The sequence below is a fragment of the Haloarcula sp. H-hyl2 genome, from assembly GCF_056934385.1.
Window position 1 is genome coordinate 115,343 of record NZ_JBRIIJ010000005.1, and the last position, 54,021, is coordinate 169,363.

40 protein-coding genes and 14 pseudogenes (1 of these 54 running past the window's edge) are annotated in these 54,021 nt (G+C 52.9%); 29 read left to right on the top strand and 25 right to left on the bottom strand.

Annotated features, from left to right (window positions below; genetic code table 11):
* Positions 1–78 carry the final stretch of a hypothetical protein gene (locus Hhyl2_RS20590; protein WP_483552673.1) on the top strand. Its footprint begins 225 nt before the window's first position, so 78 of the gene's 303 nt are visible here — the last part of the coding sequence; its start codon lies off the left edge, out of view; the stop codon is at positions 76–78.
* A gap of 517 nt (positions 79–595) precedes the next feature.
* Here the strand turns inward: Hhyl2_RS20590 and Hhyl2_RS20595 are convergent.
* A complete protein-coding gene (locus tag Hhyl2_RS20595; protein ID WP_483552674.1) occupies positions 596–1,723 on the bottom strand; it encodes a transposase in 1,128 nt (375 codons plus the stop codon).
* A 384-nt stretch (positions 1,724–2,107) separates the two neighbouring features.
* Between Hhyl2_RS20595 and Hhyl2_RS20600 the strand changes: the two genes are divergently transcribed.
* The 3 genes from Hhyl2_RS20600 to Hhyl2_RS20610 all read left to right on the top strand — a co-directional run bounded on the left by Hhyl2_RS20600 (position 2,108) and on the right by Hhyl2_RS20610 (position 3,682).
* Positions 2,108–2,434, top strand: a complete 327-nt coding sequence (locus tag Hhyl2_RS20600) for a hypothetical protein (RefSeq protein WP_483552675.1) — start codon at positions 2,108–2,110, stop codon at positions 2,432–2,434.
* Positions 2,358–3,358, top strand: a protein-coding gene (locus Hhyl2_RS20605; protein WP_483552676.1) for an IS630 family transposase whose coding sequence is annotated in 2 segments (ribosomal slippage) — positions 2,358–2,847 and positions 2,847–3,358 — 1,002 coding nt in all. Because the reading frame shifts where the segments join, the coding sequence is not laid out codon by codon here. Before Hhyl2_RS20600 ends, Hhyl2_RS20605 begins: the two co-directional genes overlap by 77 nt.
* 144 nt (positions 3,359–3,502) lie before the next feature.
* Positions 3,503–3,682 (top strand): hypothetical protein, encoded by a 180-nt coding sequence (locus tag Hhyl2_RS20610; RefSeq protein ID WP_483552677.1) that lies wholly within the window; start codon positions 3,503–3,505, stop codon positions 3,680–3,682.
* A 979-nt stretch (positions 3,683–4,661) separates the two neighbouring features.
* Here the strand turns inward: Hhyl2_RS20610 and Hhyl2_RS20615 are convergent.
* A complete protein-coding gene (locus Hhyl2_RS20615) occupies positions 4,662–4,802 on the bottom strand; it encodes a hypothetical protein (protein ID WP_483552678.1) in 141 nt (46 codons plus the stop codon).
* Between the two features lie 1,334 nt (positions 4,803–6,136).
* Entirely contained in the window at positions 6,137–6,478 is a 342-nt protein-coding gene (locus Hhyl2_RS20620; RefSeq protein ID WP_483552679.1) for a DUF8069 family protein, read from the bottom strand.
* A gap of 112 nt (positions 6,479–6,590) precedes the next feature.
* On the opposite strand from Hhyl2_RS20620, the gene Hhyl2_RS20625 reads away from it, so the two are divergent.
* Positions 6,591–7,409 carry a ParA family protein gene (locus Hhyl2_RS20625; protein WP_483552680.1) on the top strand — a complete coding sequence of 273 codons (819 nt, stop codon included), beginning with the start codon at positions 6,591–6,593 and terminating at the stop codon, positions 7,407–7,409.
* Complete coding sequence (locus Hhyl2_RS20630; RefSeq protein WP_483552681.1) at positions 7,406–7,816, top strand: DUF8160 family protein; 411 nt, start codon at positions 7,406–7,408, stop codon at positions 7,814–7,816. Before Hhyl2_RS20625 ends, Hhyl2_RS20630 begins: the two co-directional genes overlap by 4 nt.
* A 24-nt stretch (positions 7,817–7,840) precedes the next feature.
* Here the strand turns inward: Hhyl2_RS20630 and Hhyl2_RS20635 are convergent, their stop codons facing one another.
* Complete coding sequence (locus Hhyl2_RS20635) at positions 7,841–9,076, bottom strand: site-specific integrase (protein WP_483552682.1); 1,236 nt, start codon at positions 9,074–9,076, stop codon at positions 7,841–7,843.
* Between the two features lie 387 nt (positions 9,077–9,463).
* Here Hhyl2_RS20635 and Hhyl2_RS20640 point away from each other — a divergent pair, with 387 nt between their 5' ends.
* Positions 9,464–11,218, top strand: a complete 1,755-nt coding sequence (locus Hhyl2_RS20640; protein ID WP_483552683.1) for a transposase — start codon at positions 9,464–9,466, stop codon at positions 11,216–11,218.
* Between the two features lie 279 nt (positions 11,219–11,497).
* On the opposite strand, the gene Hhyl2_RS20645 is transcribed toward Hhyl2_RS20640, so the two are convergent.
* Positions 11,498–11,914, bottom strand: coding sequence for a CopG family ribbon-helix-helix protein (locus tag Hhyl2_RS20645; RefSeq protein WP_483552684.1), 417 nt, complete (start codon positions 11,912–11,914; stop codon positions 11,498–11,500).
* A 127-nt stretch (positions 11,915–12,041) separates the two neighbouring features.
* On the opposite strand from Hhyl2_RS20645, the gene Hhyl2_RS20650 reads away from it, so the two are divergent.
* From Hhyl2_RS20650 to Hhyl2_RS20680, 7 genes and pseudogenes are all read left to right on the top strand, one after another.
* Positions 12,042–12,698 (top strand): energy-coupling factor ABC transporter permease, encoded by a 657-nt coding sequence (locus tag Hhyl2_RS20650; protein ID WP_483552685.1) that lies wholly within the window; start codon positions 12,042–12,044, stop codon positions 12,696–12,698.
* Positions 12,695–12,994, top strand: coding sequence for a PDGLE domain-containing protein (locus tag Hhyl2_RS20655; RefSeq protein WP_483552686.1), 300 nt, complete (start codon positions 12,695–12,697; stop codon positions 12,992–12,994). Before Hhyl2_RS20650 ends, Hhyl2_RS20655 begins: the two co-directional genes overlap by 4 nt.
* Positions 12,991–13,803: a cobalt ECF transporter T component CbiQ gene (gene cbiQ, locus Hhyl2_RS20660; RefSeq protein ID WP_483552687.1), complete on the top strand. Its 813-nt coding sequence runs from the start codon at positions 12,991–12,993 to the stop codon at positions 13,801–13,803. Before Hhyl2_RS20655 ends, cbiQ begins: the two co-directional genes overlap by 4 nt.
* Positions 13,791–14,591 carry an energy-coupling factor ABC transporter ATP-binding protein gene (locus tag Hhyl2_RS20665; protein WP_483552688.1) on the top strand — a complete coding sequence of 267 codons (801 nt, stop codon included), beginning with the start codon at positions 13,791–13,793 and terminating at the stop codon, positions 14,589–14,591. The genes cbiQ and Hhyl2_RS20665 overlap by 13 nt, the downstream gene beginning before the upstream one ends.
* A gap of 81 nt (positions 14,592–14,672) precedes the next feature.
* A pseudogene (locus Hhyl2_RS20670) lies at positions 14,673–15,494 on the top strand (IS5 family transposase).
* A 148-nt stretch (positions 15,495–15,642) separates the two neighbouring features.
* A complete protein-coding gene (locus tag Hhyl2_RS20675; RefSeq protein ID WP_483552689.1) occupies positions 15,643–16,524 on the top strand; it encodes a PAS domain S-box protein in 882 nt (293 codons plus the stop codon).
* A 72-nt stretch (positions 16,525–16,596) separates the two neighbouring features.
* Complete coding sequence (locus Hhyl2_RS20680) at positions 16,597–17,079, top strand: sensor histidine kinase (protein ID WP_483552690.1); 483 nt, start codon at positions 16,597–16,599, stop codon at positions 17,077–17,079.
* Between the two features lie 582 nt (positions 17,080–17,661).
* Here Hhyl2_RS20680 and Hhyl2_RS20685 read toward each other — a convergent pair.
* From Hhyl2_RS20685 to Hhyl2_RS20700, 4 genes and pseudogenes are all read right to left on the bottom strand, one after another.
* Positions 17,662–18,173 (bottom strand): annotated as a pseudogene (locus Hhyl2_RS20685) (RNA-guided endonuclease TnpB family protein); the annotation flags it as partial.
* Positions 18,174–18,554: 381 nt separating this feature from the next.
* Positions 18,555–18,683 carry a hypothetical protein gene (locus Hhyl2_RS20690; RefSeq protein ID WP_483552714.1) on the bottom strand — a complete coding sequence of 43 codons (129 nt, stop codon included), beginning with the start codon at positions 18,681–18,683 and terminating at the stop codon, positions 18,555–18,557.
* Complete coding sequence (locus Hhyl2_RS20695) at positions 18,647–18,880, bottom strand: DUF8134 family protein (protein WP_483552691.1); 234 nt, start codon at positions 18,878–18,880, stop codon at positions 18,647–18,649. Before Hhyl2_RS20695 ends, Hhyl2_RS20690 begins: the two co-directional genes overlap by 37 nt.
* A gap of 981 nt (positions 18,881–19,861) precedes the next feature.
* The gene (locus tag Hhyl2_RS20700; protein ID WP_483552692.1) at positions 19,862–20,455 is read right to left on the bottom strand and encodes a DUF7998 family protein; all 594 of its coding nucleotides are present in this window, start codon (positions 20,453–20,455) and stop codon (positions 19,862–19,864) included.
* 197 nt (positions 20,456–20,652) lie between these two features.
* Here Hhyl2_RS20700 and Hhyl2_RS20705 point away from each other — a divergent pair.
* Positions 20,653–21,923 (top strand): annotated as a pseudogene (locus Hhyl2_RS20705) (IS4 family transposase).
* A gap of 33 nt (positions 21,924–21,956) precedes the next feature.
* On the opposite strand, the pseudogene Hhyl2_RS20710 reads toward Hhyl2_RS20705, so the two are convergent.
* Positions 21,957–22,126, bottom strand: a pseudogene (locus Hhyl2_RS20710) (IS1595 family transposase); the annotation flags it as partial.
* Positions 22,127–22,455: 329 nt separating this feature from the next.
* Between Hhyl2_RS20710 and Hhyl2_RS20715 the strand changes: the two are divergent.
* Positions 22,456–22,689: a hypothetical protein gene (locus Hhyl2_RS20715; RefSeq protein ID WP_483552693.1), complete on the top strand. Its 234-nt coding sequence runs from the start codon at positions 22,456–22,458 to the stop codon at positions 22,687–22,689.
* A 235-nt stretch (positions 22,690–22,924) separates the two neighbouring features.
* On the top strand, positions 22,925–23,572 hold the full coding sequence (gene rdfA, locus Hhyl2_RS20720; protein ID WP_483552694.1) for a rod-determining factor RdfA: 648 nt from the start codon (positions 22,925–22,927) through the stop codon (positions 23,570–23,572).
* 1,219 nt (positions 23,573–24,791) lie between these two features.
* Here the strand turns inward: rdfA and Hhyl2_RS20725 are convergent.
* The 5 genes and pseudogenes from Hhyl2_RS20725 to Hhyl2_RS20745 form a co-directional block, all read right to left on the bottom strand.
* A pseudogene (locus tag Hhyl2_RS20725) lies at positions 24,792–24,941 on the bottom strand (ISH3 family transposase); the annotation flags it as partial.
* 276 nt (positions 24,942–25,217) lie between these two features.
* Positions 25,218–26,657, bottom strand: coding sequence for a sulfatase-like hydrolase/transferase (locus Hhyl2_RS20730; RefSeq protein ID WP_483552695.1), 1,440 nt, complete (start codon positions 26,655–26,657; stop codon positions 25,218–25,220).
* 626 nt (positions 26,658–27,283) lie between these two features.
* Complete coding sequence (locus tag Hhyl2_RS20735; protein ID WP_483552696.1) at positions 27,284–27,922, bottom strand: HAD family hydrolase; 639 nt, start codon at positions 27,920–27,922, stop codon at positions 27,284–27,286.
* 1 nt (position 27,923) lies between these two features.
* Positions 27,924–28,298: a RidA family protein gene (locus Hhyl2_RS20740; RefSeq protein ID WP_483552697.1), complete on the bottom strand. Its 375-nt coding sequence runs from the start codon at positions 28,296–28,298 to the stop codon at positions 27,924–27,926.
* Between the two features lie 609 nt (positions 28,299–28,907).
* Positions 28,908–29,900 carry an IS110 family RNA-guided transposase gene (locus tag Hhyl2_RS20745; RefSeq protein ID WP_483552698.1) on the bottom strand — a complete coding sequence of 331 codons (993 nt, stop codon included), beginning with the start codon at positions 29,898–29,900 and terminating at the stop codon, positions 28,908–28,910.
* A 412-nt stretch (positions 29,901–30,312) separates the two neighbouring features.
* On the opposite strand from Hhyl2_RS20745, the gene Hhyl2_RS20750 reads away from it, so the two are divergent.
* Entirely contained in the window at positions 30,313–31,296 is a 984-nt protein-coding gene (locus Hhyl2_RS20750; protein WP_483552699.1) for a formylglycine-generating enzyme family protein, read from the top strand.
* 290 nt (positions 31,297–31,586) lie between these two features.
* A pseudogene (locus tag Hhyl2_RS20755) lies at positions 31,587–32,038 on the top strand (transposase domain-containing protein); the annotation flags it as partial.
* A gap of 1,183 nt (positions 32,039–33,221) precedes the next feature.
* On the opposite strand, the gene Hhyl2_RS20760 reads toward Hhyl2_RS20755, so the two are convergent.
* Complete coding sequence (locus Hhyl2_RS20760; protein WP_483552700.1) at positions 33,222–33,989, bottom strand: IclR family transcriptional regulator; 768 nt, start codon at positions 33,987–33,989, stop codon at positions 33,222–33,224.
* A gap of 315 nt (positions 33,990–34,304) precedes the next feature.
* On the opposite strand from Hhyl2_RS20760, the pseudogene Hhyl2_RS20765 reads away from it, so the two are divergent.
* The 8 genes and pseudogenes from Hhyl2_RS20765 to Hhyl2_RS20800 all read left to right on the top strand — a co-directional run bounded on the left by Hhyl2_RS20765 (position 34,305) and on the right by Hhyl2_RS20800 (position 44,905).
* Positions 34,305–35,461: pseudogene (locus Hhyl2_RS20765) on the top strand (transposase).
* 47 nt (positions 35,462–35,508) lie between these two features.
* Complete coding sequence (locus Hhyl2_RS20770) at positions 35,509–36,840, top strand: glycerate kinase type-2 family protein (RefSeq protein WP_483552701.1); 1,332 nt, start codon at positions 35,509–35,511, stop codon at positions 36,838–36,840.
* A gap of 726 nt (positions 36,841–37,566) precedes the next feature.
* Positions 37,567–38,373: an aldo/keto reductase gene (locus Hhyl2_RS20775; RefSeq protein WP_483552702.1), complete on the top strand. Its 807-nt coding sequence runs from the start codon at positions 37,567–37,569 to the stop codon at positions 38,371–38,373.
* 234 nt (positions 38,374–38,607) lie between these two features.
* A pseudogene (locus tag Hhyl2_RS20780) lies at positions 38,608–39,772 on the top strand (ISH3 family transposase).
* Positions 39,773–40,392: 620 nt separating this feature from the next.
* Positions 40,393–41,778, top strand: coding sequence for an ABC transporter substrate-binding protein (locus tag Hhyl2_RS20785; protein WP_483552703.1), 1,386 nt, complete (start codon positions 40,393–40,395; stop codon positions 41,776–41,778).
* A 109-nt stretch (positions 41,779–41,887) separates the two neighbouring features.
* Positions 41,888–42,892, top strand: a complete 1,005-nt coding sequence (locus tag Hhyl2_RS20790) for a carbohydrate ABC transporter permease (protein WP_483552704.1) — start codon at positions 41,888–41,890, stop codon at positions 42,890–42,892.
* Positions 42,885–43,718 (top strand): carbohydrate ABC transporter permease, encoded by an 834-nt coding sequence (locus Hhyl2_RS20795; RefSeq protein ID WP_483552705.1) that lies wholly within the window; start codon positions 42,885–42,887, stop codon positions 43,716–43,718. Before Hhyl2_RS20790 ends, Hhyl2_RS20795 begins: the two co-directional genes overlap by 8 nt.
* Before the next feature lie 5 nt (positions 43,719–43,723).
* Entirely contained in the window at positions 43,724–44,905 is a 1,182-nt protein-coding gene (locus tag Hhyl2_RS20800) for an ABC transporter ATP-binding protein (RefSeq protein WP_483552706.1), read from the top strand.
* 39 nt (positions 44,906–44,944) lie between these two features.
* Here Hhyl2_RS20800 and Hhyl2_RS20805 read toward each other — a convergent pair.
* Positions 44,945–45,199 (bottom strand): annotated as a pseudogene (locus Hhyl2_RS20805) (IS1595 family transposase); the annotation flags it as partial.
* A gap of 3 nt (positions 45,200–45,202) precedes the next feature.
* Positions 45,203–45,399, bottom strand: a pseudogene (locus Hhyl2_RS20810) (IS110 family transposase); the annotation flags it as partial.
* A gap of 239 nt (positions 45,400–45,638) precedes the next feature.
* Between Hhyl2_RS20810 and Hhyl2_RS20815 the strand changes: the two are divergent.
* Positions 45,639–47,042, top strand: a complete 1,404-nt coding sequence (locus tag Hhyl2_RS20815; protein WP_483552707.1) for a sulfatase family protein — start codon at positions 45,639–45,641, stop codon at positions 47,040–47,042.
* Between the two features lie 35 nt (positions 47,043–47,077).
* Here the strand turns inward: Hhyl2_RS20815 and Hhyl2_RS20820 are convergent.
* The 7 genes and pseudogenes from Hhyl2_RS20820 to Hhyl2_RS20850 all read right to left on the bottom strand — a co-directional run.
* Positions 47,078–47,850: pseudogene (locus Hhyl2_RS20820) on the bottom strand (IS5 family transposase); the annotation flags it as partial.
* Between the two features lie 178 nt (positions 47,851–48,028).
* Positions 48,029–48,232: pseudogene (locus Hhyl2_RS20825) on the bottom strand (transposase); the annotation flags it as partial.
* A 173-nt stretch (positions 48,233–48,405) separates the two neighbouring features.
* Positions 48,406–49,542, bottom strand: a complete 1,137-nt coding sequence (locus Hhyl2_RS20830; RefSeq protein ID WP_483552708.1) for an ISH3 family transposase — start codon at positions 49,540–49,542, stop codon at positions 48,406–48,408.
* Between the two features lie 47 nt (positions 49,543–49,589).
* Positions 49,590–50,384, bottom strand: a pseudogene (locus Hhyl2_RS20835) (transposase); the annotation flags it as partial.
* A gap of 283 nt (positions 50,385–50,667) precedes the next feature.
* Positions 50,668–51,066, bottom strand: coding sequence for an SPASM domain-containing protein (locus Hhyl2_RS20840; protein WP_483552715.1), 399 nt, complete (start codon positions 51,064–51,066; stop codon positions 50,668–50,670).
* Between the two features lie 403 nt (positions 51,067–51,469).
* On the bottom strand, positions 51,470–52,744 hold the full coding sequence (locus Hhyl2_RS20845; RefSeq protein WP_483552710.1) for an IS4 family transposase: 1,275 nt from the start codon (positions 52,742–52,744) through the stop codon (positions 51,470–51,472).
* Positions 52,745–52,973: 229 nt separating this feature from the next.
* Complete coding sequence (locus Hhyl2_RS20850; RefSeq protein WP_483552709.1) at positions 52,974–53,465, bottom strand: radical SAM protein; 492 nt, start codon at positions 53,463–53,465, stop codon at positions 52,974–52,976.
* A gap of 145 nt (positions 53,466–53,610) precedes the next feature.
* On the opposite strand from Hhyl2_RS20850, the pseudogene Hhyl2_RS20855 reads away from it, so the two are divergent.
* Positions 53,611–54,021 (top strand): annotated as a pseudogene (locus Hhyl2_RS20855) (IS630-like element ISHwa16 family transposase); the annotation flags it as partial.

A 54,021-nucleotide genomic window follows, 5' to 3' on the forward strand; every position in this document is an offset into this window, starting at 1 on the left:
AAGCAAGATGATGAACCTAGTGTTGATGACGAGACGTTCATAGATCGAGTGAGATGGTTAATTCGAGGATCATCCTAGATCGCGCACGCAAGAATTAGATGTCTCTGGAACCCTATTGTCTCTGAGGCGGTCGTCATCGACAGCCTCCATCGCCACCACTGGCCTCCTCGATCAGCACTGCGGCGACGAGAGCTGGGCTGATGACGCTCTCAGTGTGGCTCGCTTCCCCGTTGATCCGGCTCCAGACCGGCTTCGATGGGTCGCCCTTCGGTTACTGTCCTGGTCAGTCCCTAGACCGACTGGGCCTCAGTCGATTATGGACTCGACCCCTGAAACAGGGTGCCATGTCCTCCAGTCACCTGGATGACGACGATCATTACCGAGGGCTTTGCAGTAGTTGCTGATTCGGTTGCGAGAACTGCTGAAGAGCGGGGTGCGTCTTCGGGTCTGTTCAACATCGACGGTATCATCTGGAGAGAGCGATTGCTGACTACCGGCCAAGAACCCCCGACGAGGAGTGTTCTGGCAGTCTTGCCAGTAGCCAGTGGCGTCCTGACTCGGGCCGATCAGCCCGAGTCAGCAGCCAAGTCCAGCTCTACCCGTCTGGGATTGGGCCGAGAAACTGCCGGAACAGGGCGGTCGGGAGGACAGGAGTGCTTCCGACCGCCCGAGCGGACGTGAGGAGCAGGTTCGTCAACAGCCACAGGTTGTAGAGTGTTACCGAAAACAGAAAGTAGAACAACCGGACAGAGAACGTCGGCGACGTGTTCCGCGGGAGAAACTCGGTGATCTTCCGGTAGGAGGTTTTGATCCCCCACCGACGAAGATACGCCTCGGCGAGTGGCTCCGCGAACTCGACATCGTCGGTGTCGAGTTCGCGGGTCGTCACCAGACAGAAGTGGTCATCTTCGCGTGTACGATGGGGAACAACGACGAGTCGCACCGTAACGCGACACGTCGGCGGATTCTTCCGCCGCATCTCGTACTCTGTGATGAATGTATCCTCGTCGTGTTCCTCGATTCGTCGCTTGACACCGCGGTTTGTTGGGGCACGCATCACCAGATCAACGTTTAGCTCATCGAAAAGCTTCACAAGATTCACGCGGTAGAGTTCGCGGTCACAGTAGACGTGGTTGATCTGGACGTACTCGCGGGCTGTGGAGACGAGTTGGCGGATTGCAGTCGCCAACTCGTCGGTGCCACCGTCTTCGAGGATCGTCCAATCGAGCGTGAAGCGTGCCGGGGGACTCACAATACAGATGGTGGCAAACTTGTAGGCAAGATTCGTTCCTTGATCAGGGTTCGTGTTCGCTACTTTCGGTGTCTCTTCGTCACCGTAGAACAGCCGGTCGTGGACATCGATAGCAACGTCGACAGGCTTCTCAAAAACACGGCTGCGCGCAGCGTGAGTGAAAATTGCGTCGCGGACGGCACCGAACTGGTCGTCGATGCCGTCCGCTGAGAGGGCACGAAGATTGTACAGGAGTGCCCGCGCAAGCGGGTTCCGTGCTGTGGACTCGATGGAAACATCGTCGCCTCGGGCGAGTTGGTACACTTTCGCTCCGGCGTTGGCGAACTCGTTGTCGAAAGCGATACGAGAGAGGACTGGCTGGAAGTCCTCTCTCGTGTAGGTAGCATTCGACGCGACACCAAAATCAAGTTCAGGAAACAACAGAGACGCCGCTGCTGAAGTAACCTGCTTTGCTTCAGTTGTCTCAACCATATCGGCACAACGGACCGAAATTTATCGTCAGTTTCCCTACTTCAGCAACTACTGTTTGGCCCCTTCCCGCCGACCTCGACGTAAATCGAGGCCGACGAGGGACCACAGTCCTCTAGTTATCGTTGATCTTCTCGTCTAGCTGAAGCAGGATTGTCGGTATCGACTATCTGCCAGACTATGGAGATGTACCGATGCGAAGATAGTAAATGGCACCGTCGAGACGACGATTACTAGAAGAGAACGGTCCATAGAGCCATTGTAGCGGCCTGTGACGACGAGTACGTTGATTTTTCCACCACCGCCGATATGGGATCAGATGACTCTGAGAGGCGTAAAACGGACACCGAGGGCCTGGAATCCCCGTTGAACAAGGAGGTGAGATCTATGAGTGCTACCTACACTGATCATGAAGAGGTCACAATACTTGAGGGTAACGAGGATGGCGATTCCTTTAAAAAGGTTGTTAGAACTACCCGAGAGGAAGATGGTGAGACCGTTGAATATGTCTCTATCAAAAGCGGTCGAGTCGAACTTGTCGAGACTGTTGATGGTGATGAAGTTCTGGCTCGACGAGTGACGGACTCTACTATAGTAGTCGTTAGAATTATTTGCTATGAAGTTATTGTAGTAGCTAGTGGAACACCTCGACGAGGTCTCCATCGAAGAGCTGCAAGATGCTCTCGACAACGTGGAGGGAAAGAAGCCAACTGAACGGTTGTTAGCGGCTATTGCGTACAAGAACGGTGTCGCGAAAGATGAGCTAGCCGAGTGGCACGGCGTTCACCAGAAAACAATCTACAATTGGCTCAAGCGGCTCGACACCGACGAGCCGCTTGAGCACGCTGTCTCTAATACTCGTCGTTCTGGAAGAAATCGAAAACTTTCAGAATCACAGCAACAAGAGTTCGAAGAAACCGTTCACGACCCACCCAAAGAAGTTGGGATCGACGCGCCGGCGTGGACGCCGGCGCTCGTCCGGCAGTTTCTCGAGGAAACGTACGGCGTTGAGTACTCACTCCCGAGCTGCCGAAGGTTGCTGAAAGAAGCAGGGTTGAGTTATCAGAAACCACGCCGTTCAGCCGCTGAAGCTGATGAAGACGAGCAAGAGGAGTTCCACGATGAGTTCAAAAAAAGCAGCGGGAGATGGACGCCACCGTAGTCTGTATCGACCAAACCAAGAAATCCGTGCAAGTTGAGCCGCGTGCCGCGTGGTTTCCCCGCGGCACGCGGCCCTCCGTCGAACTATCCGGACAGCGCGATTGGACGTGTTTGCTGGGCGCGATCACCGAGGACGGTGATCGCTTTTTCTCCCGATTCGAAGAGTACGTGACCGCTGAACACGCGAAACATTTCATACTTGCATTATGTGAAGAGTTCGAAGATGACTTACTCGTCGTGCTGGACGGAGCGCCGTACTTCCAGGCGTCGGCCGTCACGGACCTGGCGGCCCGTGACGACCTCGCCTTCGTCACGCTTCCACCATACTCACCGGAATTAAACCCGGTCGAGGAGTGCTGGAGACAGCTCCAAACCGCTCTGAGCAACCGCTTTTTCGACTCGCTCGACGAATTGACAACGGCAATCGACACCGCTCTCCAACAACTGTCGATCCCCGAAATACGCAATTACTTCTAACTAGTACTATAGTATTGGTTCACCAGATTATCTCGGTGAGCTTGCTGACGCCCTGAATGAGTTGAGCAGTAAAATCAATAACAACAAATCAGCACAATTCGGTGAGCCAAACACTTTTTACTCTCCTCAACTCACGATTGTGTAATGTCAGACGCGGAATCTCCGACCGAGATCACCTTCTCGAAGAAGGTCGACACCGACGGACGCATGGTAGTGCCACAAGAACACCGACAGGCGCTCACCATCGACGGTCGTGAAGCACTAGTTGAGTTTACCGCGAAGAAAGTAACCTACCTCGACGAAGACGACGGGGGTGACGCCTAGAGCTGACGCTGGGTGCGTCGAGTTCGGGGCAGATTAAGGGCTGCCCCGCACCGTCTAGGTAGACTACCTTGGCCCGGTACGTCCACCTAGGACTCGTCGTCCTGGGTATTAGGGTCTTATTGTCCCCGACTCCACAGGTCGTTTCTCCTGAAATTGGCAGTGATGAGCTGTGAGCGTTGAGAATTTTGACGGGAACGGCCTTGCTGACCAGCCTTCTATCATCTACGGCTTCGACGATACTGCGAATACCGATGGTCTTCCTGACGTAGCTCATTGGGATACATAGTATCTCGTCAGACATCTCATTCCGGAAATTCCCGGAAATTCTGGCGTTTCACTTCCGCTACGGTCGGAATACACTAACAAGCACTCGCGGAATACACGCTGATATGTCTTCGATTCCGCTTGGTCGGGCCTGCGGCCTCTGTGGTGAACAGGTCATCTTGAGTATCGAGCCCCAACGGGGCGTGTTCAGTGACGACCTCACGGCGCTATTCAAAACGAATCCGGGGACGGAGTTGAAGGTCGAGGCGCACTGCGGCTGTCGCACTCCACGACGAGCGTTGTTCAAATCCCTCCGGTGACCCCTCAGCCTTCAGCACCCCGCTACCCCCCCGCTCAGCCGCGGCGGGCGGGCAGGATCAGATATAGTCCGCCCCGTGCTGCCACCGCACCGCGACCATTTGGCCGGAACCTTCTCAAACCATGAGATCATGTAAGTTGTTCAAACGGGCGTCGGAGTTTACTCTAAACTGCGACGTTCGCACCCGAACCACCGACCACCGTTGAAACATATCGACGACAAACACCGACGTAACGAATCACCACGTTCAACACACGCGACGGCCGCGCCTGTACCTGGCTGAAACCCGAACAGGTCAACCGATTCCGAGACGTATGCCACACTGACACCTTCTGCCTACTCCGGCGATACCTTCGGGACCGCTGGAAAGACACCGAGGTCCTGTTTCCCACCCGCTCAAGCGACCCCCTCACCACTCGGTCGCTCCAGCGCCTCGTCGAAAAGATTGCGACCGAGGCTGACGTCCGGCCCCAGGTCGGCGGCGGTATCGGTGAACCCGACGACGTCGTCGCCGTCCTCGAGGGTGCGGGTTGTCACGAGCCAACCGACGCGGAGCTTCGTGCGTTAGGTATCGAGCCCGAGGCGGTCCGGTCCCTGGGTGAGGCTCTCCCTGAGACTCTGGAGTAACTGCGAGCGCCACAACGACGGTCCGCTACCAAGCTGTCCAAATAGCCCAGGCCAGTTCCTGATGATCTTCACGATCGCCAATGGTCTCACCCAGCCAGTGTCGTGTCTCGTCGACGTGATGCACTCGGCCAGCTCTGGCGGTGGGTCATCGCCCACCTCCGACGGGGCCATACTCTGGTAGTCCAGAAAACTTATTCCGGCCCTGCCTACACTCATTGAGTGGGTCCCGGTTCCCGCTTCGCAGTCCCCTCCCACACGCCCCAAGCGTACCCGGGGCCCGATTGCCCACCCGTTTCAGTGCCGACCGCGGGTCTGACATGGTGCCCCGCGGGTCGGCGATTCCTCTTTGGGTTTCTTGGACCGGCAGGCACGACTGGACTATCACTGCTGCCCTCCTTGTGCCGGACAGTCGGTTTCGAGATGTAAGGCCAGCGAGACCTGTTCGGGTAGGGGAGTGTTACAGTACGGTCTCGCTCTCGTGCATCCGGACCTGGAGCTCGTCGATCCCGTCGATGTCCGGGACTGGGGCCCGACACGTTCGAGGACGACGGTTACCATCAGCGGGCACCTTCATGGCCGGGAATCGCAGTACAGCACTCGATATCGGCCGACGGTTTATCACCCAATCGTCCGACTCGCTTGGTGGGGCCCTGTTTGATCCCTTGCTCACTCCCGAGCATTGACCCATCAATTGCCCCAGGGCCCCGTTTTCCAAGTGCAGCCCACTGCCGTGCAGCCGTGCCAGCACAGCTGGAAATCGCGGTACAGCGATCGATATCGGGCCACTGTTTATCGGGCTGCCGTGTGGCGAATGCACTGGGGTACTGGACGACTGTGCGTTCTCTCCTGAGCGTGCGTGCATCACTCAGTTCGGTGCCCCAGTTCTGGCTCAGTAGACTGACCGAGTGCGGCGGCACTGTCTGGACTGCAGTGTCAGATTCCGTCGTCGTGATGCAACAGTCACATCTACAGCCGACAGCTTAGGGAACGGTGCCGGCGTAGCAGGTTGGCTTTGTCCGGCACGATTGTCAGAGGCGCGTGACGACTGGCCCCGTCGCCTGGATTGATGGGACCAGTTATTGTACAGAGACGGTTGAGGCTTCGTTTCACGGTTACAGTTATGCTGGATTTCGACGTAGCTACACGTAGTGGTCCAGTCCCCACGCCTTCGATGGCGGTTCATCTCTGACAGCGTCCATATGCTGGGTCCCGGTTCTTTCTTGCAGAGTACCGACTGCGCTGGCTTATCGCCGATCACCACCGTCGGCGACGATCTTCCGCACCGTTTCGTCATTGAGATCCGCTGTCGAGGACCGGCGAACATCCTGATCCTGGGCGAGTAGTTCCCGCTCGAAGCTAGTCGAGGTTCCTGGCGAATCGCTAGAAACGAATAGAATGAAGTAAACAAATAAAACGAACAAAACGAATAAAACGAGCCCGGTGGACGCATTCTTCGGGACGAAATGATTGAGGACAGACTGGCTGAATTTGCGCTGTACGGTTTTAACGAACGTAACGAGCGTAATGAATTCAATGACTGGATTGATAATAACGAGTACATTTTCTTCAACGAGCGAAACGAACACTTGGTTTTAATATCGTAGTAATCATCCCTTCGAGTGAAACACTCTCACTGAATCAAACGAATAGAACGATAATAACGAGCGTAACGAAACAATTGAGAGAGAAACAAGAGATATGGCCGACAACACTACTGGACGAATCACCGTAGCAAATCAGAAGGGTGGCGCGGGAAAAACGACTGATGTTATTCACGCTGGCGGGGCACTGGCCGCCAGGGGCTATGATGTCCTCTTAGTCGATATCGACTATCATGGGGGGCTCACCTGCTCGCTTGGTTACGATGATCTGTACTACGATACCGACCGCACAACGCTGTTCGACGTGCTCGACTTCGATCAGATGGAGTCCGTGAACGACATCATCATCGAGCATGAGGAGTTTAACATTCTTCCTGCGAGCGAGAAACTCGCGAATAACAAAAACATACAGACGCTGCTTGAGGCACCAAAGAGCAGAGAACGGCTGGGGATGACGCTGGACAAACTCGACAGAGACTACGACTACATCATGGTCGATACGCCACCATCCCTAAACGTCCTCACGGATAACGCCCTTGTCGCAACCGGTAACGTGGTTATCCCCGTCATTCCCGAGAAACTCAACGCCAATAGCCTCCAGATTTTCGCCAAGCAACTGGGATCGCTCGAACCTGCGTACGGCGACATCAACCGTCTTGCAATCGTATGCAACCGCGTTGAGCAAAATTCAGAGCACCGGAACACTATCGAGGAAATCAAATCGGCATACTCTCTCCCCGTCTTCGAAATCCCGAAGCGTACTGACCTCTCCCAATCAATTGGGGAGGGTGTGTCTATCTTCGACTTCAGGAAGGAGAACAAACGTGTCGAGGATGCGCGTGACCTTTTCGACGGGATTGCCGATCTCTTTGACGAGACGTTTGAGAAGACCAGTCCCGAGGAGGTCAAAGCATGACCGACGGCTGGGGGGACGCGTCCGGTATCGAAGGTAACTATGAAGACGACGATGAAGCTGATTCCAGCGACACCAGTGAAGTAACTGAAGCGAAGGAGACTAGCTCGTCAACTGAGACTCCCGGCTCGAATACAGAAGAAACGAACAAAACGAGTGGAACGAAGAAAACGAAATCTAATATTAAGGACGAATGGAACGGTCGGACGATCTATATCCCGGATAACATCCTCGACGACATGGAGGATACGTATCTGGAATCTCAGTTAAAGCTTAGAAAGGCGGGTCAGGATGAATTCAAAAAGAATCGCCATTTCTATCCACTATTGGTACAGTTCGGCGTCGAAGCTCTCTCAGATGCGGATGTTGATGAAATTCAAAATCGCTTGTCTCGGTTAAATAGCGAATAATCCGGAGGGACGGAGGGAGTGGACTCAATCGCTGGCCTCAAATGCGTCTGCAAGTTTCGTGGCCATTGCTTGGCGACGTCGGCGACGCCGATCTGCCTCTGAGAGATACTGTTCCCAGACGACAGTGCCCGACTGTGCACCCTGTTCGTCGGCAATCTCGTCCATCTCAGCGCGGATGTCGACCATCGCCCTAGAGTACGTCGAGTACCAGAACCGCCGGGCTGTCCGCGGCGTCGCGACTTTCCCATCGACGCGGACGCCCGCGCGCTCGGCCAGACGTTTGAATCGATTCGTGATGGTATCAGAATGGACCGACTCGCTAGGATCGACCGGCGAGGGAAACAGGTAGCCCTGCCAGGTATCCTGACCGGCCAGATGGTCGACGTGGTCGAAGACAGTGTGCACGCCGTAGTGGATCGCAACAGTACCAGGGCCGTTTTTGCGCTCTTCAAACGCAATGTGTGGGTCGTCTCCGTCGAGGGCAAATTGAGAAATGTGGAGTTGAGCGACCTCAGAGGGCCGCAATCCCCATCCTGGGAGCGCTGTCACGAGTAGCTCTTTACCGGGTGTTTCGACCACTTCGAGAAGTTTCCTGACGTCGTCTGCGGTCAGTGACTGGTTGTCAGCGTCAGGGCGCTCCCAGCCATACTCGGATTCGATGTCGTCGAGTGGGTTAAACGCGAGGTAGCCTTCGTCGGTCAGCCAGCTATACACCGGACGGACATCGGCGACGTACGTGAGTCGTGATTGGTCACTCCCGAGGGTGTCGGCGATCTCGTCGAGGACGGCGCGGCTTCGTCGCCGTTCAGCTGGCTTCTGATCCATCTCAGCGGCTTGCTTGAGGAGTGCATCCGTCCCGTGTTGCTGGCGATAGGTGTCCACCCACGTGTGAAACCGAGAGCGCCGGGACGCGAGCGTCGAGTTGGCCAGCAGCTCCCGGTCCTCACGACGCGAAAAGTAGGCGTCGACGGCTGATTCGGTCGGGTCGTGTTCGATACCGCAGCGACGGGTATTGTCATCGGCTTCGTCGTCCTTGATGCCGACATCTTTGTTGATGAACTCGGTGAACGTCCGGTCGTGATGTTCTCGGAGCGTATAGCGGATTCCAGAATACCCGTGGTTCCGAAGCCACGCCGCTGTCGGATAGGATTGATTTGAGTCGGGTGAGTTGGCCGCAAATTCTGGGTGGATCTGGTCAGTATAGTACTCGACGAGTTCGTCAAGTGATTGCTGGCTCCAGTTGTGCTGTTGCTCACTCATATTCGACCCCATCGTTTCCGCTGTAACGAACCGGCTCGCTGTCTCTGTGGGGTAATCTAAGCGGTTGCGTTTCCATGGGTACCGGTGGTCTTCAGTTCACTTGACTTTTTTGGACAGTTGGTTGTAGCCGGACATACAACCAAATTGTGTAATTACCGATCGACAATGCTCGAACATCTGTATATCGTATGTCGCTATATAAACTCGGTTGGCCGCGGTCCACGTTTTCGGGATCTCGATTTCTACCAACCACTAGCTTGGTGATACTTTGATTGGACAGCAGTACCGTGTGACGAGACAGCTATGAATTCGATAAGAATCTGGAACAGTCGATTTGACGACTAATGTGACGACTTGAAACCGCTCGCTGCCGCGCTCGAAGCTACGATGAGTTCTAACCGATTGACGGCAGTCGATGACGACGCCCCCGCGCTCGCGGGGGCGATCGTCTATCACGCTGGGGAAGTCTGTGAATCAGTGGATCATCTCTGGCGTGTCCTTGGAGAGGTATCGATTCCAGCTGACGGTCTCACCGACGACCGCCAGCAACACAAGGTCGCAAACGGCACTGAACCGATGGCTCGGGTGTATCTCTATCAGGAGATCTACGACCTCGCCCAGAGCGAGGTCGCAGATCGCCTCGAAAACCGACCATCACTCCTGAAGACACTTGATTTGGAGAAGGCACCGTCCCAGCAATCACTCTCGTACGCGTGGCAGCAGTTCAGCAAACAAACCAAACGGACGCTCAACGCCGCAGCTACGGGTATCGCACAAGAAGCCGTTGACCGTGGCGTCGTGTTGGAAGCACGGGTTCCGATCATTCCTGACGAGGACGATATCGAAGAAGACGGCGGTGAATCGACGGTAACACGCGAGCACGTTCGAAAGCAGGGGACCAAGATCGTCGAGCTCGCCCGAAGGCACGCCTTCGGCGAGTTCGACTCTCACAGAGCCGATAACAGAGTCTACGAGGACGAACAGATCCTCGATCTGTTCGCCTCGGCATGCCTCACCCAAGGAAGCGCCCATTCTGAAGGCGAAGCTGGCTGGTTTCTCGACGAGAACGACACCTGTGATGATTCGACGTTCCTCCGTGTGATTAAGCAGTTCGCAATGTCGGCTGATCAGGAGGTCTCTATCCCACTCCAAGAGCAACAAATCGAGGATATCGTCGCGTTCACCGAGGTGTTCCGCGAGTATCTCATGGACGCGTTCGATACTGCCACCGAGAACATCCTCCAGACGACACGTTACGAAGATCCATTCGACGACCGCCACGTCGTGGCGGCCGTCGATTTCACGCACGTCCCCTATCACGTCTGGCCGTGGATCGACAAGGACGAACAGATTCCGAAGTCGACGTACCCGCCAATGGTGAGCGGGTACGTCGACGACGGTGAGTTGAAACACGGCTACACGTTCGCGACGATCACAATCGTCGGGAACGACGTTCCGATCATCCTTGGGATTGAGGGCGTCAAGGAACATTCAGACTGGGAACCAGTCGACGCCCCAGCTGACTCGAAAGCAGACGCGGTTGGGCGTCTGCTTTCGAGAGCCCAGCAGTACGTCGATCTGGACGAGATCCTGCTGGATCGTGGATTCTACGCCAGAAACGTCCGTGCAGAGATTAACAGTCGTGGCTTGCTGTACACAATGCCAGTACCGAAGTACGAGCCGGATTACGAGGCCATTGAGAAAATCGAGAGCAAAGACGGGGTAGACGCGGCCGTCAACCACGACGTCCCCGTCTATCCCGACGGGGACGTCGATCATACTGCAGAATATCTGTACGTTCCAGCCACCAGTGACGACGCTGAAGGCAAGTACGCCGTATTCGTGACCAACCGCGATCACGTCGATCCCGACGAGATCGCTCACGTGACGAACAGCTATAGCCGTCGCTGGGACATCGAAAACCAGTACAAGTCGGTGAAAGCGTACCTCCCCAAGACCTCCTCAACAGACTACCGAGTGCGGTTGTTCAACTTCACGTTCGCAGCGTTACTGTACAATCTGTGGCGGCTTACCGACTTTCTGGTGAAAGTCGGCGTAGAGCGAAAAATCAGGTCGCCGCCAGTCGTGACCGCTAGGACGTTCGTCCGGGCGGTCGGCCACTCCCTCCGAAAGGCCGGCTGAGAAGGTGAACTGTATCTGTTGCTCGCTGCGGCAAGCCGCAGGACTCGCGGTCTGAGCACGATATCGGCTGTTCTCTTCCAATCGATCCGTGACTACTCGCCAACCGGCAACCGATGCATTGTATCTCCGCGAGAACATCTCAAACTGCGTCTGATTCGACTACTATTCGTTTGTAGACGCTCTACATCCCGAAAACGTGAAGAGTTAGACCTTCTCAATACATAGAATCTCTCCGGCGACCTTCGAGACAGTATTCGCAATCCTCGGGTGCGTCTCCTGCTACCGATCTGCTTCGACGACGGTTAATTTGACCTGATGTACTCCTTTCAGCGGCCGAATCCGAGCTAGTAACTCTTCGATACATTCACCGGTCCCGTCAACGGCGATCGACTCTAGACAGAGCTGGTCGCTGAGATGAACGTGATGCACTGCGATGATGGTCTCGGTGAAGTCGTGTTGCAGTTCGGTCATCTTGTCGGTCACTCCGCTGTGGTCATGATCGTAGAGAACAACTACAGTGCCGCTGAGACGCCCCGAGAGATCGGTTTGATGATTGAACTCTGTGACGAACGCGCGGAGCGCATCTCTAGTCGCCTCGGACCGACTGTCGTACTCGCCGGCTTCGACTACCCCGTCCAATTCGGAGAGGAGACTCGGAGAGAGTGTGGCGCTCATCCGGTCGACGTCTTGGTTCATGATTCCGTGTTTTTCCAGCAGTCGTTTAATCGTTGGTAGCTACGATTCCGAAGCAGTATCACATTAGATAGTATTACGATTGAGAAGAAAAGTATTATTATATCCTTGGATATCAGTGGGAGTACGTATGCATATTCCTGACGGCTTCCTCGACCCGTGGGTGGCGGGCCTCTTCTGGCTCAGCTCCGGTGTCATGATCGGTATAGCAGTCAGACGCGCTCGTGGCGAACTTGGCGACGAACGAACGCCACTGCTCGGAGTCGTGGCAGCAGGTATTTTCGCTGCACAGATGTTGAACTGGCCGATTCCGGGTGGAACCAGTGCCCACTTCGTCGGTGGTGCGTTCGCCGGGATTCTGCTGGGTCCGTATCTCGGAGTCCTCGCGATGACCGCCGTCGTGACGATTCAGGCACTCGTATTCGGCGACGGCGGCATCATCGCGCTCGGTGGGAACCTCTTCGCAATGGCTGTCGTCGACGTCTTGATAGGCTATGCCCTCTTTCGGGTACTTCGAGGCGTCCGCGAGACCGGTGCCGCATTCGTTGCCGGGTGGGGAGCGGTCACCGTCTCGGCACTCGTGGTCGGCGTTGGCGTCGGGCTTTCGTCGGCATTCGCCTACGAACTGAGTGTGGCCGTGCCGATCATGGTCGTGGGCCACGCGCTGTTGGGCCTCATTGAAGGTGCAATTACGGCAGCCGTCTACGGCTACGTCACGGACGCACGGCCGGACCTCGTCCTGGGCTGCTTTGAGGACGATGAGCTGTCTCCGGAGGTGGGTCTGTGAACGCCCTCATGTCTGATTCATGGGGACGGCAGGCGCTCCTCGTGCTGCTAGTGCTTGTTGTCCTAGCGCCCGTGTTCGGCTGGGCGTCCGGCGCTGTCGGATACGCCGAACCACTCGAAAACGCCGCAGAAGAGACTGGAGCGTCTGACGCGGCTGAACTCATCAATCCCGGACTGCTGCCGGACTATTCCGTTCCGGGGCTCAGTTCACTGCTCGGAACACTCGTCTCGGCCGCCGTTGGGACGGCACTCACACTGGCGGTTGCAATCGGGATCGGTCGCTTCCTCGAACAGTGACCGGCGTCGTCGGGCGCTCGGTCGAATCGATCACCTGTACCCTTCGGAGATTCTTCTCCGCTGAACAGGTCGCCGCAAACGACGGATTCCTCCAGCGACGCGATCCCCGAGTATCGCTGTGTTCTATTGCCGGCCTCGCGCTGGCGGTGATGATTACGCGAACTCTAGCGGTGACGCTCTTCTTCTGTGTCGTGACGGTCTTACTGGCACGGCTATCAACCGTTCCATTGCGCCGGTTGCTCGCACGTTCATCGGTTGTCCCACTCGTGTCCGCCTGTATTATCCTACCACAGGCCGTGTTACTTCCAGGTGACCCGATCGTACAGGTATTCGGTCTTGCCGTCACCAACGCTGGGATCATGTACGTCGTGCTGTTCACACTCCGCGTCGGCGTTGGGGTCGCACTTTTGTCGCTACTCGTGATGACGACGCCCTTCTCGGCGGTGGTTGCCGCGATGCGGGAACTGCGTGTCCCGGTTGCGCTGGTGTGGGTCGTCGCCGTCACCTACCGGTACCTGTTCCTGTTTTTCGACGAGTTGCAGCAACTGCTGGTGGCGCGAAACAGTCGCACGACCGGACGCTCGAGTCTCCGTGGCGGGTGGCGTGATGCTAAGCGGCTCGTGGGGACATTCCTGTTACGGACGTTGGATCGTGGCGAACGAGTCGGCCGCGGGATGCGAGCTCGTGGGGGTACCCGACTACCGTCACCATACGGTCAATCACGGACTATCGACAGGGGCGACTACACACTGGTCGCGCTCACAGTCGTCGCTGTCGTCGGCTCGGGGGTGGTCCGATGGGGCCTGTGATCGAGGCCCAGGAACTGATACACGAGTATCCAGACGGGACGACGGCTCTTCGAGACGTGACGTTCTCTATCGAAGAGGGTGAACGGGTCGCGGTCGTCGGCGCGAATGGGTCAGGCAAGAGTACGTTACAACTCGTACTCGGTGGGCTCGTCGATCCGACCGCCGGCACAGTGGAGTACTTCGGTGAGACAGCCGACGCTGAAGCCGTCAGGGACCAACTCGGCGTGCTTCTCCAGGACCCAGACGACTATTTATTCAACACAACGGTCCGCGAGGACATCGAATACGGACCGGCACAACTCGGAATGTCGCAGCAGGCAGCGAAGCAGCAGGTAGCGCAACTCGCTGCTGATCTCGGACTGGACGACTTGTTGGACCGCCCACCATTCCACCTGTCAGGAGGCGAGAAGCAACGCGCAGCGGTTGCGAGCGTCCTCGCATTTAAGCCGGAGGTTCTCTTGCTTGACGAACCATTCGGTGCCGTCGATGCCCACTACCGAGAACGCATCCTCGACCTAGTAACCGACCACGAGGGGACTGTAATGCTGTTCACGCCGTCGCTGGGCGTCGTGCCTGAGATCGCCGACCGAGTAATCGTCGTTGGACCGGATGGTTCGATGGTCGCAGACGAGTCTGTTCGAAGCGTTCTGACAGACAGCACGTTGCTAAGAGAGAATGGCCTCCAGCCGCCAGCGACGGTGCAACTGTTCGAGGGGATTCTCGAAGCCAATGATATCCCACTGACTGTCGCAGACGCACGAGATTATCTTCTGGACGAGATGCAGTAGAACCGATCTGTACCTGCTTACACGTGATCGGCTCTGTTGAAATCCTCGGAGGGTTACAGGTTCACATAGTAGTCTGATCGTATGGAAGTCCTCCCGAAGTCGCGGTTGCTCCAGTTCGTTGAGCAGGCGTACCACTTGGCTCGGCGAGCTGTTGCCCGCTACTCCTCAAAGTTCTCGAAACGTCGCTACACACTCCACCAACACATCGTCTTGCTCTGCCTCAAAGTTCGGAAGAATACGACGTACCGGATGCTTCTTGACGAACTCATCGAGATGCCCCGGATTCGAAGAGCCATCGATCTTGAGGAACTCCCGTCGCCCTCAACGCTATGCAAAGCGTTCAACCGACTCGATATGGCAGTCTGGCGTGTTCTTCTTAATCTCTCAGTTTCGCTTCTCCCAACCAACGGTGTCGTCGGGATCGACGCTTCCGGGTTCGACCGCAGTCATGCCTCGAAGCACTACACGAAGCGAACGAAGTTGACAATTTAGCAGTTGAAAGTCACGCTTCTCGTGGACACGAGGGTGAATGCTATCCTTGACGTACACGTGACGACAACACGAAAACACGACTCGAAGATCGCGCCGTCGCTCATCAAGCGGAATACCGATTATGTAGCGGTTCTCCTCGGCGACAAAGGATACGATGACCAGAACATTCGCACGTTAGCCCGTGAAACTGGTGTTCGACCGCTCATCAAGCACCGCGAGTTCTCGTCTCTTCACAAAGCGTGGAATGCCCGGTTGGATGCCGATCTTTACGGTCAGCGCAGTCAGAACGAGACGGTGAACTCTCGCCTTAAACGGAAGTACGGTGCGCTCGTCCGCTCACGGTACTGGTGGAAGCAGTTCCGTGAACTCGTTGTCGGCTGTCTCACTCATAACATCGACAAGGCACTCTGAACGTTAGATATAGAGGGTGTACCTCACAGGCGGGTGAGAAACTCACTGATCTCCGTCAGTAACGGTGTGACCGATACAGAGATCTCTTCTATTGGAGAGAAAACCCGGGTTCAAAATACATACATTGATACTGGACACATTACGACTAATGGAAGAAGATACGACGCCCCGAGAGAAGGATAAACACGGGGCTGACTGGTATCGGACGCTCGTTGAGGAGGTAAATGATCTCGCAACAGTCGTTGATTCCGACGGGACGATAACCTACGTCAGTCCGGCTGTCACACGGGTGCTCGGCTACGACCCCGACGACTTGATTGGTCATGAAGGATACGAGTTTGTCCATCCCGAGGACCGAGAACGAAACGCCGACGCGCTGGAGACAGTACTCTCGGACCCATCTGAATCCGAGACTGTCGAGGTCCGATTCCGCCACGCCGACGGCTCTTGGCGCTGGATCGAATCCACAATTCGGAATCGACTTGACGACGACATCATCGATGGGATCCTCCTTAGCAGTCGGGATATCACGGAGCGAAAGGAGTACGAGGCCGAAGCCCGGGAACTTGCCGAAGAGTACGAAGCCCTGTTGAACAACGTCGAGGATGCCATCTTTCTCATCAACGTCGAAAAACGAGAGGAGAGTGTCCGATTTGAATTCGAACGCCTCAGTCCCTCCTACGAGCGGCAAACCGGAATTACGACAGAGGACGTACAGGGCCAGACACCGCGTGATGTGTTCGGCGAGGAGCAGGGGGCAGAGTTAGAAGCGAACTACCACCGCTGTGTCAACGTTGGCGAGCCTATCTCGTATCAAGAGGAGCTCCGGGTAGATGAGGGAGCACGTTTCTGGCAGACGAAACTCGCGCCGGTGGTCAATGACGGTGAAATCACGCGCCTGATTGGGGTCACTCGGAACGTGACTGAACGCGTCGAACGAGAGCGACAATTACGTCAGCAGAACGAGCGCCTCGAAGAGTTTGCAAGTGTTGTTTCCCACGATTTGCGGAACCCGCTCAACGTCGCATAAGGTCGTGCAACGCTCCTCGACGAGCAGGTCGAAAGTGATCATCTCAAGCCACTTGTCCGAGCGCTCGACCGGATGGAGGCAATCGTTGAGGACACGTTGACGCTTGCTCGTCAGGGCGACACGATTAGCGAAACCGAGTCGGTCAGCCTGACTGACCTCGTCGGGAAGTGCTGGGGGACAGTAGACACGGAGGACGCAAATATCGAGATCGTCGATGAGATGACTTTCGAAGGTGATCCTGATCGGCTACGGCACGTGTTCGAGAACTTGTTCCGCAACGCTGTTGAACACGGCGGGTCCGACGTGACCGTCCGTGTGGGTTGTCACGATGAACAGGGAATCTACGTTGAAGATGATGGGTCAGGAATTCCAGTCGAAAAGCGCGACGAAGTGTGTAAGCCCGGCCATTCGTCAGCACGGGGTGGGACTGGTTTCGGGTTGACCATCGTAAAACGGATTGTGGAAGCCCATGGCTGGGAGTTATCTATAACCGATGGAACCGATGGTGGAGCGCGGTTTGAGATTGAGATGGCGAAGCAGAAAGACTTCGCGTGAGTGCGTAGACACTGTCTGTCACCTATGCATCGAACAGTGCGGTAGTAAATCGATGGTAGCGTGTATGAGGTGCTCGCCAGCAGGATCCCTAAAACCTATCACCGACTGAGGGTTTCAACAAGGCCACGTGATCGATGTCATCGACAGAGCCCTCACGATCAAATGTCTTACCGACTATCGCACAGTCGCAGCACGTCGAGTGGCCTGTATACGGGTCGACCCCGCTATATGATCGGAGTGCAGTATCTGCTCTACAATCGGATATTCGAACCGTCGCCAGAGTCCGGTTCGATCACGACGCCCACGGATCGATTGCGGAGTTCGTCTTTCAGACCCGCTGGAATATGTCGACTTCGGACCCCACGACGAGTATTCTGGTTTCCACACGATATTAGATACGCAGTTGTGCGGTTATTTTTGCTCAAAGAAGTTCATGGCCGGGACCACGAAACGGCACTCTTGACGCTCCTCCAACAGCGACCGGTACTTCGGCGATAACTCGGTTTTGAGCGTATACCGAATCAATCGACGGTATGACATCCTCCGCGCCGTGAACGGCGCGGTTCCCCGAGCGTTGGGATATTATGGTTCGCGGCTCACCTGTTCTTGTGGGGCTACTCGCCCCGTAGATTTGTCGAACAGGCGCACCACCGGCTGTGCCATCCAGCCGTTATCCCTATCTCCTCCGTCACAGGCGAGATTCGGGAGTATCTTCTGTCGGATATTTTCGGTTCCGTTCACGTCAGCATTGGCGACCATCCCACACTCGTCGCAGACGTACAGGCCACGCTCGACGCGCTGGCTGTCGTCGGTTGTCCCTCGGATGCACAGGACTTGGACGTATCACCCTCATCCACGCGCTCAACAGAAATGCCGTTTCAGCGGCTTTGTATTCCAGCATTTCGGTGAACCTGTCGAACGCCCATCCATGCAGGTCGAGGTTGCCGTGGTCGCCCCAGTTGGCGTCCTCGCGGATACCAGTCAAGTCGCCCACGGCATTTTCCGACGTTGCGAGCGGCACACTCGGCTACTATATCCGTCGAGATGGCGTGGAAGAAGTGTGTCCGGCGCTCGTCGCGCTTCCGGTCTAACTTTCATCGAGAAAATGGGCACAAGCCCACCGCTCAGCTAGCTGCCTTTCCCAGCTATGGTCCACGTCATGCTTTGTACTGCTTTTCCGAAAAAATACCCGACGATCAACCAGAGAACTGCAGTATCGGGTCCCTGAGTCAACAATCCAAGTATTCCTCCGAGAACTCCGAATAAGACTCCCTGATATAGAATTGCAGATTTTAGTGTGTCCACACAGTAAGAAAGTCAACTACCGAATTGATTGTTCCGCCGAAAATGTTCGGACTAACTCTATCGTGGTATCATACTCGTCGGTTTCGGACCTTCGCGACTGTACAAAGGCATCTAACAACGGGGATTCGGGACGATAATTCTCACTGGAAAAAGAGTGGTTTTCAGAGTCCTCAGTCCAGTGATGGTGAAGACAGCAACTGCACTGCGTCAGCAGCCACCGGATAGAACTCCGGGTTGTCTGTCCCAACCATCCGACCGAGTGTCAACCAGGCAGTCGTCCCTTCGGAGCCACACTGGATACATTGACCGACGAGTCAGGCTTCAATGCCTGAAGAGCCCGCGCTGATGTCAGCAAATCCCTCCGCGAGGAAGTCCGAGAGGTACAGTTACAAAAGCTCTCGTCGGTAAACTGCCAGAGACCGCTCACACCGATTTCCCGCGTCCCGTCGACACTCAGCCAGGCACCGAGATCGACGTGGCGGATTGTTATGGTCATACCCTCTGTTTCTCTGTCTGAGTACTGTCTACGTCGACAGTCACAATACTGTCCGTCATCTCGGTCAAGAATCAGTCTGTCCTGTCCGGAGTACGAGATGGCTAGTAGAGAGTTGAGTCATTCGGGCGTCCTCTCAGAGTAGAGATCGAACGCCGTATATGCGAACGCCTGCTAGAGGACTCGTTCGGGATAGGGACGCGAAGTGAGATCAATATCCAGCTTTGCTGATAGTGCCCCATCATTGAGTTCGCCGGCTGCTGTCGGTACCGGCAGCGGGTTCGGAACCTCATCGAGGGTCAACCCGAACGACGGGAACAGCCGGAAGGATGCTCCAGCAGGATGGTGTATTTCGCGCAGTCTAGGATACCGGACCCCGAGCTTCGGTTGTACTGTCTTCGAGTCGCCCTCGTTTCGACCGCCTCGATGGACTGTATGCCGAGCGTGGTCTGCTGACGTTCTTCCGTGGAGGTCGTGTATTCGCCCCTTTCACGCGAAAATGTACCCTGTCAGGGTATGTTAGACTGACTAGAAGAACAGTCGGCGGAGTATACGATTCGACACGTACCGTCGACGACTCACCGCCGACCGTCCCGTCGACGACGATAGTTACGCCATCCTCTGTCGTCGAAACGAGGGACGGGAGTCGACATGCAGCATACTGATGCCGCGGAGTTCGTCCGTCGTTGCACATACGAATTTCCAGTCACTTGGGAGAGAGAAATCGGAGCTACACGTTCCGCCAGTAGAAGACTCGGTCGTATCCGTCTATGCGGTAGGGGACTATACCCGGGAAGAACTTGCAACCGTACCCCGTTGGTTTCACTTCAGGGTGTTCGGCTTCATTTCGAGATCGGGATCGTACGAACGATTGGTGGTGCGACCGCGTCGGTCGGTAGCTGCCGCCACGTGACAGCATTCGTGTCCCCAGTCGATGTCCCTGTTTCGTCCATCATGCAAGTGGTTCAGTTGGGTATCTCGCTCTCAGAATGGTGCATCGGCGCCGTAGCCTCGACTTGACCCGCCAGTTCCCTGTGAACACCCGGAGCCACCACCACGTTCTGTTCCCTCGCTTTCCATCTCCGTAGTCTCAACGCTGTCACCTTTGTCCATCTCGTCTAGACTCTCGTTGATTTCGTTTGCCCGGTGGTGCATCTCGTCTACACGGACCCGAACGATGTCGAACTCATGCCAATCTGCCAGTCCGTTCCAGGCACGGAACGACCCCTTCGTAAGCGTATCGCTCTGTGGACAGAATGGCGTCGTCGGGGTGAACTCCGCCCGGAGAACTGACGGCTCTTCCGAATCGCGGGCGTATCGGTACCCAGAGTTTCGATGACGAGTGTCGAGGTTTAGACGGGCAAGGTTGTATCCGAAGGTCATGTCGTAGACGCCGCGTTCCTCGAAGATTTCTTTAGTCACTTCGTGGAACGAAAGATGCTCTTCGCCTTTGAGGACGTCGTGACCGTCGAGGAAGCGACCCGGTTCGGGAATTGTTTCCGGAACGAACTCGTCGTATGTCTCGAAGAGGTCGCCGTCGTCGTCGCTGTTACCGAACGGGGAGCTGAATCTAACCATACGTCATCTAATCTACCGACTACCACAGATGTATCCCCCAATATGTTCGAGTGGTGCTATCCTCCTCGCTTAAGCGTAGCACCATTCGTCTTTAGCTAATCCGAGGACCGCGTGACAGCAGTGGCTTATCGGGACAACTATTCGAGAGGAATGAGGAGGCGGTGTCTGTGCACGACGACCGCTCCTCACCTCGAACAGTGAATCGGCTCACTACCCTCTTTCCATCGGCGGTGCTTGAAGAGCACGCCGAGGAACTCGGCGTGGTCGAACGGGACGGCAAGCTCCAGATTGCGGCTCTTGTCTGGGCATTCGTGTTCGGTTTCGCCGCCGGCGAAAACCGAACACTCGCTGCCTTCAGACGGTGCTACAACAGCACTGCCGACAAGACGCTCACCGCCGGTGGCTTCTATCAGCGGTTGACGCCGCTGCTGGCAGAGTTCTTTTGCGACCTCGTCGAGTGACGCATCGACGAGGTCGCTGTCCCACACGGTCAGTGACGAATTCGACCGATTCAGGGACATTATCGTTGCTGATGGCACGATTTTGCGGCTTCACGAGTTCCTTGTCGAGGAGTTTCAGCCCCGGAAAGGGGAGCAGGGTGGAGCGCGGCTCCACCTGCTCCACAACGTCACCGACCAGACCATCGATCAGTTCAGCATCACCGACGAGAAAGCGCACGACAGCACCGAGTTCGACACAGGACTGTGGCTGGAAGGACGGTTGGCGATACTTGATCTGGCGTACTTCAAGTACCGCCGCTTCGCGCTAATCGACGAGAACGGCGGGTACTTCGTGAACCGCCTGAAAGACTGTGCAAACCGGGTGATAACGGACGAACTGCGGGAATGGCGCGGTCGCGCCATTCCGCTGGAGGGCAAAAAGATCCAGGATGTGGCTGACGACCTGCAGCGTCAGTACATCGACGTTGAGGTGGAGGTCTCGTTTTAGCGCCGCGAGTACGCGGGCACGCAGTCGTGGGATACTAAGCGGTTCCGCGTCGTCGGCGTCCGCGACGAGGACGCCGACGACTACCACCTGTACATCACGAATCTCCCGCGAAGCGAGTTTCTCCCGTGTGATCTCGCAACGATCTACCGCTGTCGCTGGGAGGTTGAGTTGCTGTTTCGTGAGCTGAAGACGCGGTACGAACTCGATGAGTTCGATACGACAAAAAAGCACATCGTCGAGATTCTGGTGTACGCAGCGCTGTTGACGTTGATCGTTAGCCGAACGCTGCTCGATCTGGTTACCGAATACGCCGACGATGACGCCGTCTTCCCGCCAGAACGCTGGGCGGCGACTTCCGGTCGCACGCCCACTCATCCTCCACGACCTCGGTCAACATCTCGGCTACTCGCCACCGCCGCTGTTAGAACGGATGGCTGAAGACGCCCAGAAAATCCATCAGGAACGACCGATCCTCCAAGAGCGACTCGCTACTGCCACGCAACAGGGGGGAGAGTGTTAGCTAAATACAAATGAGCGTAGCACATTGTTGATTTCAGAATGTTACTCGGAAAGCGTGTTTGTGGCGTCTTGGCCCAGTTTTCGGTATATACTGGAGATAGAAGGATCTGAGATACTGCGTCAGCTTATCCTTAGAGATACCTCGGCGTGGCTCTCGCAGGTGTTCACATGGACCTCGTCGTCGGAGTATTCACCGACGCCATATTCCTCCGGGTGAACGCTGAGAAAGAGGTCAAGGTTATATGGTACCTGTGTGCCAGATATGATTGTATAGAGAGGATCGCTTAAAAAACAGATGTAGTTCCCAGCCAGCTCTGAGAGCTATGTGGTTGACTAGTCGGGTTAGGTATTTGTGGCAGGCGATTGAATTCTATTTTATGCTCCGGAACCTATTAACGGCAATTTCTGGCCGAGGGAGGATGACCAGATATGAATGTCGTCAATGTGGGAGTTCGCTTGATAGCAACCGGAGGCGCTGTCCAGAGTGTGACTCAACAGAGATTGCTAGTTATCAACTATGACTCAGACAGGCTATGCGCGATACTGATCAACCACCCCTTCCAGAGTGGGTCCAGACCGCTTACCAGACACTTGAGACAGCGTATAACTCCGGCACTGACGAGCTATCTAAAGCGGCAGCACATGAGATACTTCTCACAGAGGACGAGTATATCGAGGATGAGGGTGATGCAACATACGTTCTTGACCGCTTACTCGAACGGGGCTGGCTCTACGAAGTCAATGGCAAACTTCGTAAAACTGAGTGACATAGACCTGTCTGCGTTTGCGGCCTCGGCTCACCGCTGCAAATCAATACGTCTCTGTACTGAGCAATACTCACTCTCTCACAAAGCCTGTTAGAAGGCCTCCAACTATGTCGGGAGTTGTTTTGCAACCCTGGTCGGCGCGCAAACAAGTACGCTATTCGGGCGTCGCTATGAAATTAATAATGTGCTCCAGATGAGCGATAAATTATAAACGGTCTAAGTGTATATACCATACATGAGCCAAACAAGCGAAGAGACTGATGACGCTGTACGTAGCCCGACCGATTTTAAAGTTGGCCGAGTAATCGACGAATACGGGTTGAGTGGGCTAGACGAGGAACTCAAGGCACGCTGGACAGGAACCGGGGGCGAACGAACGAGTCTTCGCGATCTCGCAGATATCATCAACAAACGTATTTTGGCCGAAGAACTGAGCGAAAGTGGATTAAACCCTATTCAGAACGAAATCGAGACGAAATACCGGGCGTTGAGAGATGACGTTAGTGCCGGTGTTAAGACAGACGTAGAAAACGAATTGCGACACAACGATATCGACGTGGCTGAGCTGACATCGAACTTTGTCACCCACCAGGCTGTTCACACATACCTTACTGAATACCATGATACAGAGCTTGAGAAGCCAGATGAGTCAGAGAAGGTCGAAAATGCCATCGAAACAGTCCAGCGCCTCCAGAGCCGTACACTCGCCGTCACGGAGAATACTGTCTCGCGTCTCCGAAAATCGGATCAACTATCGACGGGTGATCTAGAGGTATTCGTTGATGTTAGCGTAATGTGTACTGATTGTGGACATCAATACGATGTCGGCCAACTCCTTTCGGAGGGTGGGTGTGACTGCTCTGGTGAAGTAACTGATAGATAACTGACTCGGTAATAAATTTGGATTTTTCTACTAATTGTTCGCTTGATGTTGGTAAATTCCCCGCCTGTAACCCGATGCAGCCTACCCCCACTACTGGGAGTCGTCGGGCACGACTGAAAGATTAGTCAGATGGATAATACTACAGAAATATTTCTTTCAATAGAAATCAATTCTGGTATTTAATCCGGTATTGTACGTTGGTACGTACCTTACTTACTCCTTTCTTATATATTCTAAAATGGGTCGCTTGTTCGATACGCTTGACATCACTGTGAGTATATCTAGCAGTAGTATTTAGTTGGAGTATTGTAACAGTAAGCAAAATTCTGGAGCCATATTTTGCCCGCTTACTATCTGACTGGATCAAAGTAGTCTGAAAACCGTGTTTTCGACGCTTTGACTATCGAAAAAGATGCTCGACGGTATTCTGATTTCAGAGGTGGCGTATCTGAAACCGAGGGGATAGTCCGTTGCAGTGCAGTTGAAGGTGTTTCGTAGCGTCGATAAGAAATTCAGGAATTGATCGTGCGTAGGAGTTTATCATACTACTATAGTTTTGTTACAGAGATGTGGGCAAAAAGGACCTGTCAGCGGTACCGGCATGGATAATTCTGGTTGATATATCTGGGCCGTAATCGGTCGCAGTGGGCCTACTGAAACGGGTTCACTGGCGTGACGGAGTTATCTGTCCCCGATGCCATTCTGATTGTCCAGTCAGAAGCGGCAGCAATGGAGAATTCCATCAGATATCTGACTTTTCATTATTTACACGCGCACGACAGAGATATATGTAGCGGCGACAAGCTACCATTTTCATCATCGCGGATTGCAGCATTTACTAACAGTACGTGATCTCGTCGAAAGCCACAGACCGACGATTCGACTTCTGCTGGCCGGCCCCCAGGTGTAGCCGTTGACCGTCTATATCGACGGCTTTTGAGCGTAAGAACCGGTGGCAAAGGACGATACATTTGAACGTGAATACGTCGTCCACGGCGACAGCGAATACGCCAGCGACGAGTGCACATTGATACTCAGTCGATCACATCGATGGCCATGTAATCTCGTCTGATGGCGGAGAACCAGACCGAACTGATCGTGGAGCGTTGTTGAAGCGCTAGTGAGCGTGATCTTCGGGATGAACCGTCGCTGTTGGCAGCGGACTGCCGCCGACGCGACAGTGTCGCCACTCACGACGGCTGTCCGGACCGGTGGACAGCTACCGGAAGAACCGGTCGTCAAGTGGTTGATTCACTGGAACAGCCCTACGCACACCAAGTGCTGTCTAAGCTGCGCGGAGCATCATCTCACAGAACTCTGTAAATGGTCACCTCCAGAGGCGGCGCCCCCCACGGCGGGGCGCCGCTAGGTTTCACACTCTTCCCAAGCAGACACTTTCACTCAAACTCCGATGTGATCGACTGCTACTTGCGAGAACTACGCGTCTCTAACGCGACGGTGAATCTTTCCCTACGAGGTATCTCCAAAGACAAGTTGGCGCTGTCTCTCAGAGCCTTCCAACTTTGTTAGAATTGTTTCGGAAATCAGTTCGAAATACGCTCAAACATGCTATTCGAGTGGCGGTGTGAAATCAGCAATGGCTACAGATGAGTGCTGATAATAGGACGGGGAACCGATGGCTGTCTCAGTTCCAATGCCGCTCGTCCCAGTGACTACCATAGAACGGGTCCGTGGTTTTCTCTAATAAATTAGTAAGATCCTTGAACCGAGCATCCCGTCGCTCGGCATAGTCGGGGTCCTGGATCCGGTTCTTTTCCTCACCTGGATCGTCATTTAGATCGTAGAACTCATCAGTTTCGAGGAGATTGAGAACTAGCTTATCCGTCTCAGTAACAAGCGCCCGAAGGGGAAGAAACCCGTTATCGCCAGTGCGATCGTTGGCAAAGGCGTGGTATTCGACTAGTGCCGAGTCTCGGTATGCCTCACCGTCTTCGAGCAGTGGTCGCATGCTCTTGCCGTCGATGTCTAAGTCGGCGTCTAGACCTGCTAAGTCGACAAGCGTCGAGCGGAGGTCAACGTGGGAGGTGATGGATTTACGGAGCTCACCAGCTGGCAGGGCAGAGGGATACCGGAACACCAGTGGGACATTGGCAGTTTCTTCGTATGCCGTAGCCCATTTACTATCCAGTCCGTGGGCGCCGAGGTGGTGGCCATGGTCAGAGGTGAACGTCACAATAGTGTTCTCACGGTCGTGGTTATCGACTGTCTCGAGTAGGCGGCCAATTTCGCTATCAACCCATTCCGCACAGCCGAAGTATACCGGCCGAGGAATGACGCCCGATTCCGGGTTCGATAGCGAGTCGATAAAGAATTCTCCGTTCAGGAATTCATCTGCACGGCGTTGGTGGTGGGCAGGCTTGTCTTCGAGCTCTTCGATTGTCTCGTAGTTGTCAGGGAGTTCAGGTGGGTCGTCCACATACCGTTCGGCGTATTCTGGTGGGCAGAGGCTTGGCTCGTGAGGTTCGTCGATCGAGACAACGAGAAAGTACGGTTGGTCGTCCACGTCCTCAATGAACTCGCGGGCCCGGTCGACGATACGACCACCCCAGATGTCCTCACGGGTGATTCCCTTATCTCGAAGTGCTTCCGGAGGGTGCTCAGCGTTGTAGTTGTCGAGCATTCCGTCAGACCACCACCAGTCGAAGAACTCGTCGCCCATGTCCTGACGGTAGTTTTCGCCGTCGTACCAGTACTCCTGCTCGTAGGGTTCGGGCGCGACGCCGTCGCCATGATAGTCACCGTCGAGGTGCCATTTCCCAACATAGGCGGTCCGGTACCCGGCTTCCCGAAAGGCGGTTCCCATAGTCTCAACACCCTGGTAGAGCATGACGTTGTTTGTCCAACTCCCGGCGTTATGTGGGTACTGTCCTGTAAACAGGCAACTGCGTGAAGGTCCACAGATGGGCGCACCGGCGTAGGCGTTCGAACAGCTAACACCCTCGTCGGCGAGTCGGTCGAGCGTTGGCGTATTGATGACGCCTTCGCCGGCGCCACCAAGATCACCAACGGCATTCAAGCCTTGGGTGTCCGTTACGACTAGGACCACGTTCGGTCGATCAGCCATACCTGAACAGGAAGTGATGACTTATCATAAAAATAGCGGGATCGATGGGAAAAGTTGTCCGCTCCGTGGTAATCTTGTGATTGACCACGCGGCAAAATTGGGCAGGAGTAAAGTTCGAATTATAACGATGGATTTCGCAATACCACACAGGATCGAAGAGAGGGGCTCGATCAACTGACGCCGACAAGTCGCGCAACCGACACAAAAGGGTCTCAATATCAACGCTGTTGTCAAGGGCGTCCGGAGCAACCGATTTGTCGTCGTGGCTGTCGGCGATAGGCCAGTAGTGAAACAATATGCCGATACTCACTATACCGATTCGTTGATGACGTACATCACCTGGGACAATATGTGGTACCGTTGTAGCTCAGAGTGGTCACTCTGTTCGCAAATCACTGGAGACGGGGGTGTGTTTATTATTCAAGGAACCCGTTTCTCACTATCACCGGCTGGAGGCTATTTTCTCCTGTGCGACTCACCACGAACAGTCTTAACCGGTGCGATCTCCGACCGATACAATGACTATGAATTGAATTGTGATCTCCTCCCTGATATTGCGTCATCGGTTCACTGTCAACATCGTTTGACGAGGGTAACGGGAGATCCCAGCTGTGATCCTGTCGGACTCAGCTATCTAAGAGGAACTCGGAAGCGTCGCGGAGGTCGCTGGAGTCAACTATCGTATTCGCTGCGGCCACAGCCGCATCTGGGACACGTTCGTCCGGGTGAAACAGGACTCCAGTGTCCGCTTCAACGAACGCTTCCGTATCAGTGTGTGAATCGCCAATATACGTTATATCGACGCCTGGCCGGTGTTCGCGAATCTTTCGTAGGATATCCCCCTTCTCCGACGGACCAACACCGACGTTGATTCCTGACAGTCGACTGTCCGAGAAACGAAGCATGTTCCCGTGGACAAATACAGGACTGTACTGTTCGAAACGGTGCGCTAAATCACCCACACCGGCACTGAGTACGCCGAATGGGATATTCTCGCTCCTCAACCGCTCCAGAACCGCCACTGCACCTCGCTTTGGCTTGACCGCACGCGTCGCTCGGTTTATATCTTCAGCCGTGACTCCTGCGTTCGCCCACACGTCTACTGTCGACCGGCACCACTCCGTAAACGTCATCTCCCCAGATTTGAACTCAGCCATCAGCTCATCACCGACTGGAGTGGTCCCGTAAAGTGTGTGCAGCAGGTTGAACCCATCTCGCTGTCGAGTGAGGGTGCCGTCCAAATCAAAAACAACGAGTCGTGTCATCTTACCGCTCGGCGATGACTTCAATCTCGACGTCGATGTCGACTGGGAGTTTCACGACTTCGACGGCACTCCGAGCGGGATATGGTGGGGTCATAAGTTCCCTGTAGACATCGTTGACCTCATCGTAATATCGAATATCCTTTACGAATACCGTTACCTTCACGACATCGTCTAGCGACGCATCGACCGCTTGAAGAATTGCTTCGACGTTCTCTAACGTTCGTTGCGTCTGTTCAGCAGGTGACCCATCGACGACGTTACCAGTCTTGGGGTTGACCGGACCTTGTCCAGAGACGTAGATGCGGTCCCCGCTCACGATTCCTTGCGAATACGGTCCGATACTTTCCGGTGCCTCGTCAGTAACAATCTCTCTCATTGTATAACTTCGTCTATGTCTGGTATTATAAGCATTTGGACTCTGACTAATAAGTATTGGCGGTCGACAAGAAGAAGTGTATAGTTACGCATAAAAAGCAAGACGGGTGGATTTCTTGGTATCCATGCCAGAAACCAGCCGCCTCAGCGGACATAGAGAGTAGATTGATTTGGATTTTATGGAGCGCGAGCGGACACCTGGGGTAGCGATGGACTGGGTATTCAATCGCACGTTGTGGGGCTTTCGCTGTCGTATACCGTCGAACGTTCTTGCGTAGCACATTGTTGATGGAGAGCAGTCTTGCGATTCTATGCTGAACTAGGCTCAACGAGAACGAACTGGTCAAGTGCTCAAACTACCGGGTTCAGTTATCAACCTACTACGGAACGCAGTATCAACACCTATGAAAATCTTGCAACGTGAGATAGCGGGTGACTGATAATAATCATTTGGGTGAGCTTCAGCTCACCCGAATGGACAGAAGTGAATCACCAGATAGCGGTGGTCTTCGGCCGTTTCGTCGGCCGGTAGGCTGGGGACTCGTGATGGCGGTAGCGGTTGCTGTGCGGGCGAGAAGCGAACCCGTGTCTGAGCGATCCGGGAGATCGCTCAGACACTCACCTCCGGTGGATCGTATGGTTCCTTTCGTGTGAGCATACGGAAGATAGAGACCAGCATCTTCCGAGCTGTTGCGACGATAGCGATTTGGTGGTTTTTCCGCTCTTTCAACCGCGTGTAGAAGTTCCCGAAGTAGTCGTCGCAACGAACAGCAATGCTTGCACACTGGACGAGGGCCCAGCGCAACGGCGCTGAGCCCTCTTTACTGATGCCACCGCGGATCTCTTTGTCACCAGATTGGTGAACCGTCGGATCAAGTCCTGCATAGCTCACGAGTTCTTTGTCTTCATCGAACCGATCGATTTCACCGACTTCAGCAGTAATCACGGCAGCAGTAAATTGGCCAACACCCGGAATCGTCAGCAGCCGTTGGGCTGCTGCCGATTCCAGAACACGTTGTTCGATCTTCTCTTCGAGTGATTCAATTTGCTCATCGTAAGCGTCGATCACTGAGAGGTGTGCTTCGATGATCGTGCGATCGGCCTCGCTGAGCGAGAGTTCCTCCAGGAACTCTCGTCCGGTTGGGCCGAACAACTCGCTGTCGTACGTGTTATCGGTACGAGTGAGGACTGCTCTGATGCGGTTTTTCTCAGCAGTCCGCTCTTCGACTAACGACTTGCGCGTCCGGACGAGATCCCGCAACGTGCGGATCTCGTCCGGTGGCACGTAGCTCTCAGCGAGCATATCCGCCCGGAGCATATGCGCGAGTCTCTTCGCATCGACGCGATCTGTTTTGATCGTCGCATCGGCGATGATCCGGTTCTTTGATGGATTCACGAGGGTTACATCGAGATGCTCGTCGAGCATCTCGTAGATCGGGCGGTAGTTGCCCGAGGCTTCGATGGCAGCTTCACTTCCAGCATACTGTTCGGCGAGTTCGTCAAGACGGTCGTTTGGCAGGCGGCTCTCGTCTTGCAGGTTGCCGTCGCCGTTGACGACGGCAACCTGCGAATACCGTTTGTGGGTGTCGATGCCGAGGTACATACAACGCCTCCGTTGGGGCTGAACTGGCGTGAATCGGAGAGACACCTATACGTGCTCTGTGGCACAATTATCTTCATCCTTTCACAGCCTGGATCGGTCAATCTCACGTGCTTGATGCACCTGTTGATACGCGATCTCACTCAACCCCTGTTTCCTGATTCACGCCACAGGGGCTTCAAAGCAGGATTTTCATAGAGTCAATCTCCTTCGGAAGAGCGACAGTCGAATTACTCGACTGTAACTAGCAGACTAACTGGAGATTGGCTTCTTAACGTCGGACAACCTGATTAGTGCTTTCAAGTATAAGATCGACAAGAATAATTCTTCGACTGGCGGGCCCGCACAGTCAAGTGTAAACTACCCGGGTAACTCGGCGCAAGCGTTAGGTAGGTGCTCAAACAATCCTCCGGATATGGCCGAAGACAACCCTGCCTGTTGCACTGCTTCCCGGAGCAGCGAAAGGACTGTGAGAGCGAACGATGTGTCGATCAGTACTAACCCAGCGACCGACGACGAGGAACGCACAGATGGAATGGTACGTCTTGATGGTGGTAGTTTCCTGATGGGGACCGATGATGACGTGGGATTTCCGCAGGACGGTGAGGGGCCGGTCCGAGAGGTGGAACTTAGCCCCTTTTATATAGATAAGCATGCTGTGACGAACGCCGAATTTCTGGTATTCGTTCGCGAAACGGGCTATACCACTGATGCCGAACGCTACGGCTGGTCGTTTGTCTTCGAGGACTTTGTCACCGAGGTTGACCGGCAACACATTTTGGACTCGGTCGCTGAAGCACCCTGGTGGGTTGCTGTTGAAGGCGCGAACTGGCTCCGTCCAGAAGGCCCCAGTACCGACGTCATCGAGATGGATCGGCTAACTCATCCGGTAACTCACGTATCTTATCGGGACGCGGCCGCGTATGCCGAGTGGGCGGGCAAACGCCTCCCGACGGAGGCTGAGTGGGAGTACTCTGCCCGCGGCGGCTTAGAACAGAAGCGCTATGCTTGGGGAGACGAACTACGCCCCAACGGTGAGCATCGATGCAATATCTGGCAAGGGAAGTTTCCCGAGCTAAACACTGCAGAAGATGGATATACTGGGACAGCGCCCGTGGACGAGTACGAACCTAACGCGCACGGCCTCTACAACATCGCCGGAAATGTTTGGGAATGGTGTGCTGACTGGTTTAGTGCAGACTATCATACGACCAGCGCATATTCTAATACTAACCCGACTGGTCCGGACGATGGGGAGACTAGAGTGATGCGAGGGGGTTCTTATCTCTGTCACCATTCGTGGTGCAATCGCTACCGCGTAGCTGCACGGTCGAAAAACACGCCAGACAGTTCGACTGGCAATATTGGGTTCCGGTGTGCGGTTAATGTGGCGGAATGAAGCGCTGTTTCGGGATATTTATAAATATCAACCAAATTGTAGTATTTCAAACTGGAGCGCCATTGATATATGTGCCAGTGCCGCGAGGCGGACTGGGCTGGTCAGCTACATAGCTCAACAACTAACGATTGTGCGCCATTGCTGCCACACTGGTCGTTTCATTGGCGACAGGGGACCAAGCACTATTTGGCGATGGGTGTGGACAGCCGTATACGTAAATCACCTTAGTATTAAATGGAATGTATTTAATTAAGGCAGACAAGTGATGCGGGAGAATTTCTTGCAGGTTCATGGAAGAAACCGCCCGTTTCGTCAGTCATAGAGATTGGATTAATTTGGAATTTTTGGGCGCGAGCGGACACCCGAGCAAGCGACGGGGGTGGATATTCAATCGCATGTTACGGGCCTATATTTGTCGAATGTGGTCGGATTGCTCGATTATCTGGGTGTATAACGATCGAGGAAAGCAATCTATGATTGGGTCAAGAAGGCCGATCTACAGCCAGAATCCGGGAAAGCCTCGAATTAGATTGCGCTTGACGAAACAGTGATTCGAATCAACACCCAGCAATTCTGGCTATACGCTGATGCCGATTCAGTAACGAACTAACTGCTTCCCATCCGACTGTTTGCGACGACAACCACTGTTCTCACCGAAATCTTTCTCAACGAACTGCAGCGGAAACGCGAAGTCACAAATACAGAATTTCTCGCCGATGTTGGTGGCTATCTGACTGCCCTTTCATGACACGATTTGAGCGGTCGGCTTGACCACTGAATCCGGAGCCATCTCGGAAAGTGGTTCTAGACTGTGACCATGCGGATCCACCGCTTTCACTCTTACTGGAGGGCAGTCAATCCTGCGCGAAACAGTGGCTCCGACGCTTTAGACACCACTACAATCATGAACGACCAAATTAAATACTCGATGGCAAAACGCTTGGTGAGGTCATCCAAAAATAGACGGTGCCGACACGAATAATATGTTGTCGTAGAACCTTGCCATATGCAAAGTATCTCCACTAATACTGAACAAGACATGATTATACGCATAGGGATAGGGTTGAGAGGTTGAACCACACCCGATATTCAACTATAGTAGAATGTGATTCAGCTAAGAACAATCCGATGGCTTAAAACAACTCAGCTACTGCCACAACCAAAATTCATTTATCAAAACGTAGATATACATCTGTTTATGTATAATGGATATAAAATCTTATGGTCTATATGACTTCGTGACCGAGAATTACAGACCTATGTTTGTAATGACTCGGCGTGATTGTTCACGAGCGGAGGATTGTTCCTGAGCGTCTGAATTTTTCGGATGTCCAAGTAATGTGGAAAGGATCTCAGTCAACCACTGATAATATGAATAACTCAGCTACTGCTACAACCGAAATTAATCTACTCAAACGAAGACGGATATCCCTCCAGGCGATTGGGGAATAAAATACTATACTCCACATACATCTTCCAAGACAAAATTACACAACTATGTTTGTAATGGAGTGGGGGATTTTATTTTGACTTCCAATATATTTGCAAATGTGATTCTTGATACCTTTTTAATCAAGTCAGGTGTACCAATACTGAAAGACATTCACTATATCTGCGATCCCCCAACCTCATTATATAGGACTACTGGAGAGGCTAATAGAGAAATGTGCGGCGCCTATAGTATATATAACTTCTATTCAGTATTCCTGGATACTTCGATATTAGTCTTAGTTGAGTAGAGAGATCTGACAGGGTCCAATATCTGAAAATAGAGCAAGAATGAGATTAAAAGACTCTGAGACGGCGAATTAAAACGGTCTGTCTATAACCTCATGATCTCTCTTGGTCTGGGCAACTACAACATCCAGCAGCCTCAGAAACACCTTGATTACCTGTTCCGATTTGAGGAGCTCACCGTACTGGAATTAGGTGTATGTAATATTAAGCTCGATTATATTCGCTACACTTTGGAGCTTGTCAGGTAGCTCTTGCTGGAATCGTTCATCTTGGAATCGGCTGGTAGGGCCAGAGACACTAATTGCACCTTCTACCTCATCGTTGTTGTTGATTATTGGCACAGCAACACAGCGGAGTCCCTTGACTCGGGCTTCATCGTCCAGAGCATAGCCAACTTCACGGATATGCTCAAGTTTCTCGTGGAGCTCATCGGGGTCTGTTATAGTGTTCTCAGTCGAAGCAGGCATTCCATGCCGATCGAGAATATTCATCACCTGATCTTGCGGAAGATGTGCTAGAATCGCCTTGCCAAGGGCAGTGTTATGTAGATACACCTCTTGTCCAATATATGAGTCGGTTTTGACTGCATCCTCACCGTGCGCTCGGTGAACATAAAACCCCTTTCCATGCTCTTCAACCAACAGATTTGCTAGCTCTCCTGTTTCTTCGGCCAAGGTGGAGACTTCATCTTTTGCAATCGTGTAAAGACGCTGTTTGTGTTGGGCGTGTCCTCCCAGATCAAGTAGTTTTAGTCCAATCCGATACGATTTGCCATCTTTGATGACGTAACCATCTTCTTCCAACGTACTAAGGTAGTTATGTAGGCTGCTCTTCGATAAATCAAATTCTCTTGAAAGTTCAGTTACTGTAGCCTCATTTTTGACTTTGAGCTTGCTGAGTATTCGAAACGTAGTGTGAGCAGTTTTGACTCGGTTTCGTGATTTCTCATCGGCCATATCCACAGTATGCTGTTCCGGTGTTATAAATTTGAATGTATTTATACTGATACTTTTTCATTATTCCTATATTTGCTTTCGCTAATCCACTAACTGGTCCCCGCCCACCTTATTTAATATCCAGCTGTTGAACCCATCTATAATATAAGTGATGAGTTGATATCACTGAGCCCTATTGACTTTCGCAAGAAGCTACTGACAATTAGATTGTCTTACCGTGCGACCTTGCCTCGGTCTTCTGGTGAAACTCAGCTTTCTACGTTGAAGTGGTAGCGTGACGTAGGCGATAGCAAAGACGGGTGATGCCGATTAAGAATCTTCCTGTCGTGTACGCGCGTGTTCGACGACTTCGACTCGCTGTCACCAGCACAACGCCATTACGCCAAAACCTACGCCTTGGGCCTTGTTGCAGCCAGCAACAAGACCGCGGCGGGTATCGTACGCGAAGTTCTTCCAGCCAGCGGAAAACGAGCTCTCATCAAGTTCCTCACCGAGTATGACTGGGACGAACTCCAATTCAACCACTAACGTCTCGAGGAACTCCAGAAACACGGTGAAACGCGCTGGTCGAAGGATGGGTACATCATCTTTGACGACACGATCACCGAGAAAGCCGGGACGAAATCCCGGCGTCGACCACTTCTACGATCACGCCGAAGGTGACACTGTCTGGGGCCAAGATCTCATCTACGCCTCCTACGCTGACGACAAAACAGCCTATCCACTCGCCTTCCGCCTCTAAGAAAAACAGGATGAAGACGACCAAGACCACGACCACAAGTACGATCCCGCCCGTGAGATCGTCACTGAACTCGAAGAAGAGGTGGGTCTCTGCAGGTACACCTACCTCTTCGACTCTTGGTTCGCTCACGACTCCGGCCTGCCCGGACACATCGAATCCTACGGCAAGGACTGGATCGGCCTGCTCTGGAGCTATCGAAAGGTGACCTACGACGGCGAGGAACTCCGCGTCAATGCGCTAGCAGAGCGCATCGACACGGTCGAGCGTGATGTCGATGACGACACGGACCACATCTGGACGAAGAAGCTTCCGTCTCCCAGTTGGGAGACGTGAAGCTGGTCATCGCCGAGAAAGAAATCGACGCACCGACTGAGCACGTGATCCATTCCTACGGGATGCGGTGGCGCATCGAGACGCTCTTCGAGGACTCGAAACAGGATCTCGGTCTAAGAGACTGCGAGATGCAGACCGACGACAGTGCTAGTTGGCACTGGCACCTTCTATGGCTGCCTACAGTCTCGTTCGTCTTGATCCTGATTCTAGCGCCTTGGGGACAGTTCGCCCGAAGACGTCATCGTTTCGAGCGAACCTCGTAAACTCCCTGAAAGAAGCCCTGTACAACCTTCTCTCGTGGGTTTGGCACAATGATGATTGAAGCGTCGAAAATCTCATGGAAGAGATCGACCACCTCCTCGTTCACCCAACAGCCGAGGCTAACGTGCAAAGCTGAGCTGGTGAAACACATAGATTTTTTATCAATGATGCACATTTCGACGTGTGATTAAGAACCGAGAAGACCTCGTTAGGAGTAGCGCTCATGACTTGGCACTCAACTGTATTGAGGAGGCTATCCAAGCGGCCGCTCCGAAGAGTGCGATTCATTCTGAAATTTCTCTGAATGGTGAGAAACTCACAATCGGAAACACGGAGTATGATCTTAACGAGTATGAGGAGATACTTGTCGTGGGGGGCGGGAAAGCTGCAAACGGAATTGCGGCTGGTCTTGAATCAATACTCGGGCCAATGATTACCGATGGGTTGGTGATCTCTAAAGACGAATTTAATTTAAAAAATATCAATTGTATTAAGGGAGATCATCCGCTTCCCACACAACGGAATGTGGATGCAACAGAGCGTTTGCTTACACTTGTTGAATCTGCCAATTCCTCAACGCTTATTTTATTCATTGTTACTGGAGGAGCAAGTTCCTTGCTTACGTCCCCCAGCGGTAACATAACTGTCGATGATATCCATACTACAACCAAATTACTACTTGAAGGCGGTGTACCAATCCAAGAAATAAATTCGGTCCGAAAACATCTATCGAATATTAAAGGGGGTCGTGCAGCTCAAAAAGCCACTCCAGCCACAGTTGCAACATTGACCGTTTCAGATGTAACTGGAAATGACGTCTCAGTCATCGGAAGCGGGCCAACGGTTTCAGATAAGAGTAGTTTCAGTGATGCAATACGAGTATTCGACCGATACGAGCTCCACCCTCCTGAGGCTGTACGTAATCACCTCAATGCAGGCACCAACGGTAATATCTCTGAAACCCCATTCCTGGATGACCCTGCTTTTGAGTGCACAGAAACCCATTTAATAGCCAGTAATACCCATGCGATAGAAGCTGCGTGTACTGTCGCCAATGATGCGGGATATAAACCGATGGTTCTCTCATCGCGGCTGAGGGGAGAAGCAACCCAGGTCTCAAAGACTGTTCTCTCTGTCGCCGAGGAATGCATTGCCACTGGAAATCCTGTCGAACCGCCGGCGGTACTGTTCGGTGGTGGTGAATGTACTGTTACTATCTCGAATGACTATGGGCAGGGTGGACCAAATCAGGAGTTCGCTCTTTCTGCCGCACTAGATCTTGAAGATGACATAGTCATCACTGCAGTCGACACCGATGGTGAAGATGGTAGTTCGGATGTCGCAGGTGCGATTGTAGACCGTAACACCGTAAGGGACCGTGAGCAAGCCGGAACATTCCTCAACAAACATGACGCAGGAACTTATCTCTCTAAAATCGGAGCTACTATTCACACTGGTCCAACAGGAACAAATGTTAACGATCTAATTATTATTGTTATTGGACAACCTAATTAATTCAGCTCACCCGATGAAATTCTCCTTGAGAACACCTGCTTTCGACCTCTGCTAATTGCGTCTGTTTAATCGCGTTCGCTTCCAACTCTCCGTTGTAGTAGTGTCTAAAACGGTCTTCACTCGCGGGTAGGTGTGTAGATTCTCTATGAACTGCCACAACAAGTGAGTAGGGAAGTCGCTGATGACTCTTGTGTTCACGCGCACGGCGAACTTACGACTGTCAGGGGTGGGCTACAGACAGTCACAAGCGCTGGCTTCAAACAAGCTTTAAATGCGTTTCTTGCTGTTGATGGGTCGCAAGTCAACTAGTCCTGAAAGCTGGACCGTCAAAGCAAATGTGATGTCATATGGATCTTTATTGGCTGGCCATACACGGGATAGAAGGGAGGTCAAGGCTGCGTAACTTACCTCTGACCCCTGGTCCCACGCCGCAAATAGGTTGCGTCAGTGTGAGTCCTATGCCGAGAAACTATCCGCAAACAAACATTCGACGAACGCGTCAGCGCGAGTAGGGTGGGATAGTTGAAGTAACGACGACCCTCGCATGAAATCGGACGGTAAAACAGTTGATGGCTGTTGATGATTGTCACCACTCAGCTATTTGATACTTTAGGTCTAATAGTGCTTAAAGAGCTTTCTAGGTCATGTAAACGTGCCTTTTACTGAAGGTTTCGCTCCTCAAACTTCATCAAAAGAAATATTTGAACTCCCTCAAACGTACTCTATATGAGTCTACCAGAAATTGGGCTCGGTACATGGCAGAACACTGATCCAGAAACCTGTGCGCATACCGTCTCTACCGCTCTCGAATTGGGGTATCAACATATAGATACAGCTCAATACTACGGGAATGAGGTGGCTGTTGGCGAGGGTATCAAAGCAGCCGACGTACCTCGCGAGGATATATTCATAGGCTCGAAAGTTCATGCAGAAAAGTTTGGTTTAGCATATGACGAAGTTATTGAAGGGTTGGAGGTGACTCTTGACCGGCTTGGACTCGAATATCTGGACCTGCTATACGTTCACTGGCCAGTTGGAAACTACGAAGCAGAAGAAACGATGCCGGCCTTTGATGAACTCATTGACCGAGGGCTGATAGATTATGCTGGCGTCTGCAATTTCAGTATCGCACAACTGGAGGAGGCAATGGAGCATATTGAGTCTGACCTATTTGCTCACCAGGCAGAGACACACCCTCTCCTGCAACAGAATGAGCTTGTCAAACATGCGCAAGAGAATGATTATCACCATATTGCGTATTCTCCGCTCGCACGTGGAAATGTACTCGAAATTCCGGAGGTCAAAGATATTGCTCAAAAATATGATAGTAGCCCAGCACAAGTTAGCCTTGCATGGTTGCTCTCACGGGACAATGTTAGCGTCGTACCGAAGGCAACTTCGAAGTCGCATCTAAAGGACAACCTCGGTGCTGTTGAGTTCGAACTCAACGCAGAAGATATTGAACGAATCCAGGGGATTGAACAGACGGAGCGGTATGTCGAACGTGATGGAGCACCCTGGCTCGATAACTGAATTCACAAGGCTTGTCTGGTGATTTTGTTGCGGAAAATGTATGATACGAGTTTGCTTCGAGAGCGCGACAGCGGGCGCAGCCTGAATTAATGAGACTATCTTGCTGTCTCGGGTAACTCGTTTGAACTCTTTGCAGGGATTGCGTTCCCTCTAGATCACGTCTCCAGTAGGGATAGCAAGGTATTATCAGTACCTCACAAAGCCGGTTAGTTAGAACGTCTGCTTGCTGATGGTGTGTTCAAGACCAAGCAAGCAGACAATGAGATCCACGAAGACCAGTTCCTTAATTTTCTCGTCAACACGCTCACCGAGGAAATCGATCTTGACCTCGGCGGTAATGCTGAAATAGAAGCTGAGGACATCTACGAGGTCCTCGTCGGCGCATGCGCCGACGGGACCTCGGTCTCTACGCTGTGTAGTTCCAGTGAGGACTCACCGCCTGCGAACACGATCCTCTACCATCTGCGGACGAAGTTCGAGCCGTTCCGGCTCGAACGAGTCGCTAACACGCTTCTTCGGCGAGATATCGTCGAACTCCTCCCCAAGCAGGTGGAGGCCTGCACAGACCTCCACCTGCGACCCTACTACGGTGACGAAGATGAAACAGATAGCCTCTACCACTCCGAGGCGAAACGAGGAACCACCGCGTTCCACGCCTACGCCACGCTCTACGCGCGTGTGAAGAACAAACGGCACACACTGGCGGTGCGCCGTCTCGAAGACGGCGACACCGCTACACCGTCCTCGCTGAGTTTCTTGGACTGATTGACGGCCTTGACACCGAGGTCAAGGCCGTCTACCTTGATCGCGGATTCTACGACAGCAAGTGTCTCACGCTGCTCCAAGCGCACAACTACGCGTACGTGATGCCGATCATCCGGGGGGTGGGGCGATTCAGCAGGAACTCGCAGAAGGGTGGAGTCGCGTCATCGAGCACGATTTGACAGGGAAACTCGGCGGTCAAAGCTTGACCGTCGAGTTTCTTGTCTACATCGACTGTACGTACCTGAATGGACGGTATGACGAGAACAGCGTGGCGCGTCACGGCTACGCCGCTGACGCACCGTTTATCGAGACACCACGCCAAGCTCGATACCACTACAGCAAACGCTTCGGTATTGAGTTGAGCTATCGCTTGTCCGAGCAAGCGATAGCGACGACAACGACGCGAGACGCGACGGTGAGACTGCTATACGTCGTGGTGAGTCTCCTCTTGCAGAATGCGTGGCGGTATCTCCACTACGAATACGTGGCGACGCCCCGCCGAGGCGGGCGTCGCCTCTGGTGGTGGCCGTACAAGGAGTTCGTCAATATGGTTCGACGGGCTGCGTGGACGGCCCTCGCGGTGCGTCGGACCGTCCCCGCGAACCGCCCATCTGACGACCGGTTCTACCGGTAGCCACTGACCGAGCTAGGGTCTTCGCAAGTGGCAACGCTGTCGCGTCGGCGGCTGACCGCCGCCGACAGCGACAGCTCCGCCTTCGATCAGCGTTGCTAAACCGTGACCGACGCCTCACCACAACAGAACAGGTGGCTCAGGTCAAGCTAACTGGCGAGTTTTGTGAGGTACTGATTATGAGTGAACATTCCTCGGTCATTCCAAAGCGTTCCAATGGGGTTCCGGAGTACTCCCGGTTTAGGAAGCGCGTTTTCAGCGGTGTTGTTCATTGGGGAGAGTATGACTCACTGACAATGGTGACCCGGGGATTGAGATCCACTTCGATCTTCCCGAGTATTGTAGCCACCAGCACGTCGGGAACCGACCGCTCAATCAGCGATTAATCTCTTTCTGTACCCTCTGATGTAGTTCTGCTCGTCCATGTACTGTCAAGCCGGTCCCCGGGAGAGCGGCGCACAGCTGCTCGAAGGTGCGGTAGATTGGTTTACCTTCCGGCTGCTGCTCGGCAGCCCCCTCAGATTCCGGAAACAGTGATCTCTAATCGTGAGGGTGCCGAAATCAGTTTGGTGCTAAACACGTACGGTAAATATATATAGTATGATTGTATATTGCCAAACGCGATGGCAAACAAAAGCAACAGCCACTATAGTGGTACCAATGTCTCGAAATCCCTTTCTCGTCGGAATCTCATTAGGGGACTAGCTGTAGCAGGGGCAGCAGGTCTAGCTGGGTGTGGTGCAGGTGAACGGACTACTGAATCAGAAGGAAACACGAACGATCCAGGACAGGCTGGCACCTCGGAAACTACCGCCCAAGGGATGGCGGAAAGTATCAAGATGTGGAGCGCAGCTAATGCTGAGACCTTCAAGATGGTCGCAGATAGGTATAATGCGGAGACGGGTGCTAAGGTATCCGTCTCTAACATGACCTCCGGGGACCTTCAAGATAAGCTGAAAGCGAGTCTAATCAGTGGAGAGGATGCTCCTGCCGCGGCGATGATCCAACAGTATTCAATTCCCGGTATGATTGATACTGGTAGTTTGACAGACCTCTCTTCCCGAATCAATAGCGAAGAAATAAAAGACGACTACGTGTCTGGTACGTGGGATGCCGTCTCCAAAGATGGTGGTATTTATGCTATCCCATGGGATATCGGTCCGGCAGTGGTATATTATCGCCGAGACGTATACGAACAAGCCGGGATTGACCCAAGCAGCATTGAGACATGGGATAATTTCATGGAAGAGGGGAGTAAGCTTGAGGAAGACAAATCACTCATTAGCCTAGCACCAAATGAATATGCTAATACGTGGAGATTCCTTTTCCGCCAGCTGGGTGGGAACGAATTTACTGAGGAAGGTGACATCAACATTCACTCAGAGAAAAGTGTTCGAGCTGCAAAGCTAATGAAAGATATGATTGATGCGGGAGTAGCGGATACTACTTCTGGTTGGACGCAAAACTGGTTCTCCAATTTCCAATCTGGGTCAACCGCAAGCATCGCGTTTGGCGCTTGGTTTACCGGGACTCTTAAAGCAGAATTATCGGACACCAGTGGAAAATGGGGCGTTATGAAACTTCCTGCCTTTGAAAAAGGTGGAAATCGTGCAAGTAAAAATGGTGGTTCCTCGTTGATAATTCCGAACCAACTGTCTGATGAACAATTGGCAAGAGCTTGGGATTATGTGAAATATGCCACATCCGATGACGAAACGATGATTAAGACGTATTCAGAGAAGGGTAACTTCCCAGCCTACTCGGCAATCTATGACGATGAGGCATTCAAACAGCAGGATGAATTCTTCGATGGCCAACAAGTTGGGACAGTCTTTACTGAAGTAGCTGAAAATATCCCTGGCTACCAATTTACCGCGGATACTCCTCAAGTATCAAACGCTATTGTCTCCGAAATTCGGAATATGGTCAAAAATGATGTTAGTCCTAATAAAGCTATGCAGCGAGCGGCCGAAACAGTGAAAAATAGTACCGATCGTGACCTCGCCTGATAACACACAATAATAGTATAGAGTAAATGCTATTTCAGCCATAGCCAAGATCATTCTGCATGCGACTAAACAGTTAGACATATTACTACCTATGACCTCGTACGAAAACATGAGTGCTACAGAACACGGTCAAGAAAATTCTCCCTCGATGATGGATAGGTTTCGGTATAAACGACAGAAGTTGACCGAGATTCTTCCATCCCCCGGAGGAGCACCATATATATTCCTATCTCCATTTTTCGTTTTCTTCTCAATATTTCTAGCATTTCCTATCGTATATTCTCTATACCTTTCGTTCTTTGAGTTTCAAGGAGTGGGTGGTCAAACACTCTTCTGGATTGATTTAGGTTGGTTCGATTTCACCGTCACCACAATTGCAGATCTAGAATTCGTAGGTTTGGAAAATTACGAACGACTCCTTGGTGATGCGGTATTCCATCAAGCGTTCCTCAACACGCTCTTTATTTTCGTCATTCAGATTCCACTTCTAATGGCGTTAGCTTTGACGTTGGCACTTATATTAGACGCTAGCTTCGTGAAGTTTAAAAGGTTCTTCAGATCGATTATTGCATTACCAGTTGCGGCTCAAACAGTCGCTTACACGGTCGTGTTTCTCGTTATTCTTCAACCTAACGGCATACTCGATTCACTGTTCGTAGCAATTGGACTCTCACCGCAAGAGTGGATAGGAAATTCCACATGGGCAAAGACAATGATAGCGTTCATGAAAACTTGGAGATGGACTGGTTATAACATGATTATCTTGGTCGCGGGATTGCAAACGATCCCCCAGCAATTGTATGAAGCCGCTAGAATTGATGGAGCTAACCAATGGGAAAGGTTCCGATATGTAACTATTCCTCAACTCAAGCCAATTCTCTTGTTCGTATTAGTTACTACCACTATCGGTGTATTCAAAACCTTCCCAGAAGCAAAAATTATGATTGATGGCGGAGCACCACGCGTCGGTACCCAAACATTGGTTCCGTATATTTATGAGGTCGGATTTATTAATTTTGAATTAGGTTATGCGAGCGCTATTACGTACGTTGTTGTTGGTGTAATCATATTCATTGCCTATCTTCAAATGAAGGTGGGTGGTTCTGATGCATGACAAAACACAGAGGTCTGCTTTCCAGAGATTCGGGATTTATGCTTTCCTCTTAGCTGTTACAGCAGTTATGCTCCTTCCGGTTTATTGGGTTCTTGTAGTGTCTACAATCCCTGAGGAAGCATTTATTGGAAGTGGTGTACCAATGATTCCTGGTCAACATTTCCTCGAAAATTTCATCTCTTTGGAGTCGAATATTGACTATGTGGATAGTATTGGCCATAGCGTTGGCGTTTCAGTAGTTTACACTGCAATCTCGTTGTTCCTTTGCGCCATGGGCGGATTTGCATTCGCTAAATATGATTTCCGGTTTCAAAAACCGGTCTTCTATCTAATTCTAGCCACAATAACTTTGCCGATTCAGATTCTCGTTATCCCATACTTCCTGATGATGGCAAAATTGGATCTCGTAAACACCTTCATTGCGATTATTTTGCCATATGCAGCTCACCCTCTTGGGATATTCCTAATGAGGCAGAATATGCAGAAAATCCCGGATTCGCTGCTTGAGTCAGCCAGAATGGATGGAGCAACTGAGTTCCAAGTGTTCTACCGAATCGCTCTCCCAACAATGAAGTCGTCAATGGCTGCTCTAGGGATTATTCTATTCCTGTTCCAATGGAACTTATTCCTCTTCCCGCTAGTGATCCTTCGAGAGGGTAAGTACACGATTCCTCTGGCAATCAGCCAGCTTGTTCGTGTTGGTAGAGTGAACTATGATCAAATTATGGTGGCGGCGGCGCTTGCTATTATTCCACTGTTTATTGTCTTTGTTGTCCTACAAAAGTATTTTGTCCGTGGAATTCTTGCAGGTTCAGTTAAGGAGTGATCAAAATGGCAAAAATTCAACTCAGTGACATCACGAAGGAGTTTGGTGACGGATCGGAAAGTATCGTTGCAGTTGATGATATGGATCTTCAAATCCAAAATGGAGAGTTCCTTGTATTGGTCGGTCCATCGGGTTGCGGCAAAACAACCACCTTACGGTGTATTGGCGGGTTAGAAAGTGTTTCTGATGGTGAAATAAAGTTCGGTGAGGAAAACGTTACTGACATCCCATCAACCGGTCGTGATGTCGCGATGGTATTCCAAAATTATGCATTATATCCACATATGACCGCTAAGGAAAATATTAGTTTTGGTCTGAGAGTATCTACTAAACTTACTTCAGAGGAAATCAATAATAAAGTCGAGGATGCAGCCGAAATGCTAGGCATTTCGGACTTGATGAATGATAAACCAAAGGAACTGTCTGGTGGACAACAGCAGAGGGTTGCCTTGGGGAGAGCTATTGTGAGAGAGCCACAGGTATTCTTGATGGACGAACCATTATCAAATCTAGACGCAAAACTACGAACAGAAATGCGGACTGAGATCCAGGAATTGCAGGACACATTGGATACCACTACCGTGTATGTTACTCACGATCAGACTGAAGCGATGGCAATGGGTGACCGAATAGCGGTCCTAAACGAAGGTAAACTCCAGCAGGTTGGTAGACCAGAAGAACTCTATCTGTCTCCCACCAATCAGTTCGTAGCCTCTTTCATCGGAGACCCCAGTATGAACCTATTCGAAGCTACTGTTGAAGAGGATGTCTTGATTGGGCCAGGTGACATTCGAATCGATCTTCGAGATAGCTCCCAAATCGCGGGAAAGGAACGGGTCAATGTAGGACTTCGTCCAGAAGATATCAAAGCAACCTCGCAAGGAGATCATGGGATGACTGCAAAGGTATCTGTTGTTGAGCCAATGGGCAATGAGAACATACTCTACACTACTGTTGGGGACAGAGAGTTCATCATCAGGGCAAATAATCAGGTTCGTCCTGAACGCCATGATGAAATTCAACTAACTTTTGACGAAGAATCTATGTATATCTTCGATGTTGACACCGAAGAATCACTTAAAGTAAAATCTGATGCGGCCGCTGACAATCAATTCAACGCCACGAAGGAAATTGCAACGTCAGACAGTGCTACCCTTGCAGAAGATGGTTCCACACAAGAATCTTAAACTATAGCCATACGCCCTTGGGAAGCACGTTGTTGATTTTCAGAGGACAGTATCGAGAGTATGTTTGAACGCTTCGTCACTTGGTTTTCTGTAGAGTTCACGCCGGAGCTGAAACGTTCTGAGATACAGTGTTAGCTTGTCTTTCGACACTCCTCGGTGAGAGCCACCGTCGCGGCAGCAATCCGTTGGTCTCGAAGGGTTCACGTGTACGTCACCGACGGCGTATTTACCGTTGCCGTGGACGACGTATTCGTGGTCGAATGTGTCGTCTTCTTCGAGCGGTTCCTGCGCCCTGTCAAGCCGATCGTAAATCGTGAAGTAGTTGCTTCCCGCTTCGAGTGCAGCGTCCCAGCGTACTTCTGTGCAATCTCGTCGAGGTCCGCGTTGGGGGCGCGGACTTCTTCAACGACTTCGCCTTCATCGTCAAGAACAGCAACTTGCGCTTGCTGTTTGTGGAGGTCAATGTCGAGGTAGTGATCAGTGGTTGCAGTCATGGTATCCTTTGGAGTCCTGAATGCGTGAAGCGGAATGACATCGCTGCGGGCTTGCAGCCTCGGCTGACGGCAGTCAGCCGGGCTGTGATCCCAATTCTCCTGTTCCTTCGCATCCGAGGCCCGTCACCCTCCCGTACTTGGAGGTGCATGTCATAGATCGATCTGGAGTCACCCTCTAATATAAGCAATATAATCTGGAATCGGTACGCATTAGCATATATTAAATAAACATCTGGTTGATGGACAGCCCAAATATTGTTTTCATCATGACGGATCAGCACAATTATCAGGCATTGAGCTACGCAAATCATCCCGATATTGAGACACCAAACATCGACCGACTTGCTGACTCTGGTGTAGTCTTTGATAATGCATACTGTCCGTCGCCAATTTGTGGCCCCTCTCGCGCTTCGATTTTCACTGGTCAGTACCCACAATCACATGGATTTAGCGGTAACAATTCCCAATACGATACAGATGTTTCTCTTCTCCCTCAAGTACTCCAGCAGAACGGTTACACAACTGGTTTAGTTGGGAAACTTCACTTGAACCCAAAAAACACCTCACATGGCTTTGATATTAGAGAAGTGCACGATGCGATGTACGATGTCTATGACGAAGAAGAGCCGTGGTGTTCAGATTACGTCTATTGGCTGGCTGAAAAGAAGTTTGATGGGGATATCCAGGAGGTAATTGAGTTAGCAAATTCCGATGAAAATGCCCTTCTGGAGCGGTATAACATGTACCGGTTCTTGATGGGATCAAATTGGCGTACTGAAGAAGAACATTCGAATACTTGGGTAACTCAAAAGTCATTAGAATTCCTCGAAGAGTATTCCGATGAGCCATTTTTCCTTTTTTCATCCTATTTCGGCCCCCATCAGCCAATGGCTGCGCCTGGTAAATGGGAAAATTATTATGATCCAGACAATATTACAATCCCACCTGAGCTTTCTCTCGATCCAAGTAAAAGACCCTGTGGGAGAGCCACGATTCAGAGCGATATCGTAGCGAGATATTTTGATGAGTACGATTGGTCTGAGGAGCAATATCGGAAAGTACTCGCAGCATATTATGGACAAATCTCTATGATTGACCGCGGAATCGGTAGAATCTTAGATGAACTCGAACGCCAGGGTCTCAAGGAAGAGACAGTAGTTATTTTTACAAGCGACCACGGAGATCACGCGGGTCAGTTCGGCTGGTTTGCCAAAGGAACGATGTACGAGAACTCAGTTCGGGTCCCACTTGTCATTGATGATCCGCGTACACAGTCGATGACTGGGGCGCGAACCCAGCATGTCGTGAACAATATCAGTCTCTACGATACGATCTTGGAATCTTGTAAGATCGACCATAGTTCCGAAACAGCAGGTAGATCTCTCCAACCGCTATTGAACGACCCTTCATCAAAGGAGTGGGATGGCACTACATATAGTGAATTACAGAATTCGTGGATGGTGGTCACAGATGGTTACAAATTGATTAGACAGAAAGCCCCTGACGGTCATCACGTATTTGAAATGTACGACATATCGGAGGAGATACCTGATGAAACAAATCTCTGGGATCGACCGGCATATCAAGAGATGCAAGAGAAGATTTTCGACAAATTAGAGCGCCGTATGCCAGACACTATATGAATTGGCACTGGTGAACCGCCAGACGTAGCTTGGTTTCACTGTTTCACCGCCTGTTGAATGTTGTGAACCGCACACATCAGAACGAGTTCTCGAAATTCACCGTACCAAATTCGCGCACGCTCGGCGAAGCCGTGCGTCCGCTTGATCGTCGAAAAGGCGATCTCACATATCGCTCGTTGGCGGTAGCGAGGCCCATCGATCACGCGCACAACGCGCGGATCGTTGGGCCGGTACTCGCGGTGTTTGATTAGCGGTCTTACGCCCTCTTAGCGAAGTTTTCCACGTAAGTCCATCCAGTCCTAGCCTTTGTCTGCAGCGAGGCTGGTCAGGTCGCCTGCATTGGGGCGGGCGACCTGCCAGCCGAGCTGTGTGTAGTGGCGTTTCTCGGTCGTACAGTGAACGTCTAGAATCGCGTGGCTTTCTGTATCGACGAGCGCTGTTGTTTTGAGTGTCTGAACCCGGTAATTCGTCTGTCGACAGTAGTGTTTGCTGGCGTTTTCGCGGTCAAAAAACGTCGCATCGATGGCAGCGTGACCACTCAAGTCGTGCAGTTGCGCCGACAGGCGCAGAAGCACTCGCCAGAGTGCTGTCTTGCTCCTATCAAACCACTTCACAAGCGTCGGGTGATGAGGGAGCTCGGCCTCGGACCGGCGATCTCCCTAAGAATATTTGGTATCTCGCTCAGCAGATCTAGCGTCTCTCGGTAGGACTTCTCCAAGTAAACCCGGAGGCAATGCAGCGATACGAGAGCGTATCCGCCGCCCCGCCCTTCGGGGGCGCCGGATTCGCCTTGGACACCAACAACATTTTAAGCTAACTGACCGACGTTTCTTGTGGAGCGGGGATTTTAAACATGGGCTATTGGAATTTTCCCGCTTCGCCTCTCTATACCGGTCGTCAGAAGATTAGATAGTTTTGCAGAGTTGACCTCCTGCGTTGAATATGCGCGTATTCATTGTCTGGATGAGCGTGTCATAGAATCCATCTCATAGCATCTCACAGCCCGGTTCGTTCCCTCGCTCGTTGTTGGTGATTGCAACGACGAGTCGGAGGCAGAGCGCAACGAACACCTCTGTTCGTGCGTGGACGCGGCCTCGGGCGCGGACGTGCCCGAGGCCGCAGTCCTTGACTGCGTCGTTAGTTCGTTCGACTCCTGTCCGGTTGTTGTACGTCTCGTCCAAGATAGACTCAGTACCTCACAAAGCGTCGCCAGTTGACCTGAGTTGAGTCACCTATTCTGTTGGGATGAGTCGTCGATAGTGGTCGAAGAACGCTAATCGAGGGCCGAGCTGCCGCTGTCGGCGGCGATCAGCCGCCGACGCGGCAGCGTTGCCACTCACGAGGTGGCGTCCTCGGTCGGTGATCACCGGTAGAACCGGTCGTCCGGTGGCCGGTTCGCGGGGACGGCCCGACACAACATGTTGATGAACTCCTCGAACGACCAGGACCAGAGGTGACGCCCGCCACGGCGGGGCGTCGCCACATACTCCCAATGGAGATACCGCCACACATTCTGCAAGAGTAGACTAACCACGACGTACAACAGCCGTACAACCGGATTCTGCGTTGTGGTCGTTACAATGCTTTGTTCGGAGAGTCGGTAGCTGGCCTCGATACCGAAGCGTTTCGAGTAGTGGTATCGAGCCTCTCGCGGTGTGTCAATGAACGGCGCGTCAGCGGCGTAGCCGTGACGCGCCACTCCGTGTTCGCCGTATCGTCCGTTTTGGTAGGTACAGTCGATGTAGATGGGAAACTCGACGGTCCAGCTGTGACCGTCGAGTTTCCCTGTCAGCTCGTGTTGGATGGCGCGGCTCCATCCTTCCGAGAGTTCCTGCTTGATCGTCTTTCCCCATCGGACGATAGGCATCACGTACGCGTAATTGTGTGCCTGAAGGAGCGTGAGACACTTGCTATCGTAGAATTCGCGGTCAAGATAGACGGCCTTGACACCGAGGTCAAGGCCGTCGAGCAGACCAAGAAATTCAGCGAGGACGCTGCTGGCGGTGTCGCCGTCGACGAGACGGCGCACCGCCAGCGTGTATCGCTTATTCTTCACACGCGCGTACAGTGTTGCATATGCGTGGAACGCGGTGGTTCCACGTTTTGCCTCTGAGTGGTAGAGGCCGTCTGTTTCGTCCCTGTCACCGTAGTAAGGCCGCAGGTGGAGGTCTGCGACGACCTCCACCTGCTCGGGGAGAACCTCTAGAACGTCCTTTTGCAGGAGTGCGTTCCCGACTTGTCCAACCGACGTTAGGTCGAACTTCACGCGGAGGTGGTACAGAATCGTGTTCTGATGGGGAGAATCCTCACTGTTCTCGCAGAGTTCAGATATCGAGGTCCCGTCGGCGCAAGCGCCGACGAGGACCTCGTAGATATCCTCAGCTTCGATTTCAGCATTAGCGCTGAGACCGAGTGAAACTTCCTCGTCAAGCGTGTTGACGAGAAAGTTAAGAAGCTGGTCCTCGTGGATTTCACCGTCTGCTTGCGGGGTCGTAGGCACACCTTCAGCAAGCAGACCTCTCAACTAACCGGCTTTGTGAAGTACTGAGACTGTTTCAGCTGAACATCCTCGCAGTGTTCCTCGATTCGGTCTTCGACCCTGTACTCGATGTCTTTCGGGTCGTCAGTGTTTCGCGGATTGTATGGAGCGATTGGCACGATCCCTGCGGCCAGCAGGTGGTCGTGCCAATCGAGGATGTCGTAAGCGCTGTCTCCAAGCATCCAGACTGGTGTATCGACGGCGAGCGCGTCACGCGTGACGCGCATCGCCGTCTCCTGATCCGCTTGTTTAGCTTGTGTGAACTCCGCTGCAATCGGGATCTTTGCGCCGGTCGAGACGATCGTACAGCCGAAGCCGTAGTAGTACTCTTCAGCTGTTGGGTCGTAGTTCCATGAAGCCGCGTCGTTGTACTGAATCGCCTCGATGTGTGTCGAATCGATAGAGTACGTCGAGTCGAGCAGGCCACGGACGGTGGCTTGCTCGACGAGTCTGTCGAAGACATCGTCGATGACGTGTTCAAGGTCAGTGAGAAAGCGATCAACCGTGTCTCTGGATGGCGGTTTGTCGAGGCCGCAGTAGTACCAGACAAGGCCGTGCTGAAGTTCTCGTGTAACCGGACGCGTACCGTAGACATCCTCGTAGTAGCAGTGCAGAAAGCCGCGAAAGAGGTCTGGTGGCTCGTGAACTCGTGTTCGCCCCCGCTCGTCGGGGGCGAACACGTCGTACTCCAGCAGAAACTCGAACTCAAGATGGTCGAACAGCGGTATTGTCTCGGTAGTCGCCGCATTCAAGAAGTCGTCTACCGAAGCTACGTCTTGCAGGGCGTTGGTACTGCTGGACACAGTTTCCAAACCCTGCGGCCTCCCTTGGGAGGCTTTCTATGACACGCTCTGGATTGTAATGAACACCGATATCCATTATACTGTGGTGCGAATGCACACATCGTGATTACTGCGATCGGAAATGTCGAATTTTTCGCCCGGTCGAGTTACTGCCTCGGGCCATAGCGGGTCTGACCGAGGCCCCCGCGAAAGCAGGGAGTTTCGCGCCGAGACGGACCCTCCTCTTGGACCATGAGTCGGTGGACTCCCTGTAACGACAGTTGGACAGACCTCAGGTTCGACACTACGACCCACTGTAGTCGAGTATCCGAATCCGCTCCATTGCGACGGGAAGCGGATAGTTTTCGGCGAGTGTCTGCTCAACGACATCCAGATACGGCTGGACATAAGTGAAGAAGCAGCGGTAACCGAGACAAAGGTAGTTAAGCCCCGATCGGCCCGCGGGCGTCTCGAGGAGCCAGTTCTTCGGACAGCCGCCACGACAGAACTCCTGTACGTCGCAGGTTCGACAGCGCTCGGGGAGCCCGTCGCGCTTGTACTCGCCGAACTGCTGTTGCTCAGGGTCGTCGACGAGAGCAGCCAAGTGCGTCTCGTGGATATTTCCGCGTTCGAACCCTGGATCAACGAAGTGGTCGCAGGCGTAAACGTCCCCGTTTGTTCCATCGCGACCTGTGAACCGCAGGTTTCACTGAACACACAGAGGCTCGCTGTCCCGTTGAGGAGTTGTTCGAGGCACTGGTCAAAGAGACGGACTGAAACGTCGCCAAGATCGTTTCGTACCCACTCGTCGAAAATAGTACACACGAACTCGCCGTAAGACACGGGGTCCACGCTCCGTTTTGAGACCGGAGCGTTTCTTGCCGCCGCCACAACTGTCGCATACTCGTCGTCGCAGCGCCGGACGTCACCGCCATGGTTGCGGACCCATTCGGGAATCTCGTGGCATTCTTCGACCTCGGTGGTATCCAGTTCGACGTCATCAGCACCCACACCCCTATCGTACGTCCCGTCGCTTGCAGTATCAGATCCGATCGTGTCAATCGGTTCGACTAGCGGGATGAACTGAATCCACCATTCGTCTTTAGCTAAGACTCACACCTCGGTTGCGTAGCGGTAGCGAGCGTCTCTTGTAAGATCGGTCGTTGCTGGTGGATCTTCTGTGCGTCGTCGATCAACCGCTCCAGCAACGGCGGTGGCGAGTACCCGAGGTACTCACCGAGTTCGTGGAGGATGAGCTGGGCGTGCGACCGGAAGGTCGCCGCCCAGCGTTCCGGCGGAAACACGATCTCATCGTCGGCCTGTTCGGTGACCAGATCCAACAACTCCCGGCTCACCAACAGTGACAGCAACGCAGCGTATAGTAGAATTTTCACGACATCAGGATTGTTCGTGTCGAATTCGTCCAGTTTATACTGCGTTTTCAATTCCCGGAACAACGTTTCTACCTCCCATCGACACCGATACAGCGTCGCTAGATCCGCCGGGAGAAACTCCTCTCGCGGCAGATTCGTGATGTAGAGATGGTAGTCGTCGGCGTCCTCGTTGCGGACGCCGACGACGCGAAACCGCTTCGTGTCCAGCGACCGTGTGCCGTTGTACGGCCCACGTTTGAACTCTGCCTCGACTTCTACGTCGATATACTTCCGCGAGAGATCATCGACCACGTGGTGGATCTGCTCGCCCTCCAAGGGAATGGCGCGGCCGCGCCATTCCCGTAATTCCGTCGTTATCACCGGATTTGCGTTCTGCTTCAGCCGACTCACAAAGTAGCCGTCATTCTCATCGATCAACGCAAAGCGGCGGTACTTGAAGTACGCTCGATCAAACAGAACCAGTCGTCCTTGCAGCCACGATCCTGTCTTGAACAGCGCGCTGTCGTGCGTTTTCTCATCAGTCACATCGATCCGTTCAATCGTCTGGTCGGTGGCATTGTGGAGCAGGTGGAGCTTCGCTCCAGCCTGCTCCTCGTGACGGGCCTGGAACTCATCAGAGAGGAACTCGTGCAACCGCAACACCGTTCCATCAGCGATCATCACGTCCCTGAATCGGTCGATATCAGCGTCAACGGCATCAGGGACAGCGACCTCGTCGAGGCCGCGCTCGACGAGGTCGCGGAGATATTCCGCGAGTGTCGGCGTCAACCGGTGATAGAAACCGCCAGAAGAGATCGGTTCGTCAGCTGTAGCGTTGTAACAGCGTCTAAACCCAGCGAGTGTTCGGCTCTCGCCTGCGGCGAAGCCGAACACGAGCGCCCACACGAGGACAGGAATCTGAAGCTTGCCCTCTCGCTCGACCACGCCGAGTTCCTCGGCGTGCTCTTCGAGGAACTCGGAGGGAAACAGTGTAGTGAGCCGACGCATGATTCTCGACGAGGAGGCGTCAGTGTGCACAGCGGACTCCTCCTCATTCCTCTCGAAAAGTAGCCTCGATAAGCCGCTGCTGTCACGTGATTCGTCTCTTAGCTAAAGACGGATGCTGAATCCACTTTTCTTCCTGTTGTTTGAAAAATTTGTACACCTCGCGGGGGTGTCGGCTGTTCACAGCGTTGACGACACAGAGAACGTTGTGTTCCACGCCATAGTCTTGGAGTCACGAGAGGCCACGCATCACGTGATCGAACGTCGCCATATCGCCCCTGGTTCGTCGGAATCTGTCGTGGAGGCGGCGGGGGCCGTCAACGCTGATGCCGACGAGGAAGTCGTTCGCCGCGAAAAACTCACACCACTCCTCGTCGAGAAGCATCCCGTTCGTCTGGATAGTGTTCTGAACCCGCATCCCGTCCGGAGCGTGTTTCTCCTGCAACTGGACGGCTTTCCGGAAGAAATCCACGCCGAGGAGGGTCGGTTCTCCACCCTGCCACGCGAACGTGACGACAGGTCCAGGCTGGGCTTCGATGTACTGGCGAACGAACGACTCGAGAGTCTCCTCGGACATCGCGAAATCCGCCCGCTCGGGGTACAGTTGCTCCTTTTCCAGGTAGAAACAATACTCACACCCCAGGTTGCAGGACGGGCCGTTGGGTTTCGTCATCACGTGAAACGGCCGGTCGGCAGTCGGTGTGGTTCCTGACTCCTCAGACATGTGGTAGTGAGTGGGTCTGCAGGCAGAATACTTTCTGCCGAATATCTTCAATTTCCCTGTGCTCTGTACCTAATGCTGTGCTGAACCCATCGTCTAAGTCTTTCACACAATTTCTGTCAGGATACACCTCTAAGAGTCAGTAGGCATGACAAGGCACGGGAATAAGTCCCCTCTCTGGAGAGTCAACAAGTCCGTGATCAGCTCAGAAAGGAATCTGATGGGAAGGCAATCAAGCGCCTGATTGCTGCTCGTGAGTATTTGCATGGACTCTTACCGGACAAGATGGAATCGATGTATGGTTGGCACGAACCACGGTATACGGGTGGCTGAATCGGTTCGAAGAGCGCGACTTCGAAAATGCACTCCACGATGACAAGCGCCCGAACTTAGTGAGCATCAGTTTGACCAATTTGCCGCCACCCTCCACAATTCTCCCGAGCAAGCAGGCTACGACGAACCAGCTTGGAGTTCGGCTCTTGTTCAACGGTATCTCGTCGAACAATTCTACATTGCCCACTCGCAGCGGCGCGTCTCTCGGCTGATGAACGAGGCCGAA

What these genes read in the sequence shown, in the direction of transcription:
- Hhyl2_RS20640 (WP_483552683.1), top strand. Translation starts at nt 9,464, where the DNA reads ATGAGTTCTAACCGATTGACGGCAGTCGATGACGACGCCCCCGCGCTC.
- Hhyl2_RS20695 (WP_483552691.1), bottom strand. Translation starts at nt 18,880, where the DNA reads ATGACCATAACAATCCGCCACGTCGATCTCGGTGCCTGGCTGAGTGTC.
- Hhyl2_RS20595 (WP_483552674.1), bottom strand. Translation starts at nt 1,723, where the DNA reads ATGGTTGAGACAACTGAAGCAAAGCAGGTTACTTCAGCAGCGGCGTCT.
- Hhyl2_RS20735 (WP_483552696.1), bottom strand. Translation starts at nt 27,922, where the DNA reads ATGACACGACTCGTTGTTTTTGATTTGGACGGCACCCTCACTCGACAG.
- rdfA (WP_483552694.1), top strand. Translation starts at nt 22,925, where the DNA reads ATGAGCCAAACAAGCGAAGAGACTGATGACGCTGTACGTAGCCCGACC.
- Hhyl2_RS20850 (WP_483552709.1), bottom strand. Translation starts at nt 53,465, where the DNA reads ATGTCTGAGGAGTCAGGAACCACACCGACTGCCGACCGGCCGTTTCAC.
- Hhyl2_RS20760 (WP_483552700.1), bottom strand. Translation starts at nt 33,989, where the DNA reads ATGGCCGATGAGAAATCACGAAACCGAGTCAAAACTGCTCACACTACG.
- Hhyl2_RS20815 (WP_483552707.1), top strand. Translation starts at nt 45,639, where the DNA reads ATGGACAGCCCAAATATTGTTTTCATCATGACGGATCAGCACAATTAT.
- Hhyl2_RS20630 (WP_483552681.1), top strand. Translation starts at nt 7,406, where the DNA reads ATGACCGACGGCTGGGGGGACGCGTCCGGTATCGAAGGTAACTATGAA.
- Hhyl2_RS20785 (WP_483552703.1), top strand. Translation starts at nt 40,393, where the DNA reads ATGGCAAACAAAAGCAACAGCCACTATAGTGGTACCAATGTCTCGAAA.
- Hhyl2_RS20680 (WP_483552690.1), top strand. Translation starts at nt 16,597, where the DNA reads ATGGAGGCAATCGTTGAGGACACGTTGACGCTTGCTCGTCAGGGCGAC.
- Hhyl2_RS20730 (WP_483552695.1), bottom strand. Translation starts at nt 26,657, where the DNA reads ATGGCTGATCGACCGAACGTGGTCCTAGTCGTAACGGACACCCAAGGC.
- Hhyl2_RS20665 (WP_483552688.1), top strand. Translation starts at nt 13,791, where the DNA reads ATGGGGCCTGTGATCGAGGCCCAGGAACTGATACACGAGTATCCAGAC.
- Hhyl2_RS20650 (WP_483552685.1), top strand. Translation starts at nt 12,042, where the DNA reads ATGCATATTCCTGACGGCTTCCTCGACCCGTGGGTGGCGGGCCTCTTC.
- Hhyl2_RS20625 (WP_483552680.1), top strand. Translation starts at nt 6,591, where the DNA reads ATGGCCGACAACACTACTGGACGAATCACCGTAGCAAATCAGAAGGGT.
- Hhyl2_RS20675 (WP_483552689.1), top strand. Translation starts at nt 15,643, where the DNA reads ATGGAAGAAGATACGACGCCCCGAGAGAAGGATAAACACGGGGCTGAC.
- Hhyl2_RS20745 (WP_483552698.1), bottom strand. Translation starts at nt 29,900, where the DNA reads ATGTACCTCGGCATCGACACCCACAAACGGTATTCGCAGGTTGCCGTC.
- Hhyl2_RS20635 (WP_483552682.1), bottom strand. Translation starts at nt 9,076, where the DNA reads ATGAGTGAGCAACAGCACAACTGGAGCCAGCAATCACTTGACGAACTC.
- Hhyl2_RS20790 (WP_483552704.1), top strand. Translation starts at nt 41,888, where the DNA reads ATGAGTGCTACAGAACACGGTCAAGAAAATTCTCCCTCGATGATGGAT.
- Hhyl2_RS20600 (WP_483552675.1), top strand. Translation starts at nt 2,108, where the DNA reads ATGAGTGCTACCTACACTGATCATGAAGAGGTCACAATACTTGAGGGT.
- Hhyl2_RS20800 (WP_483552706.1), top strand. Translation starts at nt 43,724, where the DNA reads ATGGCAAAAATTCAACTCAGTGACATCACGAAGGAGTTTGGTGACGGA.
- Hhyl2_RS20715 (WP_483552693.1), top strand. Translation starts at nt 22,456, where the DNA reads ATGCGCGATACTGATCAACCACCCCTTCCAGAGTGGGTCCAGACCGCT.
- Hhyl2_RS20740 (WP_483552697.1), bottom strand. Translation starts at nt 28,298, where the DNA reads ATGAGAGAGATTGTTACTGACGAGGCACCGGAAAGTATCGGACCGTAT.
- Hhyl2_RS20750 (WP_483552699.1), top strand. Translation starts at nt 30,313, where the DNA reads ATGGCCGAAGACAACCCTGCCTGTTGCACTGCTTCCCGGAGCAGCGAA.
- Hhyl2_RS20795 (WP_483552705.1), top strand. Translation starts at nt 42,885, where the DNA reads ATGCATGACAAAACACAGAGGTCTGCTTTCCAGAGATTCGGGATTTAT.
- Hhyl2_RS20775 (WP_483552702.1), top strand. Translation starts at nt 37,567, where the DNA reads ATGAGTCTACCAGAAATTGGGCTCGGTACATGGCAGAACACTGATCCA.
- Hhyl2_RS20845 (WP_483552710.1), bottom strand. Translation starts at nt 52,744, where the DNA reads ATGCGTCGGCTCACTACACTGTTTCCCTCCGAGTTCCTCGAAGAGCAC.
- Hhyl2_RS20700 (WP_483552692.1), bottom strand. Translation starts at nt 20,455, where the DNA reads ATGGTTAGATTCAGCTCCCCGTTCGGTAACAGCGACGACGACGGCGAC.
- Hhyl2_RS20645 (WP_483552684.1), bottom strand. Translation starts at nt 11,914, where the DNA reads ATGAACCAAGACGTCGACCGGATGAGCGCCACACTCTCTCCGAGTCTC.
- Hhyl2_RS20610 (WP_483552677.1), top strand. Translation starts at nt 3,503, where the DNA reads ATGTCAGACGCGGAATCTCCGACCGAGATCACCTTCTCGAAGAAGGTC.